The following is a 56,684-nucleotide window of genomic DNA, read 5'->3' as shown; positions in this document are numbered from 1 at the left end:
CGGCGGGAACCCCGGAACCGGCCACGGAGCCGGCCCCCGAGCCGGCCGAGGAACCGGCCCCCGAGCCGTCGGCGGAGCCGGCCCCGGAGCCGGCCCCCGAGCCGTCGGCGGAACCGGCCCCCGAGCCGCCCGCGGAACCGGCTTCGGAGACCACCTCGGCGCCCCCTGCGGAGCAGACCCCGGAGCCCGCTTCCGAAGCGAGCCCGGAGCCGACCTCGGCGCCCACCTCGGAACCGGCCCTGGAGCCGACCTCGGCGCCCGCTGCGGAACCGGCCCCGGAGCCCGCCCCGGAGCCCGCTCCAGAAGCGGCCCCGGAGGCGGACGCCCCGCTCCCTGACGAGGCCGCCGCACCCGCGACCCCGGCCGATCCCGATCTCGATCCCGACAACGGCACCGGCACCCCCGACCACCGTCCCGGCACGCCCGGTACCCCCGACCACCCCACAGGAGGCCCGCAGTGAACGACGCGCTGGACGTCGCCCTGCGACTCCTGGTCGTCTTCGTCGTCTTCCTCACCTTCCCGCTGATCATCGGTCAGACCGAGCACAAGGTGATGGCCCACATGCAGGGCCGCCTCGGCCCGATGTACGCGGGTGGCTTCCACGGCTGGGCCCAGCTCGTCGCCGACGGTGTGAAGTTCGCGCAGAAGGAGGACGTGGTCCCGGCGAACGCCGACCGCCGCGTCTTCCAGCTGGCCCCCGCCGTGGCCCTGCTGCCCTACCTGCTCGTCCTGCTCGCCATCCCGATCGGCCCGAGCGCGGGAGCGGTCGGACAGGTCCTGGACGCGGGCGTCTTCTTCGTCCTCGCGGTGATGGGCGTCGGAGTCCTGGGCTCGCTGATGGCCGGCTGGGCCAGCGCGAACAAGTTCTCCCTGCTCGGCGGCCTGCGCACGGCCGCCCAACTGCTCGCCTACGAGCTTCCGATGCTGCTCGCCGCGGCCTCCGTCGCCATGGCGGCCGGCACGGTCTCCCTCCCCGGCATCCTGCACGCCTTCCACTGGTGGTGGGTGCCCTGGCAGATCACCGGCGCACTGGTGTTCTTCGTCGCCGGTCTCGCGGAGCTCCAACGGCCGCCGTTCGACATGCCCGTCGCCGACTCGGAGATCATCTTCGGCGCGTACACCGAGTACACCGGTCTCAGGTTCGCCCTGTTCCTGCTCGCCGAGTACGCCGGCATCGTCGTCCTGTGCGGTCTCACCACCGTCCTGTTCCTGGGCGGCTGGCACGGCCCCTGGGGCGCCGACGGCCTCGGCTGGGTGTGGACCCTGCTGAAGACCGCGATCCTCGCGTTCGTCGTCATCTGGCTCCGCGTCACCTACCCGCGCCTGCGTGAGGACCAGCTCCAGAAGCTCTCCTGGACCCTCCTCGTCCCCCTCTCCCTCGCCCAGATCGCCCTCACCGGCATCGTCAAGGTGGTGATCTCCTAACCATGGCCGAGTCCCTCCCGCCCACCAGGTCCCGCATCCCCGGCGCCGGCCTCGCCAAGGGCCTGGCCGTCACCCTGCGCACGATGACGAAGAAGACGGTCACCGAGCAGTACCCCGACGTCCAGCCCGAACTTCCGCCCCGCACCCGCGGTGTCATCGGCCTGTTCGAGGAGAACTGCACGGTCTGCATGCTGTGCGCCCGCGAGTGCCCGGACTGGTGCATCTACATCGACTCCCACAAGGAGACGGTCCCGCCGGCCGCCCCCGGCGGCCGCGAGCGCAGCCGCAACGTGCTCGACCGGTTCGCCATCGACTTCTCCCTCTGCATGTACTGCGGCATCTGCATCGAGGTCTGCCCCTTCGACGCCCTGTTCTGGTCCCCGGAGTTCGAGTACGCCGAGACCGACATCCACGAACTCACCCACGAGCGCGACAAGCTCCGCGAGTGGATGTGGACCGTCCCGGCCCCGCCCGCCCTGGACCCGAACGCGGAGGAGCCGAAGGAGATCGCCGCCGCCCGCAAGACCGCGGAGAAACTGGCCGCGGCCCAGCAACAGCAGCAAGAGGAACCGCAGCGACACGAACAGGGACAGGAGGGGGAGTCGTGAGTCTCGCCGCAGCACAGCACGCCGCCGCAGCACCGCACGGCTTCCTGTCCCCGACCGGCGTCGAGATCGCCTTCCTGCTCGTCGGCCTGGTCACCCTCGGCGCCGCGCTCGTCACCGTCACCACCCGGCAACTGGTGCACGCCGCCCTGTGGCTCGTGGTCACGCTCGGCGGCCTGGCCGTCGAGTACCTCCTGCTCACCGCCGAGTTCATCGCCTGGGTGCAGGTCCTCATCTACGTCGGTTCCGTCGTCGTCCTCCTCCTCTTCGGCCTGATGCTCACCAGGGCCCCGATCGGTCGCTCCCCGGACGCCGACTCGGGCAACCGCTGGGCCGCCCTCACGGTCGCGGTCGCCGCGGCCGTCGCCCTGGTCTGGGTGGTCGTCGACGCCTTCCGCGCGACCTGGATGGATCTGAGCGGCCCGGCCGCCGGCTCCACCCGCGTCACGGGCCAGAGCCTCTTCCAGAACTGGGTCCTGCCCTTCGAGGCCCTCTCCGTCCTCCTCCTCGCCGCCCTGGTCGGCGCGATCGTGCTGTCCCGCAAGGCGAAGGCCGACGCGGCGGACGCGCCCCCCGCCGCCCCCACCGCCGCGACCGGCACCGCGGGTCCCGCGACCCTCACCGGCAGGCCCACCCCCGGCGAGCAGGAAGGCGCCCGCTGATGCACCTCGCCTACCCCGCCGTCCTCTCCGCCCTCCTCTTCTGCACCGGCCTGTACGGCGTCCTCGCCCGGCGCAACGCGATCCTGGTCCTGATGTCGGTCGAGCTGATGCTCAACGCCGTCAACCTCGACCTGGTCGCCTTCGACGTCTGGCTCAGCCACGCCGCCCGGGACACCCTGCACTCCGGCCAGGCGCTGACCCTGTTCACCATCGCCATCGCCGCCGCCGAGATCGGCATCGGCCTCGCGATCGTCCTGGCCGTGTACCGCAACCGCGGCACCTCCGACATCGACAAGCTCCGCGACACCGCCGAGGGCCCCGCCGGCGACGGCGACGGCACCCACGGGGCCGAGAAGGCTGAGGCCACCGCGTGACCACGACCACCCTCGCCGTCCTCGTCCCCGTCCTGCCCTTCCTGGGCGCCGCGGCCGGCCTGCTCCTCGGCCGCACCGCCCCCGGATTCGTCCGCCCGCTCGCCGTGCTCCCGGCCCTGGCCTCGCTGGTGCTGGCCGCGCTGGTCGCCGCGCGGCAGGGCGGCGGCCGCACCCTCGACGCCCACACGCTGCTGACGCCCACCGGTTCGGTCCCGGTCGACCTGGCCCTGCACATCGACGGCTTCGCGGCCCTCGTCGCGGTCCTGGTCGCCTTCGTCGCGACCTGCGTGCAGCTCTACTCGACGGGCTACCTGCGCGAGGACCCGCGCTACCCCTCCTACGCGGCGCTCGTCTCCCTGTTCACCTCCGCGATGCTCCTCGTCGTCTACTCGGGCGACCTGATGGTGCTCCTGGTCGGCTGGGAGGTCATGGGCATCTGCTCCTACTTCCTCGTCGGCCACTACTGGGAGACCCCGGAGGCGCGCGCCGCCTCCATCAAGGCCTTCCTCGTCACCAAGCTCGGTGACGTGCCGTTCCTCATCGGCCTGTTCGCCCTCGGCACCGACGCCGGCTCCTTCCGCATCACCCGGATCCTCGACACCGTGGCGAGCGGCGGACTGCACCATCCGACCCTGATCGCCCTGCTGCTCCTCGCGGGCGTGGCCGGCAAGTCGGCGCAGTTCCCGCTGCACACCTGGCTCCCGGACGCGATGGCGGGCCCGACCCCCGTGTCGGCGCTGATCCACGCCGCGACCATGGTCGCCGCCGGTGTCTACTTCGTCGCGCGTCTCCTCCCCGTCTTCGAGGCCTCCCGGGCCGCGATGCTGGTGCTCGCCGTGATGGCCGCCGTCACCATGACCGGCTCCGGCCTCGCCGCCCTCGCCCAGGACGACATCAAGCGCGTCCTCGCCTACTCGACGATCGGCCAGCTCGGCTACATGACCGGCGCCCTCGCCGTCGGCGACCGCGGCGCCGCCGTCTTCCACCTCCTGTCCCACGGCGCCTTCAAGGCCCTGCTGTTCCTCGCCGCCGGTGTGGTCATCCACGCCTCCGGCACCAACTCGCTGGCCGCCATGTCCCGCATGGGCCACCTGCGCGAGCGTGTCCCGGACGCCTTCTGGACGATGACCGTGGCCCTGCTCGCGCTCGCCGCGATCCCGCCCTTCAGCGGCTTCTTCTCCAAGGAGTCCGTCCTCGGCGCCGCCGAACACGTCGCCGACGGCAGCACCGCGCACGCGCCCGCCGCCGCGGGCTGGGTCGTCCTCGTCGCCGGCCTGGTCACCGCGCTGCTCACCGCCGCCTACGCCACCCGGCTGTGGCTGCTGGCCTTCCACGGCCGGGGCGCCGAGGCCCCCCGGCACGGCCGTCAGCCGCTGTCCATGACCGTGGTCCTGTGGGTGCTCGCCGTGCCGTCCCTCGCCTTCGGCGGGCTCGCCTACCGCTCACTGCCCGGCTGGTTCGACGGCGTGGCCCTGGCCCCGACCCTGCTCACCTCCATCCTCGGCACCGGCCTCGCCCTGGCCGGCGGTCTGCTCACCTACGGCACCTGGCAGCGCACCCGCCCGCTCGCCGCCCGTACCCCGCTGGGCGCGGTCGCCGCCCACCCCGAGGGCGACGCCGGCCAGGTCGAGGCCGAGGCCATCGCCACCCACACCCCGGCCTACGGCGACATCGCCGCCGCGTCCGATCCGGCGGACCCCGCGCGGCTGCTCCTCGGCCCGCTGCGGCGCCCCGCCGCCGCCGGCTTCCACCTGGACGCCGTGTACTCCGCGCTGTTCGTCCGCCCGGTCCTCGCCGGCGCGAGCCTCGTGAGGTTCCTCGACCGCGAGGTCGTCGACACCTACGTGCGCGGCGCCGCCGCGCTGCCCCGGCTGCTCGGAGCCGCCGTACGCCGGGCCCAGACCGGCAACGTCCAGACCTATGTGAGCGCGCTGCTCGCCGGTACCGTCGTCCTGACGGTCGCCGTCCTTCTCGTCGCCTCGGGAGCGTGAGCGGCCGTGATCGATATCAACGAGTCCGTCATGCGGGCCCTTCTGGCGTTCGTCGTCGTCGGCCCGCTCCTCGGCGCCGCCGCCGCTCTCCTGCCGGCGCCGCCCGGACTGAAGGGGAAGTCGCCCGAACAGGCCGTGCTGCGGCACGGCGTGACCGTGACCGGCGTGGTCCTCATCGCCGCGATCGTCCTCGCGCTCGGCTTCGACCACAGCCACCCGTCGAGGATGCAGGCCCAGACCGACATCAGCTGGATCCCCGCGCTCGACGTCCGGATCCACCTCGGCGTCGACGGCATCTCCCTCCCCCTTCTGGTCCTGACCGCGCTGCTGACCTTCCTCTGCGCGCTCTACTCGTACTTCAAGCCGCCCACGGGCCCGTCCCCGAAGGCCTTCGTCGCGCTGGTGCTCCTGCTCGAGTCCGGCACCCTCGCGACCTTCGCCGTCCTCGACCTGCTGCTGTTCTTCCTCGCGTTCGAGACCGTGCTCATCCCGATGTACTTCCTCATCGCCCGCTGGGGCGGCGCGGGACGGACCCGGGCCGCCTGGAAGTTCATCCTCTTCACGCTGCTCGGCTCCGTCGTCATGCTGCTCGGCCTGCTCCTGATCGGGATCAAGGCGGGCACGTTCGACATGGTGGCACTCGCCACTGACAACGGCCGCTCACTGACCATGTCCGTGCAGGTCATCGCCGTTCTGGCGATCGGGATCGGCCTCGCGGTCAAGACCCCGATGTGGCCGCTGCACAGCTGGCTGCCCGACGCCCACACCGCCGCCCCGACCGTCGGCTCCGTGATGCTGGCCGGCGTACTGCTGAAGATGGGCACGTACGGGTTCGTGCGGATCCTGCTGCCGATCGCGCCGCACGGCTTCCACACCTTCGCCCCCTACCTCGCCGCGTTCGCCGTCGTCGGCATCGTCTACGGGTCCCTGGCCTGCCTTGCCCTCGTCAGACAGGGCGCGAACGGCGACCTGAAGCGGCTCATCGCCTACTCCTCCGTCGGCCACATGGGCTTCGTCCTGCTGGGCATCGCCACCATGACCCCGACCGGCGTGAACGGCGCCCTGTTCGCCAACATCGCCCACGGCCTCATCACCGGCCTGCTGTTCTTCCTGGTCGGAGCCCTCAAGGACCGCACCGGCAGCACCGACCTCGACACCCTGGCGAAGGAGACCGGCGCCGCCCTGTACGGGCGCGCGCCGCGCTTCGGCGGCCTCCTCGCCTTCGCCGCCGTCGCCTCCCTCGGACTGCCCGGCCTCGCCGGCTTCTGGGGCGAGATGCTGTCCCTGTTCGGCGCGTTCGAGCCCGCCGCCGGCCTCAGCCGCCCGGCGTTCCTCACCTTCATGGCCGTCGGCGCCTTCGGCACGCTGCTGACCGCCGCGTACCTGCTCGCCGTGGTCCGCCGCGTCTGCATGGGCACCGTGCCCCGGGACACGCCGGAACTCGCCGACGTGCGCGGCTACGAGTTCGCGGCCTGGACCCCGCTCGCCGTCCTCACCGTCGTCGCCGGACTGTGGCCGAGAGCCCTGCTCGGCCTGACCGACCCGGCCGTGCACCAGCTCCTCGCAGGAGGCTCCCGATGAGCGCCCCGGCTCTCTCCCTGGCCGGCCACCTGGTCGCGTACGCGGTCCAGCCCCTGTCCGAGTCCGGAGCCCGCCACGTGATCCACTCCGCCGCCCCGTCGACGGTCCCGTCGCTGGTCCAGTCCGTCGACTGGCTCGCCGTCGCCCCGCCCGTCATCGCCGCCGTCGTCGGACTCGCGGTCCTGGTCGCCGACCTGTTCCTGCCCGAGGCGCGCAAGCCCGTCCTCGGCTGGGTGTCGGTGGCGGGACTGGCCGCCGCGGCACTGATGCTGCTGCCTCTCCTGGACGGCGACCGCAGCACCTTCTGCCTGCCCGGGACCGGCCCCACGCGCGCGTGCAGCTACACCGCCGACCACTTCACCCTGGTCATCCAGTTCCTCGTCCTCGGCGGCGCCCTCCTCACGGCGCTCCTGTCGGTGACCGGCGTCGCGGACGAACGCCGCCGCGTCCCGGCGGGGGAGTTCTGGTTCCTGCTGCTCCAGTCCGCGGCCGGCGCCGCCCTGCTGCCGGCCTCCCGCGACCTGGCCACCCTCGTCGTCGCCCTGGAGGTCACCACCCTCCCGGCGTTCGCCCTCGTCGGCATCCGGCACGGCGACAAGCGGTCGTCCGAAGCGGCCCTGAAGTTCTTCCTGTCGTCCGTCACCGCCACGGCCGTGAGCCTGCTGGGCATCAGCTTCGTCTACGCCACCACGGGCACCCTCTACCTCACCCAGGTGGCCCAGCGGATCCAGCACGTCGACGGCCAGTTCCACACCCTCGCCCAGACCGGCGTCGTCCTCACCCTGGTCGGCTTCGCCTTCAAGACGGCCGCCGTTCCCTTCCACTTCTGGGTCCCCGACACCTATGTGGGCGCTCCGCTGCCCGTCGCCGCCTACCTGTCGGTCGTCGGCAAGGCGGCCGGGTTCTCCGGCCTGATCCTCGTCACCGTCCTCGCGTTCCCGTCGTACGCCGACGTGTGGGCGCCCGCCCTCGCCGTCCTGGCCGCGCTCACCATGACCGTGGGCAACGTCGGCGCCCTGCGCCAGCAGGCCACGCGCGCGTACAGCGCCGTACGGCTGCTCGCCTGGTCCTCCGTCGGCCAGGCCGGCTACCTGCTGGTGCCGATCGCCGCCGCCGGGTACACCAAGGACGCCCAGAAGGCGATCGGCTCCACCGTGGCGTACGCCCTCATGTACGCCGTCGTGAACCTCGGCGCCTTCGCCGTGGCCGCCCTGGTGGGCCGCGCGAAATCCCTCAACCGGGTGAGCGACTACCGCGGCCTGTACGCCACCAACCCGGTGACCGCCGTCCTGATGGCCTTCTTCCTGCTGTGCCTGGCCGGACTGCCGCCGGGCGTCATCGGGCTGTTCGCCAAGGTCACCGTGTTCTCGGCGGCCGTCGACGCGGGCCTCGGCTGGCTCGCCGTCGTCATGGCCGTCAACGTCGTCGTCGCCCTGTACTACTACCTCCAGTGGACGGCTCTGCTCTTCCGCGCACCCGAGGGCGAACCCGTACGGCACCGGGTCCCGGCCCCCCTCACCGCCGCGCTCACCCTCACCGGCGCCCTCTCCGTCGCTCTCTCCGTCGCGCCCCAGCTGGTCCTGGGCTTCGCGGCCGCCGGCCTGTTCTGAGGCCCGCGCGGCCGCGGCCGCGCGGGCGTAAGCGCACGTCACCCGTACGGCGGCCCCGCGCGGCGGCGGACGGCAGGGAACTCGCGACCGCCGCCTGGCGTTGACCAGAGCGGAAGGGTCCACTGGACCGAAGGGTCCCCTGCCGCACGACTTGGAGGGCGTAACCGTGCACCGCCGGCACAACGGGCTCAGGACCGCCGTACTCCTCGGGGGACTGTCCGCACTCATCATCGTCATCGGCAGCTTCTTCGGCCGCACCGGGCTGATCGTCGCCGTCGTGATCGCGCTCGGCACGAACGCGTACGCGTACTGGAACAGCGACAAGCTGGCGCTCCGCGCGATGCGCGCCCGCCCGGTCAGCGAGTTCGAGGCCCCCGCGCTCTACCGCATGGTCCGCGAGCTCTCCACGCAGGCCCGGCAGCCCATGCCGCGTCTGTACATCTCCCCGACGGAGGCCCCCAACGCCTTCGCCACCGGCCGCAACCCGCGCAACGCGGCGGTGTGCTGCACCGAGGGCATCATGCGCCTGCTCGACGAGCGGGAGCTGCGCGGAGTCATCGGCCACGAGCTGAGCCACGTCTACAACCGCGACATCCTCATCTCGTCCGTCGCCGGCGCCCTCGCCTCGGTGATCATGTTCCTGGTCAACTTCGCGTGGCTCATCCCCGTCGGCCGCTCGGACGACGACGACGGCCCCGGCCTGCTGGGCATGCTGCTGATCATGATCCTCGGCCCGCTCGCCGCCACCCTGATCCAACTGGCCATCAGCCGCTCCCGCGAGTACGAGGCCGACGCCTCGGGCGCCCAGCTCACCGGCGATCCGCTGGCTCTCGCCGGGGCCCTGCGCAAGCTGGAGATCGGCACCCAGCAGCTGCCGCTGCCCCCCGAGCCGCGCATCGAGACCGCGAGCCACATGATGATCGCGAACCCGTTCCGCGCCGGCCAGGGCCTGACCAGGATGTTCTCCACCCACCCGCCCATGGCGGAGCGGATCGCCCGCCTGGAGAAGCTGGCGGGCCGGAACCGGTGAAGACCGGCCCTGCCCCGTCCTGAAGGCCGTCCGGCACGCTCCGGGCGGCCTCCGGCCGTTCCGCGCCCGTCATCCGGACACCCGCAGGTCCGATTCGGCCATCTTGGTCATAGGAAGCCCAAGGAAGACCTGGCTCCTGGCAAAGTCGGCAGCCTAAACGGCTTGTGGATTGATCTAGCCCTGTCAAGAATGCAGATCACCGCACAGAGGGTTGTGCGTCGAAGAACTGCATATGGGGGGATATCGCATGACCGTGCCACATCGCACACGGCGGCACAGAGCCATGGGCCTGGCCCTGGCGTCGTGCCTGGCGGCCCTGGGGGGAAGCCTGGTGCCCGCACCCGCGGCGTTCGCGGCCGACTCGCGGGGGAGGTCGTCCGTCGACGACCACGAGATCCGCTGGGAGGACGGGACCAGGTTCGACGACGCCCGGAAGTGGGCCGCCACCGCCTGGTACAACGACGACTACAACCTGAAGAAGGTCAAGATCGCCCCCGACGCGTGGGACACGATCGCCGACCTGGAGTGGAAGGACGACACCCGCAAGGACGTCTCCTGGGTGGCGCAGTGGCGCCCCCACACCGGCGCGGACGCGATCGTCATGAACCGGGCCTTCCTCGATGACGGGAAGAAGTACGGCAGCAAGGGGTGGCGGCGCAAGGCGGCCGCGCACGAGATGGGTCACGCCCTGGGCCTCGACCACAAGGCCAACGGCACGCTGATGTCGAAGACCATCGGTTACATCCCGTCCAACGCGCGCCCGACGACGACCGACCGCAACGGCTACCACAACCTCTGGGACTGATGACCTTGAAGCGGAAGACTGTTCTGATCGCAGCCGGTGCCGCTTTCGTGGTGACGGCCGGCGTCGCGGGCACCGCCGCGTACCAGCACGCGAGCGAGCGCGGCGAAGCCTCCTCGACGGGGCTGGAACTGACCTACGACGCGGACTTCTCCGACGACGCGAACCTCGCGGGCGAGGCCGAAGACCTCTTCTACGGCAAGGTCACCGCCCTGAAGGGCCAGAAGGACCTGGGGATCGGCGCCGAGACCCAGTACGCCGTGCAGGTGCAGCGCGTCTTCAAGGGCGATGTGACCGGCACCGTCGTCGTCAACCAGCAGGGCGGCAAGGACGCGGACGGCAACCTCGTCGATCTGCCCGACGGCGACGCCCTGATCCAGGTCGGCAACCGGTACCTGTTCGCGACGAAGTACAACGCGGACCAGCGGTTCAACACGCTGATCCCCGTGTACGGGGACGTGCCGATCCCGAACACGGAGGCCGGCGCCCCGGGGGTTCCGGACGCGGACGGCGACGGGCAGTCCACCATGTCCGACCGGTGGGTCGCCGCCGTGAAGGACCAGTCCGACCTGTCGACGGCGCCGCCGGCCGACGACCCGACGGAGGAGCCCGCCGACGACCCGACGCCGGAGGCTTCCCCCTCGTAGGACTCCTGACGCCGGTGGAACCGGGCCGGGCCGCCCGGTTCCGTCCGGTTCAGCGGCCGCCGAACCCCTCGTCGCTCGGTACGACCTCTCGCCCCAGGGGCATGAGGGAGATCGGGATCAGCTTGAGGTTCGCCCAGCCGAAGGGGATCCCGATGACCGACAGGAACAGCGGGATGCTGGTGACGAGGTGGCCGATGGCGAGCCACCAACCCGCGACGATGATCCAGATCACGTTGCCGATCAGCGAGCCCGCTCCGGCGCCGGGCTTCTCGACCGTCGTACGCCCGAAGGGCCAGAGCACGAAACCGGCGATCCGCAGCGACGCGACGCCGAACGGGATCGTGATGATCAGGACGAAGCAGATCAGCGCGGCCAGCGTGTAGGCGAGGGCCAGCCAGATCCCGCAGAAGACCAGCCAGAGGATGTTGAGGATCAGGCTGACGATTTTCATGGTCGCTTCCCCTTCGCGGGCGGCTGCCGTACCCGGCCTCACCGGCAAGTATCCGGCGCCCGGGGACGAAGCGGAACCGCAGGACCGGCGCGGGAGGGCCCTGAGCGCGGGAAATCCCCGCGCCGTACGCCGGGCGACCGTCCCCGCGCCGTACGCCGGGCGGCAGTCCCCGCGCCGCGTGCCGGGACAGCCGCCGCAACCGTGCGGTGCCCCCGGGGCGTCCTCATCACCGGTACGGCCTCAGCCGTACGGCACGGACGGGCGCGACGGGCACCGGTCTCATGGAATTCTCAGAAACCGGACCGTGCGGGCCCAGCACGGGAGGGCAGGTTCACGGCATGAGCATCATCGCTTGGATCATCCTCGGCCTGCTGGCCGGAGCAATCGCCAAGATCCTGCTGCCGGGCCGCGACCCCGGCGGCTTCATCGGAACGACCCTCATCGGCATCGCCGGTGCGTTCATCGGCGGCTGGATCTCGGCCCGCTGGCTGGGCCATCCGGTCTCCAAGCAGTTCTTCGACGGAGCCACCTGGACCGCCGCCATCGGCGGTTCCCTCGTCCTGCTGATCGCCTACCGTCTGCTGTTCGGCAACTCGCGGGACTGACCGGCCGCGCGCGACGGCCGGACGGTACGGCACGCGCGACGCCTGGACCGTACGGCGAACGCGGCGGCCGGACCGTACGACGAGAGGGTGGGCGTCCCACGACGGGGCGCCCACCCTTCTCGCGTCTCGCCCGCGGGTGCGGGCACCCGGGTGCTACCGGTAGTTCACGAACTGCAGGGCGAAGTCGAAGTCCTTGCCCTTGAGCAGCGAGATCACGGTCTGCAGGTCGTCGCGGCTCTTGGAGGTGACACGCAGCTCCTCGCCCTGGACCTGGGCCTTGATGCCCTTGGGGCCCTCGTCGCGGATGATCTTCGCCACCTTCTTCGCGTTCTCCTGGGAGATGCCCTCCTCGATCGTCGCGAAGATCTTGTACTCCTTGCCGGACAGCTGGGGCTCGCCGGCGTCCAGGGCCTTCAGCGAGATGCCCCGCTTGACCAGCTTGGACTGGAAGACGTCGAGGACAGCGTTCACCCGGTCCTCGGAGTTCGCCTCCATGAGGATCTTGTCACCGGACCACGAGATCGAGGCGCCCACGCCCTTGAAGTCGTAGCGCTGCGAGATCTCCTTGGCGGCCTGGTTGAGGGCGTTGTCGACCTCCTGCCGCTCGACCTTCGAGACGATGTCGAAACTGGAGTCGGCCATGTCCTGTGGCTCCTTGTATCGGGGGTGCGTAACGGGTGCGTCCGGCGTGCGAGTCGGCGGCCGCCGAGCCCGGCGAAGCGCCGGGCCGCATCCGCACCAGCCTAGGGCCTGTCCTCCGGATCCCGCCGGGGTCGCCGGGTCCGGCACGCGCGTCCACGGCGTCGCCGGGCCCGATCCCGCGGCGCCGGCACCGGCCGCCGTCACGCCCCCAAGGGCGCAGATCAATCGGGTGGCGAAGCACCCCTCCGCATCGGGTATTGTTTACGTCGTTGCCAGGGAGCACCGCCGAAAAGCGGTTCGAACGGCAGCAACCCAGGCGGTGTGCCCGAGCGGCCAAAGGGAGCAGACTGTAAATCTGCCGGCTCAGCCTTCCCAGGTTCGAATCCTGGCGCCGCCACACTGGGGAAGACCCCCTTCGATCAGCCATCACGGCGGATCGGAGGGGGTCTCTTCGTTCTTCCGACCGGGGTGCGCCCCCCAGCTGTCCCCCAGGCGTCCTGATGGGGAGTGCACGCCCGTGCGCGGGCTTCCGTCCGGACCCCGCCGTAGCCGGTGTGCCGGGTCAGTCCTCCGTGCGGGGTCCGGAACCCGCGGCCGTTCTCGCGCCTCCAGGTGCAGCGGCGTAGACCGCTGGAATGCGGGATTCCCGGACCTGCCGGCCCCGGCGGCTCAGTGCCAGTTGGTGTCGTGGGTGAGTCGGTGGTGGTGGCTGTCGTACTGGTCGACCGCGGTGATGGTGTGTCCGTCGGGGACGGGCGCGGCCCAGGCGCGGTAGACGGTGCCGGGCACGGTGACGGTGGTGGCCTTGAGCCGGGTGCCGTCGGAGAGGGTGACCAGGCCGTAGGCGACGTCGGCTTCCGGGTCGGCGACCATCAGCCGGCTGCCGGTGAGGCCCTTGTCGTGGAGGCTCCACAGGCCCATTTCGCCCGACGTGCGGGGGTCGTGGGTGCCGCTGACGGTCTGGCAGTCGGACCAGGGGCCGCCCTGGTGGTCGATGCGGACGCCCCCGATGTACATGCGCTGACACAGCAGTGACGTGTCCGGTGCCGTGGTTCCGTCCAGGTCCGCGGGCGGGGTGTAGCCCTTGGGCAGGGTTCGGTGGAACTCCAGCGCCACCGACCAACGGTGCCCGTCCGTCGTCCCCCCGGCCACCCGCACACCGACCGTGTCGGGAGCCGGGGCGGAGGGGGAACTCGCGACGGGTGAGGGCCGGAGCGCGGGGGCGACGGCAGCAGGTGGTGGCTTCAGGAACGCGACCGCCAGGCCGAGGCCGAGGACGCAGGCGGCACTTGCCGCGGCAGCCACCGCGGCACGGCGGCGTCTCCTGCGGGCGCGCCCGGCGGTCAGGATCCGGTCGACGGGAGCCGGGGACGAGGGGTAGGCCTCGCGTGACCGGGCGAAAGCGGCGCGCACCCAGTCCTCTTGGCCGTGGTGTGGAGTCATCGTGCCTCTGCGGGGCGACTGGGCAGGTAGGTACGGGCGAGGGCCGACCGGGAGCGCAGTTTGGCCAGGGCCCGGGACGCCTGGCTCTTCACGGTGCCGGCCGAACAGCCGAGGATGTCCGCCACTTCCTCGACGGACAGATCCTCGCAGTAGCGCAGCACCACGACCGCTCGCTGCCGTTCGGGCAGATCGGCGAGCTCGCGGGCCAGGGCGTCGAACGCGTCCACGTCTTCGACACCGGCCCCGTCGTCGCGGACGGGGCCGGTGTCGGGCAGTGACGGGAGAAGGAGGTGGGTGATCCTGCGGCGGCGATGCCGGCTGCGGTTGGTGTTGACCAGCGCGCGGCGGACATAGTGCTCGGCGCGCTCCGGATCCAGCCGCCGCCAGTGCGGGTACACCTTCACCAGCGTCGTCTGCACCAGGTCCTCCGCTTCGTGGAAGTCGCCGGTGAGCAGGTACGCGGTGTGGGTCAGGGCCCGCCAACGGGCGGCGACGAACCGGGTGAACTCCGCGTCCGGTCCGCCGGCCGAGGCCTCGCGGTCACATGGCTGCACAGCAGGAGATGCCCGTCCTTCGTGCTGGTCAGCGCCAGTAGGTGTCGTGGGTGAGCCGGTGGTGGTGGCTGTCGTACTGGTCCACCGCGGTGATGGTGTGTCCGCCGGGGACGGGCGCGGCCCAGGCGCGGTAGACGGTGCCGGGGACGGTGACGGTGGTGGCCCTGACCCGGGTGCCGTCGGAGAGCGAGACCACCCCGTAGGCGACGTCGGCTTCCGGGTTGGAGACCATCAGCCGGCTGCCGCTCAGACCCTTGTCGTGCAGGCCCCACAGGCCCATTTCGCCCGCGGCCCGGCGGTCCTGGGTGCCGGTGACACCCTGGCAGTCGGACCAGGGTCCGCCCTGGTGGTCGATGCGGACGCCCCCGATGTACATGCGCTGACACAGCAGCGCCGTGCTCGGTGTCGAGTCTCCGGCCGGGTCCTTGGGCGGGGTGTAGCCCTTGGGCAGCGTCCGGTGGAACTCCAGCGCCACCGACCAACGGTGCCCGTCCACCCGGCCCTTGCCGATCACCTGCGTGACCACCTGCGGTGTCTGCGGCACCTGCCGGTGGGCCCGGTGGACGGAAGCAGGCCGGGCGGCGGCTACGGAGGCGGGTGCGGAGGCGGCGGGTGCGGAGGCGGCGGGTGCGGACGACGCCGGGTGGGCGGCCGGACCCGAAGCCGCCTCGCTCGCGGAAGCACCGAACGAGACCCCTCCGAGCGCGGCGATCGCGACGGTCGCCAGGGCTGCCTTTCTGGCAAGACTGAGAGCCATCGAGCGTTTTCTCCTTCAAAGCTGCCGCCCGGCACCACGCCGGGCGGTCCTCGACGGCCGGCGCGCTGGGCCCGCGTGCCGGCCTGCGGCGACCACCAGGAGCGGTGGCCGCGGCTTGGACGTCCGCCCGTAGGTACTCCCGGACACCCGCGGCGGGTTGCACGCCCGCGCGACATCGCTTCACCAGATTTTTTTGGCCGCCCCGGGCACGGGGTCGCTTCCTGTGCGAGGTCCGTTCGATTCCGCTCCCGGGGACAACTAGGGTCGCCCGCATGGGTGGGGAGACCGGGACGCCGAGCGTCCCAGAAACAGATGTCCGCACGTGTCTGAGATGCGGGGAGGCGCTGCCCGAACGGCGGATCCCGCGATTCTTCTGCTCGGCCTGGCACGCGTCCCAGGCGGCCTTCACGGCCCTGATCGGGCTTTTCGTGGCCGAGAGGTTCGGCCTGCGCATCGTGCGCACGGTCCTGCGCGCCGTCCACCTCTACGGATGGGTCCGCTCCCAGAGCGGCTGAACCGCACCGCGTACCGCCGGTCCGGGCCGTGCGGCCGAGGGCCCCGCGCGAGCGCTCGTGGGGGCGCACCCCGGGTGACATGACCGGACACACGCGGGCAAGGGCCCCGTGGCCTGCGGGAGGCAGGTCACGGGGCCCTTGGCGGTGTCCGTGGACGCCGTGGTCAGCGGCTGTCCGCGTGGGGTGGCCGCGTCAGTGACGGGCCGTCGGCTCAGTGGCGGCCGCCGCCGCGGTGGTGGTCGCCACCGTCACGACGGTGGTCGCCTCCGTCGCGGTGGCCGTTGCCCCAGGAGGCGACGTCGACCACGTGGCGGTGGTCGTCGCGCAGGGTGGCGGTGTCCCGCTGGTCCCAGACGGAGTTGCGGCGGTCCTGGAACAGGTCGTGGCGGGTGTCGCGGCCGATGCCCGTGTGGACGCGGACGGTGGAGCGCCCGTCCAGGCGGTAATGGTGGAACGTGTAGGTGTGGCCGGCGCGGTCGGAGAGGGTCCAGCCGTCGAGGTTCACCGAGCGGCGCTGGCTGTTGGTGATCTCGACCCACTCGCTGTTCAGGGCCCGGTTGGAGTGGGGGCCGCGGAAGCCCGAGTCGTGCTGCACCTCACTGATCCGCACGGTGTCCCGGTGCGAGCGGCCGTGGTCGGCGGCCGAGGCCGGCACGGCGACCGCCGCGGTGATGGCCGCGGCGGTCAGCGCGGCGGCAGTCAGACGGCGAGCGGTCGTGGATACGGTCACTGTTTCTCCCTGCGTGGAGCGAGCGAGGGCGACCGGTCGGCCGCCGTGGTCACACCGTGCCCACGATTCGCGGGGAATGGGGATGCGACGTGTCGATCGTTACCGGTCATCCATATTTCGGTGACTCTTTCCTGTATGGTCCATTTATGTGCTGAATGCAGAGAGTTGACGCATGCTCAGCGGCGCGGGCCAAGTGGCGCTTGACCTGCGGATCCGATGCGCCAGGCCGCGCCACCCCGGTGGCGGACAGGCCGTCACCCGAAAGTGAGTAACGGCCGAAAAGGGCAGGGCACACTGACGGCATGTCCTCACGTCGTAGAACCTGTCCTGTGTGCCGCCGCGACATCGCCGTCGTCGCGGGGCGCTTCGCCCGGCACGATCCACCGGGGGAGGCGCGGGGGCACGACGAGCTCGTCTCGTGTTCGGGTTCGCGGCAGCACGCACAACTGGGAGCGCTCCAGCCGTCGTTGGACGGCTACACCCTGCCGGACTTCCCCGGGCAACTGCCCCTGTTCTGACCCGGGCCCGCAGTCTCCCGCACCCTGACCCGGGCCCGCAGCCTCCCTGGCGCCCGCACCCTGACCCGGGCCCGCAGCCTCCCTGGCGCCCGCGCCCTGCCCGGGCGCGCGCCCTCCCGCGCCCTGCCCGGTCGCTCAGTTGCCCGCGACCGACTTCACCGCCACCGACACCGGGGTCGACCCGCCGATCAGCTCCAGCGTCAGGCCGGCCGTCGCCGAGGTCTCCACCAGCTCGGCCAGGACGGCCGCCACGTCGTCCCGGGGGACCGGGCCGCGTCCGGTGTGCGCCTCCAGGCGGACCAGCCCGGTGCCGGCGTCGTCCGTCAACGCACCGGGACGCAGAATCGTCCAGTCGAGCGCGTCCTGTCGGGTGACGAACGCGTCGGCCTCGCCCTTGGCGCGCAGGTACACGTCGAAGACGTCGTCCCCCGGGTGCCCGGGGTCCGCGCCCATCGAGGAGACCACCAGGAAGCGCCGTACGCCCGCGCGCACGGCCGCCTCCGCGAACAGCACCGCCGCGTTCCTGTCCACCGTCTCCTTGCGGGCCGTCCCGCTGCCCGGGCCCGCGCCGGCCGCGAACACCGCCGCGTCCGCGCCCCGGAGACGGTCGGCGACCTCCTCCACCGACGCCGACTCCAGGTCGAGCAACACCGGTTCGGCGCCGACCGCCCGCAGGTCGTCGCCCTGCTCGGCCTTGCGGATGATTCCCGCGACCTCGTCCCCGCGCCGGGCGAGCAGCCGTTCCAGCCGCAGCGCGATCTGACCATGACCACCAGCGATGACAATGCGCATGCGTCCGACCGTACGCCCGAAGCGCCGCCTCCGCCGCACCCGTCAAGGCCGTTCAGGGATCGTTCAGGGGCCCCGCGGGGCCCGACCCCGGGCGCCCTGGGGGTCGATCCCCTACGGCCCCTCCCCGCGCCCCTGACGCGGCAGCCCCGGCTCCGCCTCCACCGCCGAGTTGCAGTACTCGCGGACCGCGCTCGTGCGGGCGACCACCCGGCCGCGGTGGACGACGATCCGGCTGTAGGCGAGCGAGAGGGCACCGGACAGGTGGTCGCCGCGTACGGCGAGGAGTTCGGCGGGGAAACCCGCCTCGACCCGCACCTCGGGGAGGCCCAGGACGGCACGGGCGGACGCGCTCACGGCGTCGTAGGCGGCCTGCGGGCGCAGGCCGTGTCCCGAGGCGAGGAGATAGGCCGCCTCCAGGGGGTCGGCGCGGCCGACCGGGTTGGCGACGTCCCGGAGCGCGCCGCCGCCCGCCGCCACCCGCACCCCGGCCGCCCGCAGGATCCGTACCGGGGCCGTGCCCCGGCGCTCGGAACCGGCGCAGCCGCCCTGGGGCAGGCACACGACCGTGACACCGGCCGCCGCGAGCTGGTCGGCGGCCCGGGTGACGGCCTCGGCGGGCAGGCGGGCGAGCCCGGCGCACGGCCCGATCGTCACCCCGGGACGCATGCCGCCCGCCATGGCCGCGAGCCGCGACAGCCGCGCGGTGTCGGTGGCGTCGGTGTGCAGGTCCACCGGGCAGCCGTGTTCGGAGGCCACCTCCAGGACGGCCTCCACGTAGCCCGTCGGGTCCGGGTCCAGGTCAGGGCAGCCGCCCACCGCGGTGGCGCCCATCTTCACCGCGTCCCGCAGCATCGCGAGCCCGTCGGCGCCGGCCGCCCCGGTGAGCAGCCGGGGCATCGCGACCGTGGTCAGCTCCGCGAGCCCGCGCAGCGAACGCCGGGCCTGGAGCACCGCCTCCAGCGCGCTCAGGCCCTGCACGTCGCCGACCCGCACGTGCGCGCGCACCGCCGTCGCGCCGTGCCCGAGCTGCAGCAGGGCCGCCTCCGTGGCCCGCCGCTGCACGTCCTCGGGGGTGTACGACACCGGGCCGGGCCGCTCGGCGGAGAGCGCGGTGTCTCCGTGGGCGTGCGGCTCGGCCGGAGCCGGCAGGAGCAGGTAGCCGCTGAGGTCCACACGCGTGACACCGGCCCGGCACGACCCCGGGGACAGGCTGCCGGCCGTGCCGACCGCCTCGATCCGCCCGCCGCCCAGCCGTACGTCCACCCTGCGGCCGTCGGTCAGCCGCGCCCCGCACAGCAGGAGGGCGGCCGGGTCGCCCTGCCCCGGGGACCCCGGCGAGTTCGACGACCACGGATGCGGCTGCGGCTGACTGTCGGTCATCGGACTCCATGGGTCGGGGCCGGGGCCGGGGGTGCTCGGACGGGCCGCGCGGGGGCTTCGGGAGCGCGGTGGATTCAAGATCACGCAAAGGCCGAGCCTAGGGTCGGCAACCCCTGGGGGCGCGGAGGAGCGCAATAGTCGTACCGGCGTGGTCCACCCATGGCGGTACGCGTGTCGCCCGCACGCGTGGCGTGCGCCGCGTTCCCCGGCGGAGGCCGGACGGCAGACTCCGGCCGTACGCCGCGTTTGCCGGCGGGGGCCGGACGGCAGACTCCGGCCGCACGCCGCGTTCCCCGGCGCGGCCGGGCAGCCCCGGCCGCGCACCGACCTGGCGACGATCCCGCCGCGCCCGCGCACGAACCCGGCGGCCGGTTCCGTCCGCGCACGACCCCGGCGGCTCGCCGCGCCCGCGCCCGCGCGCCGCCCCGGCGGCCGGTTCCGCCGAATCCGGCGGCCCGTCCCGGTGACTCTTCGTGCACGGCACGCCCCGGTCGCAGCTCGGCCGCCCAGACGTCCGGTCCGGCCCTGCGCTCGCCTGTCCGCCCGCTATGGGCGCCCCGGCCGTTCTGGCCCGTCCGGGCATGGACCGGGCCTGCTGCCCTCGCGCACAGGGGCCGGCGGGGTCCTGCCCGCCGCACCCGCCGCACCCGCCGCACCTGCCCCACCCGCCGACCCGGCCGTCCGGGTCGGCCCCTGCGGCCGCCGCTCCCGCGAGCAGGGCCGTCCCGGTGTGGACCGCACCCGCCCTCCCGGCACCGGCCCCGATGCTGCGCCCGGCCCCGCCGGACCGCCCGTGCGGCTGTCGTCCCATGGGGTTCGCGGGGCTGCGGGGAGGCCTGGGATCAGGGGCTCGGGGGGTGTCCGGATACGGATTTGGGCGATCGGCTGCGGACCGTGTAATGTCTTCCTCGCTCGCCCCAATAGCTCAGTCGGCAGAGCGTCTCCATGGTAAGGAGAAGGTCAACGGTTCGATTCCGTTTTGGGGCTCTGGTGTGAGAGGTTCCCGTCGCAAGGCGGGAACTGATCTCATCAAAGCGGTGTAGCTCAGTCGGTAGAGCAAGCGGCTCATAATCGCTGTGTCACCGGTTCAAGTCCGGTCACCGCTACACACGGTAGCCGATTGCGGGGTCGGTCCTTCGATCGGCTACTCTGTTATGCGTTAAACCTATCCGTTCGTCCTAGGAGCACTCACGTGGCTGCCACCGACGTCCGCCCGAAGATCACGCTGGCCTGCGTGGAGTGCAAGGAGCGGAACTACATCACCAAGAAGAACCGGCGTAACAACCCGGACCGAATGGAGATGAAGAAGCACTGCCCGCGTTGCAATGCGCACACCGCGCATCGCGAAACGCGATAATTCAGGCTCGTACGTGAGGCCGTCCCCGCATGTCGGGGGCGGCCTCCCGTCGTTTCACACGCTGGTGACGCCGGCCCGCTGGTGACACCTGTCGCACTGCCGAGACCAGGAGGTACCGGGCCATGGCGCTCGACCAGTCCTTCGTGGGGCGGACCTACCCGCCCACCGCGCCCTACGAGGTGGGCCGGGAGAAGATCCGCGAGTTCGCCGAGGCGGTCGGGGAGACCAACCCCGCGTACACGGACCCGGAGGCCGCCAAGGCGTTCGGTCACTCCGATGTGATCGCCCCGCCGACCTTCGTGTTCTCCATCACCTTCCGGGCCGCCGGGCAGGTCGTCGAGGACCCGCAGCTCGGCCTGGACTACAGCCGCGTGGTGCACGGGGACCAGAAGTTCGCCTACAGCCGCCCGGTGCGCGCCGGTGACCGGCTCACGGTCACCTCCACCATCGAGGCCGTCAAGTCCATGGCGGGCAACGACATCCTGGACATCCGCGGTGAGGTGCACGACGAGGCCGGCGAGCATGTGGTGACCGCCTGGACCAAGCTCGTGGCCCGTGCGGCCGAGGAGGCCTGAGAAGCGATGACGGCGAAGATCGCCTACGACGACGTCGAGGTCGGCACCGAACTGCCGGCCCGTACCTTCCCCGTGACCCGCGCCACACTGGTGCGCTACGCGGGCGCCTCCGGGGACTTCAACCCCATCCACTGGAACGAGAAGTTCGCCAAGGAGGTGGGCCTGCCGGACGTCATCGCGCACGGCATGTTCACCATGGCCGAGGCCGTCCGCGTGGTCACCGACTGGCTCGGCGACCCGGGCGCGGTCGTGGAGTACGGCGTCCGCTTCACCAAGCCGGTCGTCGTCCCCAATGACGAGCAGGGCGCCGAGATCGAGGTCAGCGGCAAGGTCGCGGCCAAGCTCGACGACAACACCGTGCGCGTGGACCTGGTCGCCATGAGCGGCGGCCAGAAGGTGCTCGGCATGTCCCGGGCGGTCGTCCGCCTGGCCTGAACGGCCCGAAGCGCCGATCGGCAGGAGAAGCACCCGAAGCGCCGATCGACAGACGAAGTAAGGGGCGACCGCCACTGCGGGGCGCCCCTTACTCGTACGCGAGGCCTTTCGCGCTGCACTCGTACGCGAAGCCCCCTTGCACGGTTGGTTATTGAGTACTAACTTACTTCGCATGGTCAGGATGAGTGCGGAGGAACGGCGCGAGAGCGTCGTCCGCGCGGCGATCGACGAGTTCGCGCAGCGCGGTTACTACGGCACCTCCACCGAGGCGGTCGCCCGCCGGGTGGGTGTCTCGCAGCCGTATCTCTTCCGGCTCTTCCCGGGCAAGAAGGCGATCTTCGCCGCCGCCGCTCTGCGCTGCATGGAGGAGACGCGCCGCGTCTTCGAGGACGCGGCCGAGGGGCTGCGGGGCGAGGAGGCGCTGCCCGTCATGGCGCAGGCCTACGTCCAGCTGATCCAGGAGCGCCCCGAGCTGCTCCGGATGCAGATGCAGGCGTACGTCGCGGTCGCGGCCGCCGAGGCGGAGGGCGACCACGAGTTCGGCGAGGCCGTGCGGGCCGGCTGGATGCGGCTCTGGGAGACCGTGCACGCGCCTCTCGGGTCGGACCTCGGCGAGACCAGCACCTTCATGGCCTACGGGATGCTCATCAACACGCTCATGGCCATGGGGTTCCCGCCGGAGCACCAGGTGTGGGAGGGGATGTACCCCTCCGCCCGGGTGACGGGGCGGCTGGAGAAGGGGCAGTGCACGTAGGGGGCGAACAGGGGCGAACAGGGGCGAGGGGGAAGGCGGTCCGCCGCCTTTTTCATGAGCGCGAAAGTTAGTAAGCAATAACTAATCATCGATCATGAAGACGCTCAGGGGGAGCGATGTCACCACAGCACACCGGACAGGACGAAGCGCAGCGGGACGGGACCGGCGCCGCGCGTCGCGGGCAGGTCGTCTGGGCCCTCGTCATCACCAGCGTCGCCGGATTCATGGCGGCCCTCGACAACCTCGTCGTCACCACCGCGCTGCCCTCCATCCGCGAGGACCTCGGCGGGGGGCTCAGCGACCTGGAATGGACCGTGAGCGCCTACACGCTCACCTTCGCCGTCCTGCTGATGACCGGAGCCGCCCTCGGCGACCGCTTCGGCCGCCGCCGGCTCTTCCTCGCCGGCCTCGTCGTCTTCACCGGCGCCTCCGCCGCCGCGGCCATGGCACCCGGCATCGACTCCCTCATCGCCGCCCGCGCGGTCCAGGGCGTCGGCGCGGCCGTCATGATGCCGCTGACGCTCACCCTGCTGACCGCCGCCGTGCCCGCCGCCCGGCGCGGCATGGCGTACGGCATCTGGGGCGCCGTCAACGGCCTCGCGGTCGCCTCGGGGCCGCTCATCGGCGGCAGCCTCACCGAGCACGTCTCCTGGCACTGGATCTTCTGGCTGAACGTCCCGCTCGGCGTCGCCCTGCTGCCCCTGGCCCGCCTCCGGCTCGCCGAGTCGTACGGCACCGGCGCCCCGCTCGACGTCCCCGGCACGCTGCTCGCCAGCGGCGGCCTCTTCGGGATCGTGTACGGCCTGGTGCGCGGACCCTCCGACGGCTGGACCGGCTCCCTCGTGCTGACCGGGCTCGTCGCGGGCGGCGCGCTGCTGACCGGGTTCGTCGTCTACAGCACCCGTGCCGCGAACCCCATGCTCCCGATGCGGCTGTTCCGCTCCCGCGCCTTCTCCGGGATCAACGCCGCGAGCCTGCTGATGTTCCTCGGGATGTTCGGCTCGATCTTCCTGCTCAGCCAGTACATGCAGGGTGTGCTCGGCTACTCGCCCACCGAGGCGGGCCTCAGGATGCTGCCGTGGACGGGGATGCCGATGCTCGTCGCCCCGGTCGCCGGGATCCTCTCCGACCGCGTCGGAGGCCGCCCGGTCGTCGCCGTCGGCCTGCTCCTCCAGGCCGCCGGCCTCGGCTACCTGGCCTATGTGGTGACGGCAGACCTCTCCTACGGCACCCAGCTGCCCGGTCTCATCGTCAGCGGGATCGGGATGGCGCTGTACTTCGCCCCCGCCGCCAACCTGGTGATGTCCAGCGTCCGCCCGCAGGAGCAGGGCATCGCCTCCGGCGCCAACAACGCGCTGCGCGAGGTGGGCGGCGCGCTCGGCGTCGCGGTCATGGCGTCGATCTTCTCGGCGCAGGGCGGGTACGAGAGCGCCCGGTCCTTCGTGGACGGTCTGCGGCCCGCCCTGGTCACCGGCGCCGCGGTGATAGCCCTGGCCGCCGTGGCCACCCTGGTGATCCCGGCCCGGCGCCGCACCGGCCCGGTCGCGCCGGCGACGGAGGAACCGGCTGGGCCGGCCGGCGAGGACGCCCCCGCCCTCCAGGACGCCCGCTCCTGACCGGCGGCCGCCACCGGCACCACCCGCGCGTACGGCCCCGTCCTCGACCGGCGGGGCCGTACGCGCGCGTGCACCGCGGTCACCGGCACCGGCTGCCCCGTACGCACCAAGGTCCCCCGTACCCGGCACCCCGGCGGCCCGGCGGCCTGTCGGCATCCGGCCCCCGGCCCGCCGCCATCCGGCACCTGCCGCCCGGCGCCCCGGGTTCCCGGGCCCGGCCCGGACCCGGACCCGCCCCGGTGCCGGGGGGCCGCCGGGGCCGTCTCGTAGTCTTGGGCGCGTGCAGGTACTCCACGACGCCCCCCTCGCCCCGCTGACCACCTTCCGGCTGGGCGGTCCCGCGACCCGGCTGGTCACCGCCGTCACCGACGCCGAGGTGATCGACGCCGTCCGCGAGGCCGACGACACCGGGACCCCGCTGCTGATCATCGGCGGCGGCTCCAACCTCGTGATCGGCGACGAGGGCTTCGAAGGCACCGCCCTGCGCATCGCCACCCGCGGGGTCGAGTTGCGCGGCACCACTCTGGAACTGGCCGCGGGCGAGGTCTGGACGGACGCCGTCGCCCGTACCGTCGAGGCCGGACTCGCCGGCATCGAGTGCCTGGCCGGTATCCCGGGCTCCGCCGGTGCCACCCCGATCCAGAACGTCGGCGCCTACGGCCAGGAGGTGTCCACCACGATCAGCGAGGTGATCGCCTACGACCGCCGCGCCGGCCGCACGGTCACGCTGACGAACGAGGAGTGCGCGTTCTCCTACCGGCACAGCCGCTTCAAGGCCGACCCCGAGCGGTACGTCGTCCTGCGCGTCCGGTTCGAGCTGGAGGACGCGGACGGGCTGTCCGCGCCGCTCAGGTACGCCGAGACGGCCCGCGCGCTCGGCGTGGAGCCCGGCGACCGGGTGCCGCTGGCCGACGCCCGCGCGACCGTGCTGAAGCTGCGGGCCGGGAAGGGCATGGTGCTCGACCCCGAGGACCACGACTCCTGGTCCGCCGGGTCCTTCTTCACCAACCCGATCCTCACCGACGCCCAGTTCGCGCAGTTCCACGCGCGCGTGCGCGCACACCTCGGCGCCGGGACCGAGCCGCCCGCGTACCCCGCGGGGGAGGGGCACACCAAGACCTCCGCGGCCTGGCTGATCGACAAGGCGGGCTTCACCAAGGGCTACGGCACCGGACCCGCCCGCATCTCCACCAAGCACACCCTCGCCCTCACCAACCGCGGCGAGGCCACCACCGAGGACCTGCTGGCCCTGGCCCGCGAGGTCGTCGCCGGAGTCCGCGAGACCTTCGGCATCACCCTGGTCAACGAACCGGTCACCGTCGGCGTGACCCTGTAACCCGCCCCCCGGCGAGGCGCGTCCGCCGCGCGCCCGGTTCAGGCGGGCGGGCGGGCCAGCCAGTCGTCGACGCCCGCCAGCAGCCGGGTCCGTTCCCGCTCCGGGGCCGCCGAGGCGCGGATGGACTGACGGGCCAGCTCGGCCAGCTCCGTGTCGGTGAACGCGTGGTGCCGGCGGGCGATGTCGTACTGGGCCGCCAGCCGGGAGCCGAACAGGAGCGGGTCGTCCGCGCCGAGCGCCATGGGCACACCCGCGTCGAACAGAGTGCGCAGGGGGACGTCCTCGGGCTTCTCGTAGACGCCGAGGGCCACGTTCGAGGCCGGGCAGACCTCGCAGGTCACGCCCCGCTCGGCCAGCTCCTTCAGCATCCGCGGGTCCTCGGCGGCGCGCACGCCGTGGCCGATCCGGGTGGCGTGCAGGTCGTCCAGGCAGTCACGGACCGACGAGGGGCCGGTCAGCTCACCGCCGTGCGGCGCCGACAGCAGGCCGCCCTCGCGGGCGATGTGGAAGGCCCGGTCGAAGTCACGGGCCATGCCGCGCCGCTCGTCGTTGGACAGCCCGAAGCCGACCACGCCGCGGTCCGCGTACCGCACGGCCAGGCGGGCCAGCGTGCGCGCGTCCAGAGGGTGCTTCATCCGGTTCGCGGCCACCAGCACCCGCATTCCGAGCCCGGTGTCCCGGGACGTCGTCTCCACGGCGTCCAGGATGATCTCCAGCGCCGGGATCAGCCCGCCCAGCCGGGGGGCGTACGACGTCGGGTCCACCTGGATCTCCAGCCAGCCCGAGCCGTCCCGCAGGTCCTCCTCGGCGGCCTCCCGGACCAGGCGCTGGATGTCCTCGGGATCGCGCAGGCAGGAGCGCGCCGCGTCGTACAGCCGCTGGAAACGGAACCAGCCCCGCTCGTCCGTGGCCCGCAGCCGGGGCGGCTCGCCGCTGGTCAGTGCCTCCGTCAGCGTCTCGGGCAGGCGCACACCGTGTTTGTCGGCCAGCTCCAGGACGGTTCCCGGCCGCATCGAGCCGGTGAAGTGCAGGTGCAGATGGGCTTTCGGCAGGTCAGAGAGATCACGTACACGCTCCATTGGCGAATCCTGCCGCACATCCGCGCCGTTCTGGTAGCCGTTTCCCCTTTAGTGGTCTTGCTCGCACAAACGCCGGAGGGGCAGGAGGCGTCTCCACCTCCTGCCCCTCCGGCGGACGGAAATACGTCAGTCCCGCGCCTCGGCCAGCAGCTTCTGCATCCGGCTGACGCCCTCGGCGAGGTCCTCGTCCCCGAGCGCGTACGACAGGCGCAGGTAGCCCGGTGTGCCGAAGGCCTCACCCGGGACGACCGCGACCTCGGCCTCCTCCAGGATCAGCGCGGCCAGCTCCACGGTGTTCTTCGGGCGCTTGCCGCGGATCTCCTTGCCGAGCAGTCCCCTGACCGACGGGTAGACGTAGAAGGCGCCCTCGGGCTCCGGGCAGACCACGCCGTCGATGTCGTTGAGCATCCGCACGATCGTCTTGCGGCGCCGGTCGAAGGCCTCCCGCATCCGCGCGACGGCGTCGAGGTCGCCGGAGACGGCGGCCAGGGCGGCCACCTGGGCCACGTTGGAGACGTTGGAGGTGGCGTGCGACTGGAGGTTGGTCGCGGCCTTGATCACGTCCTTGGGGCCGATGACCCAGCCCACGCGCCAGCCGGTCATGGCGTACGTCTTCGCCACGCCGTTGACCACGACGCACTTGTCGCGCAGCTCGGGCAGGATCGCCGGCAGCGAGGTGAACGAGGCGTCGCCGTAGACCAGGTGCTCGTAGATCTCGTCGGTCAGCACCCACAGGCCGTGCTCGACGGCCCAGCGGCCGATCGCCTCGGCCTCGGCCTCGCTGTACACGGCGCCGGTGGGGTTGGACGGGGAGACGAAGAGGACGACCTTCGTCCGCTCCGTGCGCGCCGCCTCCAGCTGCTCGACCGAGACGCGGTAACCGGTGGTCTCGTCGGCCACGACCTCCACCGGGACACCGCCGGCCAGGCGGATCGACTCCGGGTAGGTGGTCCAGTACGGGGCGGGGACGATGACCTCGTCGCCCGGGTCGAGGATCGCGGCGAACGCCTCGTAGATGGCCTGCTTGCCGCCGTTGGTCACCAGGATCTGGGAGGCGTCGACCTCGTAGCCGGAGTCGCGCAGCGTCTTCGCGGCGATCGCGGCCTTCAGCTCGGGCAGGCCGCCGGCCGGCGTGTAGCGGTGGAACTTCGGGTTCCTGCACGCCTCTACGGCGGCCTCGACGATGTAGTCCGGGGTGGGGAAGTCGGGTTCACCGGCACCGAAGCCGATCACCGGACGTCCGGCGGCCTTGAGGGCTTTGGCCTTGGCGTCCACGGCGAGGGTGGCGGACTCGGAGATCGCGCCGACTCGGGCGGAGACCCGGCGCTCGGTGGGAGGGGTTGCAGCGCTCATGGGGCTCATCGTTCCAGACCCGAAATACCCCCGGCACACGGGTTTCACGGACTGAACAGCAACGGGTCGATGCCTGAACGGGAGTCCGAATCCGGCCCGCGGCCAGGACGATCTTCGGTCCGACCCCCTCGGGCAGCCATTTTCTGTTCGACGCCGGGCCCCGGACCACGTACACTCTCACCTCGTTGGCCTTCAGCAGCCGCGCACAACCGGTGCACACCGAGCACTCGGTCGGATGCGGTACGTTGGGGGACAGACAAAGGGTCGTAGCTCAATTGGTAGAGCACCGGTCTCCAAAACCGGCGGTTGGGGGTTCAAGTCCCTCCGGCCCTGCTACACACACCGCCAGGATGTGTGCGCAGGTACACAGCAATGCACCGCCGTGCGGCTCAGTAACCGGGCGCGGCACGGCCACGACCCGGGATCAGGTGAGGACGCATGACGGACGCCGTGGGCTCCATCGACACGCCTGATGCCCAGGATGAGCTGCACGAGTCCCAGAAGAAGGCCCGCAAGGGCGGTAAGCGCGCCAAGAAGGGCCCGCTGAAGCGCCTCGCCACCTTCTACCGCCAGATCATCGCGGAACTCCGCAAGGTCGTCTGGCCTACGCGTAATCAGCTGACGTCGTACACCACCGTGGTGATTGTCTTCGTCGCCGTCATGATCGCGCTGGTGACCGTGATTGACTATGGGCTCAACCACGCGGCCAAGTACGTTTTCGGCTGAGCCAAGAGCGAAGGGCGCCGTGGTACCGGCGCCCGTTTTCGCATGTTCCACCCCCTTGTATCCAGGAAGAAGCAGCCATCGTGTCTGACCCGAACCTGAACGACGCCTCCGAGCCTCGCGAGAATGCCGCCGAGACGGTGGACGACGAGCTCGACATCGTCGAGGGCGCGGACGAGCAGGACGAGTTCGAGGCTGCCGAGGCCGAGGCGGGCGAGCCCGCCGAGGAAGCCGCGCTGCACGTCGAGGACGAGGACGAAGAAGAGTCCGCCGAAGACTCCGACGCCGACGACGAGACCGTCGTCGAGGACGTCGTGGAGGAGCCGGCCGAGCCCGTCGACCCCATCGCGGCCCTGCGCGAGGAACTGCGCACCCTGCCCGGCGAGTGGTACGTCATCCACACCTACGCCGGCTACGAGAACCGCGTGAAGACCAACCTGGAGCAGCGCGCCGTCTCGCTGAACGTCGAGGACTACATCTTCCAGGCCGAGGTGCCGCAGGAAGAGGTCGTCCAGATCAAGAGCGGCGAGCGCAAGACGATCAAGCAGAACAAGCTGCCGGGTTACGTCCTCGTCCGCATGGACCTCACCAACGAGTCCTGGGGTGTCGTCCGCAACACCCCCGGCGTCACCGGCTTCGTCGGCAACGCCTACGACCCGTACCCGCTGACCCTGGACGAGATCGTCAAGATGCTCGCCCCGGAGGCCGAGGAGAAGGCCGCCCGCGAGGCCGCCGAGGCCGAGGGCCGCCCCGCCCCGCAGCGCAAGGTCGAGATCCAGGTGCTGGACTTCGAGGTCGGCGACTCGGTCACCGTCACCGACGGCCCGTTCGCCACGCTCCAGGCGACCATCAACGAGATCAACCCCGACTCGAAGAAGGTCAAGGGCCTGGTCGAGATCTTCGGCCGCGAGACGCCGGTCGAGCTCTCCTTCGACCAGATCCAGAAGAACTAGTTCTTCAGGAGGCCGGTCCACCGGGCCGGCTCCTTCTGGACACACCGCTTCCGAAGCAGGTCAGGCAGGCTCCCGCAGCCCGCCTGACCTGCTCGGTTTTAAGCCGCGCATCTATACCCGTTATCGTTGTGCGGTATGCCTGCATCCGGGTGCTTCCCGGAGTCGGGCATGGACCCGAATCGAAAGGACCCGGAGAGCTATGCCTCCCAAGAAGAAGAAGGTCACGGGGCTTATCAAGCTCCAGATCAACGCCGGTGCGGCGAACCCGGCCCCGCCGGTCGGCCCCGCGCTCGGTCAGCACGGCGTCAACATCATGGAGTTCTGCAAGGCCTACAACGCCGCGACCGAGTCGCAGCGTGGCTGGGTCATCCCGGTGGAGATCACGGTCTACGAGGACCGTTCCTTCACCTTCGTGACGAAGACGCCGCCGGCCGCCAAGATGATCCTCAAGGCCGCGGGTGTCGAGAAGGGCTCCGGCGAGCCCCACAAGACCAAGGTCGCCAAGATCACCGAGGCGCAGGTCCGCGAGATCGCCACGACCAAGATGCCCGACCTCAACGCCAACGACCTGGACGCCGCCGCGAAGATCATCGCCGGCACCGCCCGTTCCATGGGCATCACGGTCGAGGGCTGAACACCCCCCTTGTAGTCATGCGGCCGTAGCCGGTCGCACGTGGCAGGGCCCGCTCGGCCCGCACCACGACTCCTTTCAGAACACACAGGAGCAGTTGTGAGCAAGCGCAGCAAGGCTCTCCGCGCTGCGGACGCCAAGATCGACCGGGAGAAGCTGTACGCCCCGCTCGAGGCCGTCCGTCTCGCCAAGGAGACCTCCACGACCAAGTTCGACGGCACCGTCGAGGTCGCCTTCCGTCTGGGTGTCGACCCGCGCAAGGCCGACCAGATGGTCCGTGGCACCGTGAACCTTCCGCACGGCACCGGTAAGACCGCCCGGGTCCTGGTCTTCGCGACCGGCGACCGTGCCGAGGCCGCGCGTGCCGCGGGCGCCGACATCGTCGGCTCCGACGAGCTGATCGACGAGGTGGCGAAGGGCCGTCTGGACTTCGACGCCGTCGTCGCCACCCCGGACCTCATGGGCAAGGTCGGCCGCCTCGGCCGCGTCCTCGGCCCGCGTGGTCTGATGCCGAACCCGAAGACCGGCACCGTGACCCCGGACACCGCCAAGGCTGTGACCGAGATCAAGGGCGGCAAGATCGAGTTCCGCGTCGACAAGCACTCGAACCTGCACTTCATCATCGGCAAGACGTCCTTCGACGACGCCCAGCTGGTGGAGAACTACGGTGCGGCCCTGGACGAGATCCTGCGTCTGAAGCCCTCCGCCGCCAAGGGTCGCTACATCAAGAAGGCCGCCATCAGCACCACGATGGGCCCCGGCATTCAGGTCGACTCCAACCGCACCCGCAACCTCCTCGTCGAGGAGGACCCGGCCGCCGTCTGAGCCCTCCAGCTCGACCGGTAGCCGCGTCCGGGACGCGTGAAACCACGACGGGCCCCGCAACCTTCGGGTTGCGGGGCCCGTCTTGTCCGTTCGGGGCCCCCGATGTCGTCGCAGGGGCCCCGAACCGGGCTTTCGTACGGCCTCCGGCGGCGCGGGCCGCGGCACGGCCGGCCGGAGGCGGGCACCAGGGTGGGAGCACACATGAAGAGCACGACCGTTCGCCGGACGGCCCTCACGGCGGCCGTGGTGACCGCGCTGGCCGGCGTGGCCGCGTGCGGCAGCCAGGACTCCGGCAAGGCCGGGGGAGGGGCCGGCGGGAGCGCGGCGCACGCGAGCCCCGTCGACGCGCTGCGCTCCGTCGAGAAGTCCACGGACAGGGCGCGGTCGGCCAGGATCAGCTCCACCATGACCATGGGCTCCCTCATGACCGTCACGACCGACGGCGTGATGTCCTGGGGCGACGGCCTCAGGGGCGACGTGACCATGAAGTACACCGGTGGCAGCCTGGCCGCGCAGATGCGCAGGGCCGGCACCTCGTCCGTGGAGGCCCGGTACCTGCCGGACGCCTGCTACATGAAGGTGAGCGACGCCTTCGCCCGGGCGAACGGCGGCAGGCACTGGGTCCGGTACGCCTACGCCGACGCCACCGGCGCCTCCGGAGCCGCCCGCCTCCTCTCGCAGGACCAGGCCCGGAACAACACCCCGAACGAGTCCGTACGGCTGCTGCTGGCCTCCCATGACGTGAAGAAGGCCGGCGAGGAGAAGGTGGGCGGAGTCCTCGCCACGCACTACTCCGGCACGGTCGATGTCGCCGGCCTCGCCCGCGGGAACGGTTCCCTCGGCGCGGGCCAGGTAGCCGAGCTGAAGAAGCGGCTCGACGCGGCGGGCATCACCAAGGAGACCGTCGACGTCTGGATCGACGGCCGGGGCCGGCTCGTCAGGAAGACCGAGTCGGCGGACTCGGCGAACGGCCGCATGGTCACCACCGCCACCTATCGCGACTACGGGGTCCGGGCCGACACCGCGGCGCCCGCCGCCGGCGACACCAAGGACCTCAAGGACGTGCTGCGCTCCGGCGGCATCCCGAGCGGCGGCGCGTCCGCCGGCCAGGCGTCCGGCGGGGTGGCGGCCACGTCCTGAACGGCCTTGCGGGGCCGTGGCGTTGAGCGTTCCACGGGGCTTCCCGAGGGCCTTCGGCAAGCCCTCGGGGCCGGCCGCTTACGACCCGATTTGCTCGAAGGCGCACCGGTCCCGTACTCTCCTCGAGAAGCCAAAGACCGCTGGTCGTTGCCGCGCCCTCACCTGAAGGTGCGGCGGCCGAAGGATCCGCTGAAGAGCGGACGACCCGCGCAGGTGACATTGGAAGAGCTCCTGGGGCATACGCGCTCACGCGTGTGCGGCCCGGTCGAGTGAGCCCCGTGCGCCTGCGCCGGGGCGTTTTTCTTTTCGCATCCTCCTTCGGGGTCCGCGCGGTCAGAATCACCCGGAAGGAGGCCGAGGCTCTATGGCGAGGCCCGACAAGGCTGCCGCAGTGGCCGAGTTGACGGAAGCATTCCGCAACTCCAACGCTGCCGTGCTGACCGAGTACCGCGGTCTCACCGTGGCGCAGGTCAAGAACCTGCGCCGGTCGCTCGGTGAGAACGCCAAGTACGCCGTGGTGAAGAACACGCTGACCAAGATTGCGGCCAACGAGGCCGGGATCACGACGCTGGACGACCTGTTCAACGGTCCGACGGCTGTCGCCTTCGTCACCGGTGACCCGGTCACGTCGGCGAAGGGTCTCCGTGACTTCGCCAAGGACAACCCGAATCTCGTCATCAAGGGCGGTGTCCTTGATGGCAAGGCGATGACCGCCGACGAGATCAAGAAGCTTGCGGACCTCGAGTCCCGCGAGGTTCTGCTCAGCAAGCTGGCCGGTGCCTTCAAGGGGAAGCAGTCCCAGGCTGCCTCTCTCTTCCAGGCGCTGCCGTCGAAGCTCGTCCGCACCGTGGACGCTCTTCGCGCCAAGCAGGCCGAGCAGGGCGGTGCCGAGTAACTCGGCTCGCTTTCTGATCCTCGCCGCATGACGCGGTGAGGGTCGCAGCGGGCCGAAGTACGCCCGCCACACCCAGTACATCCGGCACCTGCCGATCGAGTGGAAGGACCGCCATCATGGCGAAGCTCACCCAGGACGAGCTGCTTGCCCAGTTCGAGGAGATGACCCTCATCGAGCTCTCCGAGTTCGTGAAGGCCTTCGAGGAGAAGTTCGACGTCACCGCCGCCGCCGCGGTTGCCGTTGCCGCCCCGGGCGCCCCCGGTGCCGCCGCTGAGGCCGTCGAGGAGCAGGACGAGTTCGACGTCGTCCTCACCGGCGCCGGCGACAAGAAGATCCAGGTCATCAAGGTCGTGCGCGAGCTGACCTCCCTGGGTCTGAAGGAGGCCAAGGACCTCGTCGACGGCACCCCGAAGCCGGTCCTCGAGAAGGTCACCAAGGAGGCCGCCGAGAAGGCTGCCGAGTCCCTCAAGGCCGCCGGTGCGGCTGTCGAGGTCAAGTAAGGCCTCTCGGGTTCTCCGAACCCGAACGCGTCCTGATTACGGTCCCGTAGGGCTGTAACGCGAACGCACCGTAGAGCGATCATCCATCCGGGTGGTCGCTCTTCGGCGTATCCGGGGGGCGGACCACGGTTGCCTTGCACTCGCCCCGGCGAGGGGTATGGTGATCTTCGTCGTGTCTCAGGAAGGGCCCCGTTCGGACTGGGGGGCCTTGACGAACCGCACGCAGCGCGCAATTCTCAGGACGCGTCGTCACAAGGATCCGTATCCGAGGCATGGATCGGCGGCGAAGAGGGCAGTATCACCGTGCGTTGAGGGCAGGAATGCCGAGGGCGTTGACGAGGGCGGCGAGAAAAACGAGGGTCTCGCGAAACCCGCACTGGACATCAGTGTGCCAAGTGGCTACACTGACCCTTTGCGCTGCCTGTTAGCTGTCCCCTGCCCGTCACCAGGGGTCTGCCCTCACTCCAGCATCGATGACCGAATCCCCTCTGACCTGGGGTTTGCGTCTCTGTGCAGGGCGAGGGGCCGGTACGCGCGTAGTGAGTCCGAGCCCTCGGAAGGACCCCCTCTTGGCCGCCTCGCGCACTGCCTCGACCGCGAATACGAACAACGGCGCCAGCACCGCCCCGCTGCGCATCTCCTTTGCAAAGATCAAGGAGCCTCTCGAGGTTCCGAACCTGCTCGCGCTGCAGACCGAGAGCTTTGACTGGCTGCTCGGCAACACCGCTTGGCAGACTCGGGTCGAGGAGGCTCTGGAGAGCGGTCAGGACGTCCCCACCAAGTCCGGTCTGGAGGAGATCTTCGAAGAGATCTCCCCGATCGAGGACTTCTCCGGGTCGATGTCCCTGACTTTCCGGGACCACCGCTTCGAGCCGCCGAAGAACTCCATCGACGAGTGCAAGGACCGTGACTTCACGTACGCGGCCCCGCTCTTCGTCACCGCCGAGTTCACCAACAACGAGACCGGCGAGATCAAGTCCCAGACCGTCTTCATGGGCGACTTCCCGCTCATGACGAACAAGGGCACCTTCGTCATCAACGGCACCGAGCGTGTCGTGGTGTCTCAGCTGGTCCGTTCCCCCGGTGTCTACTTCGACTCCTCCATCGACAAGACGTCCGACAAGGACATCTTCTCCGCCAAGATCATCCCGTCCCGGGGTGCCTGGCTGGAGATGGAGATCGACAAGCGCGACATGGTCGGTGTCCGTATCGACCGCAAGCGCAAGCAGTCGGTCACCGTCCTGCTCAAGGCGCTCGGCTGGACCACCGAGCAGATCCTCGAGGAGTTCGGCGAGTACGAGTCCATGCGCGCCACCCTGGAGAAGGACCACACCCAGGGCCAGGACGACGCGCTGCTCGACATCTACCGCAAGCTGCGTCCGGGCGAGCCGCCGACCCGTGAGGCCGCGCAGACGCTGCTCGAGAACCTCTACTTCAACCCCAAGCGCTACGACCTGGCCAAGGTCGGCCGCTACAAGGTCAACAAGAAGCTGGGCGCGGACGCTCCGCTCGACGCCGGCGTCCTGACCGTCGAGGACGTCATCTCGACGATCAAGTACCTGGTCAAGCTGCACGCCGGTGAGACCGAGACGGTCGGCGACAGCGGCCAGGAGATCGTCGTCGAGACCGACGACATCGACCACTTCGGCAACCGTCGTCTGCGCAGCGTCGGCGAGCTCATCCAGAACCAGGTCCGCACGGGTCTGGCTCGTATGGAGCGCGTCGTCCGCGAGCGCATGACCACGCAGGACGTCGAGGCGATCACGCCCCAGACCCTGATCAACATCCGGCCGGTCGTCGCCTCCATCAAGGAGTTCTTCGGCACCAGCCAGCTGTCGCAGTTCATGGACCAGAACAACCCGCTGTCGGGTCTCACCCACAAGCGCCGTCTGTCGGCTCTTGGCCCGGGTGGTCTCTCCCGTGAGCGGGCCGGCTTCGAGGTCCGTGACGTGCACCCCTCGCACTACGGCCGCATGTGCCCGATCGAGACGCCCGAAGGCCCGAACATCGGTCTGATCGGCTCGCTCGCCTCCTACGGCCGGGTCAACGCGTTCGGTTTCGTCGAGACCCCGTACCGCAAGGTCGTCGACGGCCAGGTCACCGACGAGGTGGACTACCTGACCGCCGACGAGGAGGACCGCTTCGTCATCGCGCAGGCCAACGCCACGCTCAACGACGACATGCGGTTCGAGGAGTCCCGCGTCCTGGTCCGCCGTCGTGGCGGCGAGGTCGACTACGTCCCCGGTGACGAGGTCGACTACATGGACGTCTCGCCGCGCCAGATGGTGTCGGTCGCGACCGCCATGATCCCGTTCCTCGAGCACGACGACGCCAACCGTGCCCTCATGGGCGCGAACATGATGCGCCAGGCCGTGCCGCTGATCAAGTCCGAGGCGCCGCTCGTCGGCACCGGCATGGAGTACCGCTCCGCGGTCGACGCCGGCGACGTGGTCAAGGCCGAGAAGGCGGGTGTGGTCCAGGAGGTCTCCGCGGACTACATCACCACCGCGAACGACGACGGCACGTACATCACGTACCGCCTGCACAAGTTCTCGCGCTCCAACCAGGGCACCTCGGTCAACCAGAAGGTCATCGTCAACGAGGGCGACCGGATCATCGAAGGCCAGGTCCTGGCCGACGGTCCGGCCACCGAGAACGGCGAGATGGCCCTGGGCAAGAACCTGCTCGTGGCGTTCATGCCGTGGGAGGGTCACAACTACGAGGACGCGATCATCCTGTCGCAGCGCCTCGTGCAGGACGACGTCCTCTCCTCGATCCACATCGAGGAGCACGAGGTCGACGCCCGTGACACCAAGCTCGGCCCCGAGGAGATCACCCGGGACATCCCGAACGTCTCCGAGGAGGTCCTCGCCGACCTCGACGAGCGCGGCATCATCCGCATCGGCGCCGAGGTCACCGCGGGCGACATCCTCGTCGGCAAGGTCACGCCGAAGGGTGAGACCGAGCTGACGCCGGAGGAGCGCCTGCTGCGCGCCATCTTCGGTGAGAAGGCCCGTGAGGTCCGCGACACCTCGCTGAAGGTGCCGCACGGCGAGACCGGCAAGATCATCGGTGTGCGCGTCTTCGACCGCGAAGAGGGCGACGAGCTGCCGCCGGGCGTGAACCAGCTGGTCCGCGTCTACGTCGCGCAGAAGCGCAAGATCACCGATGGTGACAAGCTCGCCGGCCGTCACGGCAACAAGGGTGTCATCTCCAAGATCCTGCCGATCGAGGACATGCCGTTCCTGGAGGACGGCACCCCGGTCGACATCATCCTCAACCCGCTGGGTGTCCCGTCCCGAATGAACCCGGGACAGGTCCTGGAGATCCACCTCGGCTGGCTCGCCAGCCGCGGCTGGGACGTCTCCGGCCTCGGCGAGGAGTGGGCCCAGCGTCTGCAGGCCATCGGCGCCGACCAGGTCGCTCCCGGCACCAACGTCGCCACCCCGGTCTTCGACGGTGCCCGTGAGGACGAGCTGGCAGGTCTGCTGCAGCACACCGTCCCGAACCGTGACGGCGAGCGCATGGTGCTCCCGACCGGCAAGGCGCGGCTGTTCGACGGCCGCAGCGGTGAGCCGTTCCCGGACCCGATCTCGATCGGGTACATGTACATCCTGAAGCTGCACCACCTGGTCGACGACAAGCTGCACGCCCGTTCGACCGGTCCGTACTCGATGATCACCCAGCAGCCGCTGGGTGGTAAGGCGCAGTTCGGTGGCCAGCGCTTCGGTGAGATGGAGGTGTGGGCCCTCGAGGCCTACGGCGCCGCGTACGCCCTCCAGGAACTGCTGACCATCAAGTCCGACGACGTCACCGGCCGCGTGAAGGTCTACGAGGCCATCGTCAAGGGCGAGAACATCCCCGAGCCCGGCATCCCCGAGTCCTTCAAGGTGCTCATCAAGGAGATGCAGTCGCTCTGCCTGAACGTGGAGGTGCTGTCCAGCGACGGTATGTCCATCGAGATGCGCGACACCGACGAGGACGTCTTCCGCGCTGCGGAGGAGCTCGGCATCGACCTGTCCCGGCGCGAGCCGAGCAGCGTCGAAGAGGTCTGACGGGAGTCCGGTCGGGGGCTCAGCCCGAAAGGGAACTGAGCCCCCGGCCGGCCCCAGGACCCCCGTTTCAGACCCCAAGACTTACAACCCTGAGAGGGATTGACGCATAGTGCTCGACGTCAACTTCTTCGACGAGCTCCGGATCGGTCTGGCTACCGCTGACGACATCCGTCAGTGGAGCCACGGCGAGGTCAAGAAGCCGGAGACCATCAACTACCGCACGCTCAAGCCCGAAAAGGACGGACTCTTCTGCGAGAAGATCTTCGGTCCGACCCGGGACTGGGAGTGCTACTGCGGCAAGTACAAGCGTGTCCGCTTCAAGGGCATCATCTGTGAGCGCTGTGGCGTCGAGGTCACGCGCGCCAAGGTGCGCCGTGAGCGGATGGGCCACATCGAGCTTGCCGCTCCTGTCACCCACATCTGGTACTTCAAGGGCGTTCCGTCGCGCCTCGGCTACCTGCTCGACCTCGCCCCGAAGGACCTCGAGAAGGTCATCTACTTCGCGGCGTACATGATCACGTACGTCGACGAGGAGCGCCGTCAGCGCGACCTGCCGTCGCTGGAGGCTCACGTCTCCGTCGAGCGTCAGCAGATCGAGAACCGCCGCGACGCCGACCTCGAGGCCCGTGCCAAGAAGCTCGAGACCGACCTGGCCGAGCTCGAGGCCGAGGGTGCCAAGGCCGACGTGCGCCGCAAGGTGCGCGAGGGTGCCGAGCGTGAGATGAAGCAGCTGCGCGACCGCGCGCAGCGCGAGATCGACCGTCTCGACGAGGTGTGGGCCCGCTTCAAGAACCTCAAGGTCCAGGACCTCGAGGGCGACGAGCTGCTCTACCGCGAGCTGCGGGACCGCTTCGGCACATACTTCGACGGTTCGATGGGTGCCGCGGCGCTGCAGAAGCGCCTGGAGTCCTTCGACCTCGAGGAGGAGGCCGAGCGTCTCCGCGAGATCATCCGTACCGGCAAGGGCCAGAAGAAGACCCGTGCGCTCAAGCGCCTCAAGGTCGTCTCCGCGTTCCTGCAGACCAGCAACAGCCCCAAGGGCATGGTTCTGGACTGCGTCCCGGTCATCCCGCCGGACCTGCGTCCGATGGTGCAGCTGGACGGTGGCCGCTTCGCGACCTCCGACCTGAACGACCTGTACCGCCGCGTGATCAACCGCAACAACCGTCTGAAGCGGCTTCTCGACCTCGGCGCGCCCGAGATCATCGTGAACAACGAGAAGCGCATGCTCCAGGAGGCGGTCGACGCCCTCTTCGACAACGGCCGTCGTGGTCGCCCGGTCACGGGCCCCGGCAACCGTCCGCTGAAGTCCCTCAGCGACATGCTGAAGGGTAAGCAGGGTCGTTTCCGTCAGAACCTGCTCGGCAAGCGAGTCGACTACTCGGCGCGTTCCGTCATCGTCGTCGGCCCGCAGCTGAAGCTGCACCAGTGTGGTCTGCCCAAGGCCATGGCGCTGGAGCTCTTCAAGCCGTTCGTGATGAAGCGCCTGGTCGACCTGAACCACGCGCAGAACATCAAGAGCGCCAAGCGCATGGTGGAGCGCGGCCGTACGGTCGTGTACGACGTCCTCGAAGAGGTCATCGCCGAGCACCCGGTTCTGCTGAACCGTGCTCCCACCCTGCACCGCCTCGGCATCCAGGCCTTCGAGCCGCAGCTGGTCGAGGGCAAGGCCATCCAGATCCACCCGCTCGTCTGTACCGCGTTCAACGCGGACTTCGACGGTGACCAGATGGCCGTGCACCTGCCGCTGTCCGCGGAGGCGCAGGCCGAGGCCCGCATCCTGATGCTGTCCTCGAACAACATCCTCAAGCCGGCCGACGGCCGCCCGGTGACGATGCCGACCCAGGACATGGTCCTCGGTCTGTTCTTCCTCACCACCGACGGCGAGCTGCGTGACACCAAGGGCGAGGGCCGCGCGTTCGGCTCCACGGCCGAGGCGATCATGGCGTTCGACGCCGGCGAGCTCGCGCTGCAGTCGCCGATCGACATCCGCTTCCCGGTGGGCACCATCCCGCCGCGTGGCTGGACGCCGCCGGCGCGCGAGGAGGGCGAGCCGGAGTGGCAGCAGGGTGACTCGTTCCGCCTGCGCACCACCCTGGGCCGCGCGCTCTTCAACGAGCTGCTGCCCGAGGACTACCCGTTCGTCGACTACTCGGTGGGCAAGAAGCAGCTCTCCGAGATCGTCAACGACCTGGCGGAGCGCTACCCCAAGGTCATCGTGGCGGCGACGCTCGACAACCTGAAGGCGTCCGGCTTCTACTGGGCGACCCGTTCCGGTGTCACCGTCGCCATCTCCGACGTCGTCGTTCCCGAGGCGAAGAAGGAGATCGTCAAGGGCTACGAGGCCCAGGACGAGAAGGTCCAGAAGCAGTACGAGCGCGGTCTCATCACCAAGGAAGAGCGCACTCAGGAGCTCATCAACATCTGGACCAAGGCGACCAACGAGGTCGCCGAGGCGATGAACGCGAACTTCCCCAAGACGAACCCCATCTTCATGATGGTTGACTCGGGTGCCCGAGGAAACATGATGCAGATGCGGCAGATCGCCGGTATGCGTGGTCTGGTGTCGAACGCCAAGAACGAGACGATCCCGCGTCCGATCAAGGCGTCCTTCCGTGAGGGCCTGTCCGTGCTGGAGTACTTCATCTCCACCCACGGTGCCCGTAAGGGTCTGGCCGACACCGCCCTGCGTACCGCCGACTCGGGTTACCTCACCCGTCGTCTGGTGGACGTCTCGCAGGACGTCATCATCCGCGAGGAGGACTGCGGCACCGAGCGCGGCCTCAAGCTGGCGATCGCCGAGCGTGGCGCCGACGGTGTCCTGCGCAAGGCCGACAACGTCGAGACCAGCGTGTACGCCCGTGCGCTGGCCGAGGACATCACCGTCGACGGCAAGGTGCTGGCCCCGGCCAACACCGACCTCGGCGACGTCCTCATCGACGAGCTGGTCAAGCACGGCATCGAGGAGGTCAAGACCCGCTCGGTCCTGACCTGTGAGTCCGCCGTCGGTACCTGCGCCATGTGCTACGGCCGTTCGCTGGCCACCGGCAAGCTGGTCGACATCGGTGAGGCGGTCGGCATCATCGCCGCCCAGTCCATCGGTGAGCCCGGTACCCAGCTGACGATGCGTACCTTCCACACCGGTGGTGTGGCCGGTGACGACATCACCCAGGGTCTGCCCCGTGTCGTCGAGCTCTTCGAGGCCCGTACCCCGAAGGGTGTCGCCCCGATCTCCGAGGCCTCCGGCCGCGTGCGGATCGAGGAGACCGAGAAGACCAAGAAGCTCGTCGTCACCCCGGACGACGGCAGCGACGAGACGGCGTTCCCGATCTCGAAGCGTGCCAAGGTCCTGGTCCGCGAGGGCGACCACGTCGAGGTGGGCCAGCAGCTCACCGTGGGTGCCACCAACCCGCACGACGTGCTGCGCATCCTGGGTCAGCGTGCCGTCCAGGTCCACCTGGTCGGCGAGGTCCAGAAGGTCTACAACTCGCAGGGTGTGTCGATCCACGACAAGCACATCGAGATCATCATCCGGCAGATGCTCCGCCGCGTGACGATCATCGAGTCCGGCGACGCCGAGCTGCTGCCCGGCGAGCTGGTCGAGCGCTCGAAGTTCGAGACCGAGAACCGTCGTGTGGTCCAGGAGGGCGGTCACCCGGCCTCCGGTCGTCCGCAGCTCATGGGTATCACCAAGGCCTCGCTGGCCACGGAGTCCTGGCTGTCGGCGGCGTCCTTCCAGGAGACGACCAGGGTTCTGACGGACGCGGCGATCAACGCCAAGTCCGACTCCCTGATCGGCCTCAAGGAGAACGTCATCATCGGTAAGCTCATCCCGGCCGGTACGGGTCTGTCCCGCTACCGCAACATCCGGGTCGAGCCCACCGAAGAGGCCAAGGCCGCGATGTACTCGGCCGTCGGCTACGACGACATCGACTACTCGCCGTTCGGCACCGGCTCCGGCCAGGCCGTTCCGCTGGAGGACTACGACTACGGTCCGTACAACCAGTAAGCGAGCAGTCTGAAGGGCGGCACTCCCACGCGGGGTGCCGCCCTTCGGCGTGTCCGGGGCCCGTGCGGGCGTCCGGGCACCCGTCCGCACGACGAGGACCTCGTACGGCGGACTCCCGGCGCGTACGCCCGTGGTGACGCGGTGTCCGCCGGCGGGCGGGCGCCGTGCGGCAGGTGGTGCCGGTCCCGTGACGCGGCGTCAACACGCGGTTCCTGGCGCGAGGGTGAATCGGCGGGCGGCCGATCTCCCGTCGCGGCGACCGGTGTCGGCGGCCGCCATGGACGTCACGGGGGCCGGCCGGCCGCTCACGCGGTGACGCCCGGTGACCGGCGACGGTGATCGGGCGACGCGGCCGGCGCGGCCGGCGCGGCCGACGCATGCGGCCGGCGGGCGGTGGGGCCGCGGCGTGGACTTGGCCCGCCGTCGCCGTGGCGCCTCCGCCGGTCGTCGTGGGCTCCCGCCCGTCGGCGCGGCGCTCCCCGGCGAGGCGAGCGCGGCGGTCGCCCGTCCGAGGTCGCGGTAGCCGCCCGCCCTGAGGTCGCGGTGGCGGCCCGCCCTGAGGGCGCGGTGGCCGACGCGTGGGACCGAGCTGGGGCGAATCCGTCCGTTCGGGGCCGTTCAGGGCGCATCATGGAGGGACCTTGGGGGCTCAGGGAGGTGCTCCGACGTGTCGTATGCGTGGCAGCCCTGGCAGGGCGAGGACGAGAAACCGGACGGCGGCGTCGGCGGTCCGGAGAGCCGGCCGCCGCAGGCCGGCGAGGGCGCGCCCGAGACGTGGCCGTGGCCGGACGGCGAAGATCCCGGTTCCCGGCGGCCGACCCGGCCGCCGCGGGCGCAGGAGGGCCCGGCGCCGGTCCCCGGACCGCAGGAGCCCGGCGGCCGGCCGTACGAGGCGTACGAGGGCCCCGCCGGACCCCCTTCCCCGCAGTACCCCCCGCCGTACCTGTCCCCGGGCGGACACACCTCCCCGCCCTCGGCCGGGCACCCCGCCCCGCCGTACCCGCCTCAGGGCGGGTCCGCGTACGCGCCTCAGGCCGGGCACCCCGAGCCGCCGCACCTGTCCCCGGGCAGGTCCGTGTACGCGCCTCAGGCCGGGCATCCCGCTGTGCCGCAGATGCCCCCGGCGGGGTATCCCGCGCCGCCTTCCCACGTCCCCGGCGGGTATCCGCCGCCCTATCAGGCACCCTTCGGGCACCCCTCTCCGCCCGGATTCCCGCCCGGGCGGCCGTCCGTCCTCGGCCCCGTGCCTCCGCAGGCCCCTGGCGTGCCCTCCTGGGCCCCTGTGCCGACCTGGCAGGGCCCCCAGGCCCCTGCCTTCATGCTGGCCTCGGACGCCGAGCGTGAGCGCGCCGTGGACGTGCTCAGGGCCGGGTTCGGGGAGGGCCGGCTGGCGAAGGAGGAGTTCGAACGGCGGGTGGAGCGGACGTACGCGGCCCGTACGGTCGGTGAGCTGTCGCTGCTGGTCGCGGACCTGCCCCAGGGGCCCGCACCGGCTCCGGTGACCGGTCCCGCCGTACCGCCGGCGTTCCTGCCCCTGCCGCCGCCGCGGATGAACGGCAAGGCCGTCGGGTCCGCCGTCTGCGGGCTGCTGTGCCTGCTGACCGCGGGCGTCACCGGCATCCCGGCGGTCGTGCTCGGGCACTCCGCGCGCGCCGAGATCCGGCGCACCGGTGAGGCGGGCGCCGGCCTGGCGGTGACCGGACTCGTGCTGGGCTGGCTGTCCACCGTCGGCTGGGCGCTGGTCCTGGTCCTGTCGCTCGCGCTGGGCGTCGCCGGCGCGTAGACCGCCGGGCGTCCCGGAGGCGCCGGCCGCCGTCGCGCGACCGTCACCTCACGGGCACGGAATGTGAAGGTGAAGATCATTCGGCGCCCGTGGACTTGACATGCCCCACCCGATGATGCGGGCGCGGTGCATTTGTTTTGACCGAAGTCCGTGAGGTAGGTACGCTCAGACCTTGTGCCTGGGGTGTGCCCTGGCTCTCGTGCGTGCCTTCAACCGCATGTCGAGCCTCACCGGCCACCGTGATCTGCGCCCATCTCGCCTTGCGCGAGGTTCTGCGCGATACGACACACCCGACCGCGTGGGTCGGAGAGTTTCAGGTTAGCTGTACCTATTCGGCACACAGAAACCGGAGAAGTAGTGCCTACGATCCAGCAGCTGGTCCGGAAGGGCCGGCAGGACAAGGTCGAGAAGAACAAGACGCCCGCACTTGAGGGTTCCCCTCAGCGCCGCGGCGTCTGCACGCGCGTGTTCACGACCACCCCGAAGAAGCCGAACTCGGCCCTGCGTAAGGTCGCGCGTGTGCGTCTGACCAGCGGCATCGAGGTCACGGCCTACATTCCGGGTGAGGGACACAACCTGCAGGAGCACTCCATCGTGCTCGTGCGTGGTGGCCGTGTGAAGGACCTGCCGGGTGTTCGTTACAAGATCATCCGCGGTTCCCTCGACACCCAGGGTGTCAAGAACCGCAAGCAGGCCCGCAGCCGCTACGGCGCCAAGAAGGAGAAGTAAGAATGCCTCGTAAGGGCCCCGCCCCGAAGCGCCCGGTCATCATCGACCCGGTCTACGGTTCTCCTCTGGTGACCTCCCTCATCAACAAGGTGCTGCTGAACGGCAAGCGCTCCACCGCCGAGCGCATCGTCTACGGCGCCATGGAGGGTCTGCGTGAGAAGACGGGCAACGACCCGGTCATCACGCTGAAGCGCGCGCTGGAGAACATCAAGCCGACCCTCGAGGTCAAGTCCCGCCGTGTCGGTGGTGCGACGTACCAGGTTCCGATCGAGGTCAAGCCCGGTCGTGCCAACACGCTCGCGCTGCGCTGGCTCGTCGGTTACTCCCGCGCCCGTCGCGAGAAGACGATGACCGAGCGTCTGCTCAACGAGCTCCTCGACGCCTCCAACGGCCTGGGTGCCGCTGTGAAGAAGCGTGAGGACACGCACAAGATGGCCGAGTCCAACAAGGCCTTCGCGCACTACCGCTGGTAGTCGCAGTCCACATCGAGACCGAGAGAAGACTGAAGCCTTATGGCTACCACTTCGCTTGACCTGGCCACGGTGCGCAACATCGGCATCATGGCCCACATCGACGCGGGCAAGACGACCACCACTGAGCGGATCCTGTTCTACACCGGCGTTTCGTACAAGATCGGTGAGGTCCACGACGGCGCCGCCACCATGGACTGGATGGAGCAGGAGCAGGAGCGTGGCATCACGATCACCTCTGCTGCCACCACCTGTCACTGGCCGCTGAACGACGTCGACTACACGATCAACATCATCGACACGCCGGGCCACGTCGACTTCACCGTCGAGGTGGAGCGTTCGCTCCGCGTGCTCGACGGTGCCGTGACGGTGTTCGACGGCGTCGCCGGTGTCGAGCCGCAGTCCGAGACGGTGTGGCGTCAGGCCGACCGTTACGGCGTGCCGCGCATCTGCTTCGTGAACAAGCTGGACCGTACCGGCGCCGAGTTCCACCGCTGCGTGGACATGATCAAGGACCGGCTCGGTGCCGTTCCGATCGTCATGCAGCTGCCGATCGGTGCCGAGATGGACTTCCAGGGCGTTGTGGACCTCGTCCGCATGAAGGCGCTCGTGTGGTCCGCCGAGGCGGCCAAGGGCGAGATGTACGACGTCGTCGACATCCCGGCCACGCACATCGAGGCTGCCGAGGAGTACCGCGGCAAGCTGGTCGAGACCGTCGCGGAGAACGACGACGAGATCATGGAGATGTTCCTGGAGGGCACCGAGCCCACCGAGGAGCAGCTCTACGCCGCGATCCGTCGTATCACCATCGCGTCCGGCAAGTCCGACGGCGTCACGGTCACCCCGGTGTTCTGTGGCACCGCGTTCAAGAACAAGGGCGTCCAGCCCCTGCTCGACGCGGTCGTGCGCTACCTGCCGACCCCCCTCGACGTCGAGGCCATCGAGGGCCACGACGTCAAGGACGCCGAGGTCGTCGTCAAGCGCAAGCCGTCCGACGACGAGCCGCTGTCGGCGCTCGCGTTCAAGATCATGAGCGACCCGCACCTGGGCAAGCTCACCTTCGTCCGGGTTTACTCGGGCCGCCTGGAGTCCGGCTCTTCGGTGCTGAACTCCGTCAAGGGCAAGAAGGAGCGCATCGGCAAGATCTACCGCATGCACGCCAACAAGCGTGAGGAGATCGAGTCGGTGGGCGCCGGCGACATCGTCGCCGTCATGGGCCTGAAGCAGACCACCACCGGTGAGACGCTGTGTGACGACAAGAACCCGGTCATCCTGGAGTCCATGGACTTCCCGGCGCCGGTGATCCAGGTCGCCATCGAGCCCAAGTCCAAGGGTGACCAGGAGAAGCTGGGTGTTGCCATCCAGCGTCTCGCGGAGGAGGACCCCTCCTTCCAGGTCCACTCGGACGAGGAGACCGGCCAGACCATCATCGGTGGCATGGGCGAGCTGCACCTCGAGGTGCTGGTCGACCGTATGCGCCGTGAGTTCAAGGTCGAGGCCAACGTCGGCAAGCCGCAGGTCGCGTACCGCGAGACGATCCGCAAGGCCGTCGAGCGTCTCGACTACACGCACAAGAAGCAGACCGGTGGTACCGGTCAGTTCGCCAAGGTGCAGATCGCGATCGAGCCGATCGAGAGTGGCGACACCTCGTACGAGTTCGTGAACAAGGTCACCGGTGGCCGCATCCCGAAGGAGTACATCCCTTCGGTCGACGCGGGTGCGCAGGAGGCCATGCAGTTCGGCATCCTGGCCGGCTACGAGATGACTGGCGTCCGCGTCATCCTTCTCGACGGTGGCTACCACGAGGTCGACTCCTCCGAGCTCGCCTTCAAGATCGCCGGTTCGCAGGCCTTCAAGGAGGCCGCGCGCAAGGCCAGCCCCGTGCTGCTCGAGCCGATGATGGCCGTCGAGGTCACCACGCCCGAGGACTACATGGGTGAGGTCATCGGCGACATCAACTCCCGCCGTGGCCAGATCCAGGCCATGGAGGAGCGGGCCGGTGCCCGCGTCGTGAAGGGCCTCGTGCCCCTCTCGGAGATGTTCGGCTACGTCGGAGACCTCCGCAGCAAGACGTCGGGTCGCGCAAGCTACTCGATGCAGTTCGACTCCTACGCCGAGGTTCCGCGGAACGTCGCCGAGGAGATCATCGCGAAGGCCAAGGGCGAGTAACGCACCGCGTTTAACGCACCGCGTAACCACGCTTTAGGCTTGACTCCGGAGCCTCAAGGGGCATTCGGCCGCATCACGGACGAATGCCCCGGGTTCCGGGCTATCCAGCAAAGATCACCTGGCGCCGATGAAGCAAGGCGTACAGAACCACTCCACAGGAGGACCCAGTGGCGAAGGCGAAGTTCGAGCGGACTAAGCCGCACGTCAACATCGGCACCATCGGTCACATCGACCACGGTAAGACGACCCTCACGGCCGCCATTACCAAGGTGCTGCACGACGCGTACCCGGACCTGAACGAGGCCACCGCGTTCGACAACATCGACAAGGCGCCCGAAGAGCGTCAGCGCGGTATCACCATCTCCATCGCGCACGTCGAGTACCAGACCGATGCGCGTCACTACGCCCACGTCGACTGCCCGGGTCACGCGGACTACATCAAGAACATGATCACCGGTGCCGCGCAGATGGACGGCGCGATCCTCGTGGTCGCCGCCACCGACGGCCCGATGCCGCAGACCAAGGAGCACGTGCTCCTGGCCCGCCAGGTCGGCGTTCCGTACATCGTCGTCGCCCTGAACAAGGCCGACATGGTGGACGACGAGGAGATCCTGGAGCTCGTCGAGCTCGAGGTCCGTGAGCTCCTCTCCGAGTACGAGTTCCCGGGCGACGACGTTCCGGTCGTCAAGGTCTCCGCTCTGAAGGCGCTCGAGGGCGACCCGGAGTGGACCCAGACCGTCCTCGAGCTGATGAAGGCCGTCGACGAGGCCATCCCGCAGCCCGAGCGTGAGGTCGACAAGCCGTTCCTCATGCCGATCGAGGACGTCTTCACGATCACCGGTCGCGGTACGGTCGTCACCGGCCGTATCGAGCGTGGTGTCCTGAAGGTCAACGAGACCGTCGACATCATCGGCATCAAGAACGAGAAGACCACCACCACGGTCACCGGCATCGAGATGTTCCGCAAGCTGCTCGACGAGGGCCAGGCCGGTGAGAACGTCGGTCTGCTGCTCCGCGGCATCAAGCGCGAGGACGTCGAGCGCGGCCAGGTCATCATCAAGCCCGGTTCGGTCACCCCGCACACCGAGTTCGAGGCCCAGGCCTACATCCTGTCCAAGGACGAGGGTGGCCGCCACACGCCGTTCTTCAACAACTACCGTCCGCAGTTCTACTTCCGTACGACTGACGTGACCGGTGTTGTGACCCTCCCCGAGGGCACCGAGATGGTCATGCCGGGTGACAACACCGAGATGTCGGTGCAGCTCATCCAGCCCATCGCCATGGAAGAGGGCCTGAAGTTCGCCATCCGTGAGGGTGGTCGCACGGTGGGCGCCGGCCAGGTCACCAAGATCACCAAGTAAGTTCCGCTTGCTTGAAGGTCACTGACTGACCACGAGAGGCCCGTACGACTTCGGTCGTACGGGCCTCTTCGCGTTCCCCGGAGGCCCTCCCGGAGGCTTCACCCCTCGCGTCAACCCACGGCTCGCGAATCCCGCCGTGACACACCGTGACGAAGATCGACGCCCGCCGGTTGAGAGGGCGAGGGCGTACGGCTGCTGCGACACGGCGAGGGGTGCACGGTGGGCGATCTGGGTGGCGGTTCGGGTCCTGCGGGGCTCGCGGGACCGGCCGGGCAGGGGATCCTGGCGTCCACCCCGGCGCGGAAGCGGGCGGCCGCGGCGGCCGTGCAGGAGCACATCGCGCCGCACACCCGCAGGGCGGGTGACTGGGCCGACGACGAGACCGGCGCCGCCGTGCGGGCCTTCGGCGCCCGGGACGGCGACGGCTGGCTGACCGCCGCGGCCTTACGCGGGGCCCACGAGGCGTGGGGCGCCCAGGTGAAGAACCTGATGGACCGGCTGGCCGCCGAGCGGGACGCGCTGCGCGACACGAACGTGGTGCTGACCGGCACGGACGCGGGAGTCGGTTCGGCGCTGCGGCAGCTGTCCGCGCTGGACCGGTACTGACGGGGGGCCGCGGACATGCCCACCTATCACGAGGTCGTGAGCTGCGACCTCTCCGCGCTCACTGCCGCGGCCGACCGCTGGGACGGCATGGCGGGGGAGTTCGAGAAGCAGGAGAGCGCCTACCGCCGGCACGTGTACGGCGTCTCCGCGGGCGCCGGCTGGTCGGGCATGAGCGCCGAGGCCGCGCACGGGCGCTTCGGCGTCACCCTCGGACAGTTCCAGGACGCGCAGACCGAGGCCCGTGCGATCGCCTCCCTGCTGCGGGACGCGCACGCGCAGTTCACGGAGCTGCGGGGGCGGCTGCGGACCGCGCGGGAGGAGGCGGAGGCGGCCGGGATGCGGGTCTCCGACCGGGGGATCGTCGCTGTGGACCCCGGACGGGCGGCCGCGGCGAGCGGCGGGCACGGGGTCTACGGCGGCGGGCGTGCGGAGGGCGGTGGGCACGGGGCTCACGGCGGCGGGCATGCGGAGGGCGGCGGGCACGGGGTCTACGGCGGCGGGCGTGCGGAGGGCGCTGGCCACGGGGCCTTCGGCGGCGGGCGCACGGAGACGGGTGCGGGGGCGTTCCTGGCGCACGCGGAGTCGGCCGTACGGGGCTGGCAGGACCGTATCGACGCGGCGGTGCGTGCCGTCACGGACGCGGACACGGGGGTCCGGGTGGCGCTGACCGCGGCCGTGGTCGACTCCGGCCCGTCGGCCGGGGGCCGGGGCTTCAACGGCCGGGCGCTGGGGGACGTCGAGAAGTACGAGGCGCTCTCGGCCGAGGGCCCGCTGGAGCGGCTGAGCCGCGGGGACCGGCTGTCACCGCGCGAACTCGCCGAACTGGACCGCCTCTTCCGCGACAACTCCGGTGACACGGCGTTCGCCCGGACCGTGCTGGACGATCTCGGGGCGCGGGGCACGATCCTGCTGACGAACGAGCTGAACGACCGGATCCACGGGGGATCGGGGCGCCCCGGGGCGTACGCGGCGGTCGAGTCGGGCCTCGCGGACTCGCTGGCCGCGGCGACCCGGAACACGGACTCCTCCTGGTACCGGCACTGGCGTACCGCGATGCGGCACGCGGGCGTCCGGCGCTGGGCCACGGACGTCCAGGGGCAGCGCCTGGACAAGGCGGTCGGCTACCAGTCCCTGGTCACGCTCATGCGGCAGGGCCACGGGTACGCACCGCGGATGCTGGCGGACCTCACGGACGACATGGTCGCGGCGGAGAAGCGGGAGCCGGGGATCTGGCGGCTGAAGGAGCGGTACAGCGGCTCGCACGGCGGCTGGTTCGCCAACGATCCGGTGGACGGCGCCCTCGGCCTCATGAGCCGGGACCCCGCCGCGGCGGCGCACTATCTGTCCTCGGACGCGCACATGAGGTACCTGACGGCGGAGCGGGACTGGAAGGTCACGCTGTACGGGCACGAAGGGGCCAAGGCGGGGACGTACGAGGCGGGCCTCGACGCGGACGACCGCGCGGGCTTCGGGGCCGCGCTCAAGGCGGCGACGACGGGCATCGACCCCTCGTCGGGCCACGCGCACCACGTGGCGCACACCAAGGAGAACGAGGCGGTCCTCCGGTCCGCGCTCTCCCACCTCGCCGGGCGCGGTGACGGCTTCCCCGCGTCGCTGCGGCGCCCGATGGCGGACATCCTCGTCAACCACGGCAGCACGGTGCACGCCTCGGCCGGCGAGATCGACATCTCCCGCTCGCCGCTGGACCAGCACCAGCTCTTCGAGGTCACCAAACAGGTCTCCAAGGACCCCGGCGCGTACGGCACCCTCAACGGCGGCCTGAACCAGGCGCTGGTCTCCGGCATCCACGCGGACCGCTCGGCGTCGACGGAATCCCTGGTCCGCGCGGGCCGCACGGTCGGCTTCCTGGAAGAGGCCCGCATCCAGGCCCAGGGCGACCCCAAGACAGCCGAATTCAAAGAGAAACCACTCTTCGACAAGGCCATCAGCTATCTGCCGGTCGCCGGCGACGAGGTGCAGCAAGGGTTTGATTACGTCACGGACAAGTGGCTGGAGGACGAGCAGAAGAGGCTGGACGGCAAGCGAGTGGATGAAAACTTCCACTACTACTCCCGGAGGAACGGCCAATTGATGGCGCTCGCTTCGCAGTGGAGGGTGGTGCATCCGCATGGCGTTTCGCCATACTTTGATCCGCGAGACGAGATCAGTGAATCCGCGATGGGCGGAATTGAGCACGCGAGAGGTGTTTCCGGAGTGCAGCCCAAATGACCAGAAGCCTTCGCATCGTCCTTCTCTGCGTTGCCGTACTGCAGTGCGTTCTCGTGTCGGCGTGTGCCGCACAGCGCGAGGTCCCGAAGGCGATCTGCGGCACTCCCGTTGACCCTCGGTTGACCGAGTCTCTTATCGCGGACGCTAGCGATCTTTACGAGCTCAACAGAGTTGAGCGCGCCGAAGCTGTGACCGCACCATGCCTTCTATTGGCCGGCGATAATGCGATCCTCGGACTTCGATTCTCTTGGAACGATGTGCCGCCGGACCTTATGCATCTTGCGACCGGCACTGGTTCCGTATCGAGCGTGAGCAGCCCCCGTGCCTTGGACTGGGTCTATCGGAGCATTTCCGGCACCGACGGAGCGATCTCGCAGGCACCCTGTAAGACCAAGGGTGGAAACTACTTCACCCTCACCCTTCAGTTGCCCCGGATCGAGTTGGGGGATCGGAGTCATCGGAAGGACATCGAGGCGTTCATGCGGGCGTATTTTCCGGCGACTCTCAGGACCCTCGGGTGTGAGAGGCCGGGAGCCGCGGGGGAGGACGGGCTCTCCCGCGGCCCCGAGCGGGGTCAGCGGTAGCTGATCACCCGCAGGCGGCTGACACCTGTCGCGTCCAGGGAGGCCGGCTCGCCCGTAGCCCCGTCGACGAGTACGACACCCGCTTCCAGCCGTACCACGTTCACCAGCCAGCCCACGGCCTCCCGGCCACGGCCGTCCGTGCGGTGGACCCAGACCACGGCACGAGCGCCCACCGGCAGCGCCGACAGCGCGCCCAGGGTCGTCTGCCAGTCCGTGTGCTCGGAGACGGACAGCACCTGGCCGAGCTGGGCGAGCGTCGGTCCGTACCACGAGGCCTCGCCCGGGGGAGGCGGGGCGGGAAGGTCCGCCGTGCCGGGGTTCTCTCCCGCGTCCCAGCGGGCCAGCCAGGCCCAGGGATCGGAGTTCGGCAGGCCGAAGGGAGCGGCGGAGTCCTTCGGGACGACGACCGTCGCGTCCAGCATCGCGTCCTGCCAATGCCCCCCGTCGAGGAAGCGCCGGGTGTTGCAGGAGAACACCCAGCCACGCCGTGTCTCGTCCTGGCCGGTCGGCCGGTCCAGGACGACCTGGCCGCCGTAGGAGTCGTCGAGCCAGCGCTGGGCCTTCTCGGCTGCCGAGGCGAAATCGGGAGCGGCGCGCCGCCACGACGGGAGCGTGCCGGCGGACGCTCCGGGCAGGGCGCGCAGGAGGACGAGCCCCTTCAGCTGCGGCCCGGTGTCGAGCCGGGCGAGCGACGACGTCAGGCCGTCCAGGAGGACCACCTGGCCGTTGTGGTTGTTCGCGTACAGCAGGTTGCCGCTCGCCTCGTGGCCGCCGATCTCGCGCCGTACCCAGATCACACCGCGGGTGCCGGGACCGGGCTCCTCGACCGCCTTGATCACGTCGTCCCAGTCGCTCACCTCGACACGCTCGAACGCCGGGAAGTAGCGGCGGCCGAGCCGCGTCCACCAGCCGGGGGCCTCGTCGGAGGGGCGCCAGGGCAGTGCCACGGACGGGGCGCCCTCGACGGCCGAGTGCACGGCGACGAGGCAGCCCCGCGCGTTGATCCGGCGGCCCTGGCCCTCGGCGCGGGCGGCGGTGTCCTGGGGTGTGGCCGGCTCCAGGTCCGCGAGGGGAGCGCTGGGCGCGGGGTGGTAGGGCGAGCCGCCGTCCTTCGGCACCACGACCGACGCCGCGAGCATGGGCGTGCGGGGGTACCCGGGCTGGGGCAGGGTCTGGCACGCCAGCAGCCATGCCGCTGCTGTCTCGTGCACGGGGTCAGGTGAGGCGAGCTCCACCAGCCCGCCGTAGGTCAGCCGCAGCCAGTCGGAGGCCCGCAGACCGGGATCGGACATCTCAGTGCCCTTTCTTCGGCGGCCAGTTGCCGGACGCGCGCAGGTCCATGTACTCCGCGACCGGCAGATGGGTCGGCGGGAAGTGGACGGCCGTTCCGTCCTGGGGTGCGACGACGACCGAGCTGAAGGGTGCCATCGCGAAGTCACCGGTCTCGATGTGTTCCTTGAAATCGAAACGTACGGTCCAGCCGTAGGGGAACTCGATCGCCGTGTCCGCGAGCATGACCACGGAGTCGGCGCGGTCGGGGTAGGCGACGTTCTTCAGGTACGCGGCGGCCGAGGCCACCGCTTCGTCCTTGGTCAGCACTGTCAACTCCACTAGCGGTAAGGGATGTAGCCGATGCCCGAGACGCCGTGTTCCAGTCTTCCGAGCGTCCCGGACTGGCCGTCGAGGAACACCACGCCGTGTTCCGTGTTCACGGCGTTGAAGACATGGGCGCTGCCGTCGGGCCGGGAGATGTACACCACGCTCTCCGACCCCTGACCTCGCATTTCCAGGTCACGGATGACGTCATCGTAGGTGTGCGCCTTGATGTAGTTGCCCTTCGGCACGTTCTTCAGGCCCAGGGCCTCCGGGGAGGGGTGGTCGGGGAACTCCCTGGGTGCGGCGCTGACCTCCTCGCCCCTGAGCCGGCGTGCCACGGCGACGACGTTGTGGCTGCAGTTCTGCGTGTAACCGGGCATCCCGGTGTTGTTCACGTCCTTGATCCACGGGACCTGGTCGTCGATGAAGGCGGCGGCCTCGTCGGGGGTGACCGACTCGTAGTGGATGGCCCGTCGGGAGGCCGCCGTCGACGGCCGCGCCAGGTTGCTCCACTTGCTCGCCCCCGGCACCTCGGCCGCGTGCTCCAGGCCTCCCTTGGCCATGTTCGCGGCCGTGAGCTCGACGCCCTCCTCGGCCGCCGTGCGCAGGCCGCCGGCGGCGAGACCCGCACCGTCGGTGCCGATCAGCTGCGGGATCAGCCGGCCCACGAACTCCGAGGGGTCCTTCTCGAAGCCGTCCACCACGGCCTTGACCATGCGCTCGGGGTGCGCCGCCGTCGAGACCAGACCGGACAGCGTCGTCGAGACGCCCTGCACGTACTCCGCGGGGTGCGTGATGTTGTACGGGTCCATCGGGTCGAGGCCGCGCACGAAGTTGACGAGCCCGGCCGCTCCCTTGACGACACCGCCGACCACGTGGGTGAGCTCGGTGGAGGCGGCCACGTTGTAGTCGACGAAGTCGTTGCCGAGGCGGTCCAGGGGCGGCGGCTCGGCAGGCGCGTGTGCCAGGGCCTCCTTGACCTTGGCGTTCGCGGTGGCGGCCGCGGTGTTGCGCTGCTTGCGCGCCTCGCCGAGCTTCTCCCGTGCCGCGGCGATGTCGCTCTTGCCGGGGTCGTGGAACGCTTCGGGTTCCGGTCCCGGGTCCTCGTCGGCCTTGATCTTGGCGTTGTAGGCGTCGATGCGCTTGTTGTAGGCGGTGACGGCCGCCTCGGACGTGTGCTTGCCCTTCTCGTACAGCGCGATGGCGTCCTTGGCCTGCCCCTGCGCCCACTTGACGGTCTCCGCATAGGACTGCAGGGCGCCCGAGGCGGTCTGGCAGGCGTCGGCCGCGTGCAGCCACCGCGCCGGGTGCATGCCGAGCTTGTCGCGGAAGGCGTCGCCGCCCTCGCCCTTCCAGCCGGAGGAGTCGACCCGCTTCAGGCCTGAGCTGACCTTCTCGAACGCGGTGGAGAAGTCCGTCAGGTGCTTGGCGGTCTCCACGATCTGGCCGTGGTCGCCGTGGACCAGGTCCTTCGGGTCGTCGCTCTCGCCCAGCTGCTGTTCCCCGGGGGTGGCACCGAGGTCGGAGGCGATCTCGTCGCCCCAGTCGTCCACCTTGTCGGCCGCGTCGTGCAGGCCGACCTTGTCCAGGCCGTCGCCGATCTGGTGGGCTCCCCAGTCGATGCCCTCACCGGCGGCCTTCTTGCCGTCGTCGAGGAGCTTCTCGCCCTTGCCGAGAGCCCAGTTCGTGCCGTCCTCGAGACCGTGCCCGATGCTGCCGAGGATGCCCATCAGCCCTCACCCCCGCCCTGCTGCGTACGGGCCCGTTCCTCGGGGGACGGACCGAAGGTGTCGTCGAGGAACTTGTCGTACTGGCCGTCCGAGACGCCGACGGCCTCGTGCAGGTTCTCCGGGTTGAGCCCCATGGGGCCGAGGGTGTGGGAGGTCATGACGTCCCGGCCGGCGTCCTTCCAGCCCTGCGCGCTGGCGTCGAAGGCCTGGTCGAAGGACTGCTTGCTGTAGTCCGCGTGCAGGGACTGGCCGGCGATCTCCCCCCAACCCTGCTGGGTGACCTGGTCCTCCGTGGCGTGCGGATTGCCGATCAGGGAGTTCAGCCCGATCTTGAGGGAGTCCCCGACGTAGTGGTCCGTCTCGTAGTACGTGCCCGCCGACATGTGGGTCTTGACGGCCAGCGCGTTGCCCTCGTTGACGAGGGAACGAACCCCCCACTCCCAGCGCTCGCAGAAGGTGTGGAAGGTGCCGGTCAGGGTCTCGTCGCCCAGTTCGAGGCCCGACAGCTCCAGGTCGCCGAATCCCCGGCCCGCGCTCGCCATGCCGACCATGCCGAGTTCCTTCAGCTCCGCCAGCGCCAGCGTCAGCCCCTGGGCTATCTCGCCGAGCCCCTCGGTCCTGAGGTCCACGCCGCTCGCAGGTACCCCCGCGCTGCCCTCGATCACCGTTGCCCCTCCGTCCGGGCCGCCATGGCCACGTCACCCATGTATCCCTGATTCACCGCGAACGCGTCGGGAACGATCCCGGCGACCGGGGGGAGCAGCAGGGCGTGCTCCGCGCCGTCGGCCGCGTCCAGCGCGACTCCGCAGGGGACCTTGGCCTCCGGGACCGCCACGTCGAGGAGTCGCGCGCCGAGCACCGTCTGGTACGTCCACTCCTCCTCGCCCGCGTCCCGGGCCAGCGCGTAGCGCGCGAGCGCCCGCTCGTCGGAGAAGGCCAGGATCCAGCGGACCCCGCCGAAGTCGCTGGTCAGCCAGCCGTCGTCCACCACGGGGACCAGTACGGCCGTGTCCCGGAAGTCCGCCAGCGCCTCGGTGAACCACCGCCGCCGGGCCTCGGCCGCCGCCCTGCTGTCCGTCCCGGCCTCCGGCTCCGCTCCGGCATCCGCGTGCGCCGGTGCGGCGGCGGGCTGTGCGGCCGGACTCATGAGCGGTGCCGACGGTGCCGGTGCCGGCGGAGCGTCGTCGTCGCGTGCGGGTCCGGCCATGTCCGCGTATTCGGCGAGCCGCGAGCGCCGTACCGGCGCCGTCCCGCCACCCCCTGGGTCAGTCATGGGCCAAACGGTGCCACAACGCCGACGGCGCTTTCCGGCGCGCGGACCCCAAGCGGATGATGATCACACGACCTTCACCGCTTACGGTCGCGCTCACGCGCAGCGCAGGAGCAGCCAGGTCGGCAGGTGGCGGTCCGTGTCGTCGGACAGGATCCAGCCGAACGCGTCGTGGGCGATGGTGAAGGCCTGGCGCGCGCCCAGCAGCCGGTAGTGGCAGTCCTCGACGTCGAGGTGGTCGAGGTGGTGGACGCCGCCCGAGCAGGGGAGTGGCGGGGCGGCGCCAGGGCGCGGGGGGACGCAGTTCAGGCGGTGGCCGGTCAGCAACTGCCGGAGTTCACGCTCCTGTTGCCGCGGGTCGGAGACGCCCTCCAGCCGCAGCCGATCCCGGTCGATCCAGATCCGGCTCCGCCGGCGCGGCTTCCGGGGTCCGCGGCCCGACCGCTGGACCTCCACGTCGAGCAGGGCGAGGAGGGTCAGGGGGAGAGGGGCCAGGACCCACAGCAACGGGCCCCACACCCACTGCAGGCAGTAGCGCGTCCAGATCCGCAGCGGCGACTTCGGCGGCCGGGCGGCCCAGCCGGGCGCGGGGTCGGGGGCGGGCCGGGTGCCTGGTGGGTCTGTGTGGTCACGGGGACGGTCTCCGTCGGTCTTGTGGACTCGCCGGCGGGCGGTGAGCCGGACCGTCACCACGGATAACCGCGAGCCGGTCACCCTCGGTCACGGGGGGCTTGCGCAAACGCGCTTTTCCGGGGCTTCACCGGGTCCGCCTGTCCGGCCGCGGGCCCGCCGTGTTTGACCTGCGT

The 56,684-nt window shown here is 70.4% G+C and carries 52 protein-coding genes and 4 tRNA genes (1 of these 56 running past the window's edge); 40 read left to right on the top strand and 16 right to left on the bottom strand.

Features of this window, described 5'->3' with window-relative positions:
- From ACIPRD_RS04805 to ACIPRD_RS04755, 11 genes are all read left to right on the top strand, one after another.
- A protein-coding gene (locus tag ACIPRD_RS04805; protein WP_401559831.1) for an NADH-quinone oxidoreductase subunit C crosses the window boundary here: on the top strand, nt 1-461 show its 3' end. The gene continues 1,099 nt to the left of window position 1, outside the view; 461 of the gene's 1,560 nt are visible here — the last part of the coding sequence; its start codon lies beyond the left edge, outside the window; it ends in the stop codon at nt 459-461.
- On the top strand, nt 458-1,426 hold the full coding sequence (locus ACIPRD_RS04800; RefSeq protein WP_401559828.1) for an NADH-quinone oxidoreductase subunit H: 969 nt from the start codon (nt 458-460) through the stop codon (nt 1,424-1,426). The genes ACIPRD_RS04805 and ACIPRD_RS04800 overlap by 4 nt, the downstream gene beginning before the upstream one ends.
- Nucleotides 1,427-1,428: 2 nt before the next feature.
- Nucleotides 1,429-2,034, top strand: coding sequence for an NADH-quinone oxidoreductase subunit I (locus ACIPRD_RS04795; protein WP_356400992.1), 606 nt, complete (start codon nt 1,429-1,431; stop codon nt 2,032-2,034).
- Nucleotides 2,031-2,693 (top strand): NADH-quinone oxidoreductase subunit J, encoded by a 663-nt coding sequence (locus tag ACIPRD_RS04790; protein WP_356400990.1) that lies wholly within the window; start codon nt 2,031-2,033, stop codon nt 2,691-2,693. The genes ACIPRD_RS04795 and ACIPRD_RS04790 overlap by 4 nt, the downstream gene beginning before the upstream one ends.
- The gene (gene nuoK / locus ACIPRD_RS04785) at nt 2,693-3,067 is read left to right on the top strand and encodes an NADH-quinone oxidoreductase subunit NuoK (RefSeq protein WP_356400988.1); all 375 of its coding nucleotides are present in this window, start codon (nt 2,693-2,695) and stop codon (nt 3,065-3,067) included. The genes ACIPRD_RS04790 and nuoK overlap by 1 nt, the downstream gene beginning before the upstream one ends.
- The gene (locus tag ACIPRD_RS04780) at nt 3,064-5,058 is read left to right on the top strand and encodes an NADH-quinone oxidoreductase subunit L (protein WP_401559823.1); all 1,995 of its coding nucleotides are present in this window, start codon (nt 3,064-3,066) and stop codon (nt 5,056-5,058) included. The genes nuoK and ACIPRD_RS04780 overlap by 4 nt, the downstream gene beginning before the upstream one ends.
- 6 nt (nt 5,059-5,064) lie before the next feature.
- The gene (locus ACIPRD_RS04775; protein ID WP_401559820.1) at nt 5,065-6,639 is read left to right on the top strand and encodes a NuoM family protein; all 1,575 of its coding nucleotides are present in this window, start codon (nt 5,065-5,067) and stop codon (nt 6,637-6,639) included.
- On the top strand, nt 6,636-8,249 hold the full coding sequence (locus tag ACIPRD_RS04770; RefSeq protein WP_401559817.1) for an NADH-quinone oxidoreductase subunit N: 1,614 nt from the start codon (nt 6,636-6,638) through the stop codon (nt 8,247-8,249). Before ACIPRD_RS04775 ends, ACIPRD_RS04770 begins: the two co-directional genes overlap by 4 nt.
- A 166-nt stretch (nt 8,250-8,415) precedes the next feature.
- Nucleotides 8,416-9,279, top strand: coding sequence for a zinc metalloprotease HtpX (htpX, locus tag ACIPRD_RS04765; protein WP_356400980.1), 864 nt, complete (start codon nt 8,416-8,418; stop codon nt 9,277-9,279).
- Between the two features lie 247 nt (nt 9,280-9,526).
- Nucleotides 9,527-10,084 (top strand): matrixin family metalloprotease, encoded by a 558-nt coding sequence (locus tag ACIPRD_RS04760; RefSeq protein ID WP_356400979.1) that lies wholly within the window; start codon nt 9,527-9,529, stop codon nt 10,082-10,084.
- Nucleotides 10,084-10,728, top strand: coding sequence for a hypothetical protein (locus ACIPRD_RS04755; protein ID WP_401559813.1), 645 nt, complete (start codon nt 10,084-10,086; stop codon nt 10,726-10,728). The genes ACIPRD_RS04760 and ACIPRD_RS04755 overlap by 1 nt, the downstream gene beginning before the upstream one ends.
- 49 nt (nt 10,729-10,777) lie before the next feature.
- Here ACIPRD_RS04755 and ACIPRD_RS04750 read toward each other — a convergent pair whose 3' ends face one another.
- Nucleotides 10,778-11,179, bottom strand: a complete 402-nt coding sequence (locus tag ACIPRD_RS04750) for a YccF domain-containing protein (protein ID WP_356400975.1) — start codon at nt 11,177-11,179, stop codon at nt 10,778-10,780.
- Between the two features lie 338 nt (nt 11,180-11,517).
- Between ACIPRD_RS04750 and ACIPRD_RS04745 the strand changes: the two genes are divergently transcribed.
- Nucleotides 11,518-11,784 (top strand): GlsB/YeaQ/YmgE family stress response membrane protein, encoded by a 267-nt coding sequence (locus ACIPRD_RS04745; protein WP_356400974.1) that lies wholly within the window; start codon nt 11,518-11,520, stop codon nt 11,782-11,784.
- A 153-nt stretch (nt 11,785-11,937) separates the two neighbouring features.
- On the opposite strand, the gene ACIPRD_RS04740 is transcribed toward ACIPRD_RS04745, so the two are convergent.
- A complete protein-coding gene (locus tag ACIPRD_RS04740; protein WP_356400972.1) occupies nt 11,938-12,426 on the bottom strand; it encodes a YajQ family cyclic di-GMP-binding protein in 489 nt (162 codons plus the stop codon).
- Between the two features lie 315 nt (nt 12,427-12,741).
- Between ACIPRD_RS04740 and ACIPRD_RS04735 the strand changes: the two genes are divergently transcribed.
- A tRNA-Tyr gene (locus ACIPRD_RS04735) sits at nt 12,742-12,823 on the top strand.
- Nucleotides 12,824-13,095: 272 nt separating this feature from the next.
- On the opposite strand, the gene ACIPRD_RS04730 is transcribed toward ACIPRD_RS04735, so the two are convergent.
- From ACIPRD_RS04730 to ACIPRD_RS04720, 3 genes are read right to left on the bottom strand one after another with little or no spacing between them, the layout of a single operon-like run.
- Nucleotides 13,096-13,869 carry a hypothetical protein gene (locus ACIPRD_RS04730; RefSeq protein ID WP_401559809.1) on the bottom strand — a complete coding sequence of 258 codons (774 nt, stop codon included), beginning with the start codon at nt 13,867-13,869 and terminating at the stop codon, nt 13,096-13,098.
- The gene (locus ACIPRD_RS04725; RefSeq protein ID WP_401559806.1) at nt 13,866-14,423 is read right to left on the bottom strand and encodes a SigE family RNA polymerase sigma factor; all 558 of its coding nucleotides are present in this window, start codon (nt 14,421-14,423) and stop codon (nt 13,866-13,868) included. The genes ACIPRD_RS04730 and ACIPRD_RS04725 overlap by 4 nt, the downstream gene beginning before the upstream one ends.
- A gap of 28 nt (nt 14,424-14,451) precedes the next feature.
- Nucleotides 14,452-15,180, bottom strand: a complete 729-nt coding sequence (locus tag ACIPRD_RS04720) for a hypothetical protein (RefSeq protein WP_401559803.1) — start codon at nt 15,178-15,180, stop codon at nt 14,452-14,454.
- A 272-nt stretch (nt 15,181-15,452) separates the two neighbouring features.
- Here ACIPRD_RS04720 and ACIPRD_RS04715 point away from each other — a divergent pair, with 272 nt between their 5' ends.
- Entirely contained in the window at nt 15,453-15,695 is a 243-nt protein-coding gene (locus tag ACIPRD_RS04715) for a hypothetical protein (protein ID WP_401559801.1), read from the top strand.
- A gap of 211 nt (nt 15,696-15,906) precedes the next feature.
- Here ACIPRD_RS04715 and ACIPRD_RS04710 read toward each other — a convergent pair whose 3' ends face one another.
- Entirely contained in the window at nt 15,907-16,425 is a 519-nt protein-coding gene (locus ACIPRD_RS04710; protein ID WP_356400963.1) for a lamin tail domain-containing protein, read from the bottom strand.
- Between the two features lie 302 nt (nt 16,426-16,727).
- On the opposite strand from ACIPRD_RS04710, the gene ACIPRD_RS04705 reads away from it, so the two are divergent.
- A complete protein-coding gene (locus ACIPRD_RS04705; protein ID WP_356400962.1) occupies nt 16,728-16,943 on the top strand; it encodes a hypothetical protein in 216 nt (71 codons plus the stop codon).
- Between the two features lie 135 nt (nt 16,944-17,078).
- On the opposite strand, the gene ACIPRD_RS04700 is transcribed toward ACIPRD_RS04705, so the two are convergent.
- Nucleotides 17,079-17,735 (bottom strand): NAD(P)H-binding protein, encoded by a 657-nt coding sequence (locus tag ACIPRD_RS04700; protein ID WP_356400960.1) that lies wholly within the window; start codon nt 17,733-17,735, stop codon nt 17,079-17,081.
- Nucleotides 17,736-17,846: 111 nt separating this feature from the next.
- Entirely contained in the window at nt 17,847-19,115 is a 1,269-nt protein-coding gene (locus ACIPRD_RS04695; protein ID WP_356400958.1) for an amidohydrolase family protein, read from the bottom strand.
- Nucleotides 19,116-20,029: 914 nt separating this feature from the next.
- Between ACIPRD_RS04695 and ACIPRD_RS04690 the strand changes: the two genes are divergently transcribed.
- From ACIPRD_RS04690 to ACIPRD_RS04655, 8 genes are all read left to right on the top strand, one after another.
- Nucleotides 20,030-20,102 (top strand) — tRNA-Thr (locus ACIPRD_RS04690).
- 46 nt (nt 20,103-20,148) lie between these two features.
- A tRNA-Met gene (locus ACIPRD_RS04685) sits at nt 20,149-20,221 on the top strand.
- A gap of 86 nt (nt 20,222-20,307) precedes the next feature.
- Nucleotides 20,308-20,472 carry a 50S ribosomal protein L33 gene (gene rpmG / locus ACIPRD_RS04680; protein ID WP_018834916.1) on the top strand — a complete coding sequence of 55 codons (165 nt, stop codon included), beginning with the start codon at nt 20,308-20,310 and terminating at the stop codon, nt 20,470-20,472.
- Nucleotides 20,473-20,594: 122 nt separating this feature from the next.
- Nucleotides 20,595-21,047 carry a MaoC family dehydratase N-terminal domain-containing protein gene (locus ACIPRD_RS04675; protein WP_356400956.1) on the top strand — a complete coding sequence of 151 codons (453 nt, stop codon included), beginning with the start codon at nt 20,595-20,597 and terminating at the stop codon, nt 21,045-21,047.
- 6 nt (nt 21,048-21,053) lie between these two features.
- Nucleotides 21,054-21,482 (top strand): MaoC family dehydratase, encoded by a 429-nt coding sequence (locus ACIPRD_RS04670; protein ID WP_356400954.1) that lies wholly within the window; start codon nt 21,054-21,056, stop codon nt 21,480-21,482.
- 172 nt (nt 21,483-21,654) lie between these two features.
- Nucleotides 21,655-22,236, top strand: coding sequence for a TetR/AcrR family transcriptional regulator (locus ACIPRD_RS04665; RefSeq protein ID WP_401559798.1), 582 nt, complete (start codon nt 21,655-21,657; stop codon nt 22,234-22,236).
- A gap of 116 nt (nt 22,237-22,352) precedes the next feature.
- On the top strand, nt 22,353-23,852 hold the full coding sequence (locus ACIPRD_RS04660; protein WP_401559795.1) for an MFS transporter: 1,500 nt from the start codon (nt 22,353-22,355) through the stop codon (nt 23,850-23,852).
- Nucleotides 23,853-24,132: 280 nt separating this feature from the next.
- A complete protein-coding gene (locus tag ACIPRD_RS04655) occupies nt 24,133-25,188 on the top strand; it encodes a UDP-N-acetylmuramate dehydrogenase (protein WP_401559793.1) in 1,056 nt (351 codons plus the stop codon).
- A 38-nt stretch (nt 25,189-25,226) separates the two neighbouring features.
- Here ACIPRD_RS04655 and ACIPRD_RS04650 read toward each other — a convergent pair whose 3' ends face one another.
- The gene (locus tag ACIPRD_RS04650) at nt 25,227-26,267 is read right to left on the bottom strand and encodes an adenosine deaminase (RefSeq protein WP_356400946.1); all 1,041 of its coding nucleotides are present in this window, start codon (nt 26,265-26,267) and stop codon (nt 25,227-25,229) included.
- Between the two features lie 126 nt (nt 26,268-26,393).
- Nucleotides 26,394-27,620, bottom strand: a complete 1,227-nt coding sequence (locus tag ACIPRD_RS04645) for a pyridoxal phosphate-dependent aminotransferase (protein ID WP_356400944.1) — start codon at nt 27,618-27,620, stop codon at nt 26,394-26,396.
- A 260-nt stretch (nt 27,621-27,880) separates the two neighbouring features.
- On the opposite strand from ACIPRD_RS04645, the gene ACIPRD_RS04640 reads away from it, so the two are divergent.
- The 17 genes from ACIPRD_RS04640 (at nt 27,881) to ACIPRD_RS04560 (ending at nt 50,698) form a co-directional block, all read left to right on the top strand.
- Nucleotides 27,881-27,953, top strand: a tRNA-Trp gene (locus tag ACIPRD_RS04640).
- A 105-nt stretch (nt 27,954-28,058) separates the two neighbouring features.
- A complete protein-coding gene (gene secE, locus ACIPRD_RS04635) occupies nt 28,059-28,346 on the top strand; it encodes a preprotein translocase subunit SecE (RefSeq protein WP_356400942.1) in 288 nt (95 codons plus the stop codon).
- An 80-nt stretch (nt 28,347-28,426) separates the two neighbouring features.
- Nucleotides 28,427-29,296: a transcription termination/antitermination protein NusG gene (gene nusG, locus ACIPRD_RS04630; protein ID WP_356400940.1), complete on the top strand. Its 870-nt coding sequence runs from the start codon at nt 28,427-28,429 to the stop codon at nt 29,294-29,296.
- 199 nt (nt 29,297-29,495) lie between these two features.
- Complete coding sequence (gene rplK, locus ACIPRD_RS04625) at nt 29,496-29,930, top strand: 50S ribosomal protein L11 (protein ID WP_037627044.1); 435 nt, start codon at nt 29,496-29,498, stop codon at nt 29,928-29,930.
- 96 nt (nt 29,931-30,026) lie between these two features.
- Nucleotides 30,027-30,752: a 50S ribosomal protein L1 gene (rplA, locus tag ACIPRD_RS04620; protein WP_356400938.1), complete on the top strand. Its 726-nt coding sequence runs from the start codon at nt 30,027-30,029 to the stop codon at nt 30,750-30,752.
- Nucleotides 30,753-30,953: 201 nt separating this feature from the next.
- On the top strand, nt 30,954-31,892 hold the full coding sequence (locus ACIPRD_RS04615) for a hypothetical protein (protein ID WP_401559788.1): 939 nt from the start codon (nt 30,954-30,956) through the stop codon (nt 31,890-31,892).
- A 364-nt stretch (nt 31,893-32,256) separates the two neighbouring features.
- Nucleotides 32,257-32,787 (top strand): 50S ribosomal protein L10, encoded by a 531-nt coding sequence (gene rplJ, locus ACIPRD_RS04610; protein WP_356400933.1) that lies wholly within the window; start codon nt 32,257-32,259, stop codon nt 32,785-32,787.
- Between the two features lie 116 nt (nt 32,788-32,903).
- Entirely contained in the window at nt 32,904-33,287 is a 384-nt protein-coding gene (gene rplL / locus ACIPRD_RS04605; protein ID WP_356400931.1) for a 50S ribosomal protein L7/L12, read from the top strand.
- Nucleotides 33,288-33,856: 569 nt separating this feature from the next.
- The gene (gene rpoB, locus ACIPRD_RS04600) at nt 33,857-37,342 is read left to right on the top strand and encodes a DNA-directed RNA polymerase subunit beta (RefSeq protein ID WP_356400929.1); all 3,486 of its coding nucleotides are present in this window, start codon (nt 33,857-33,859) and stop codon (nt 37,340-37,342) included.
- 109 nt (nt 37,343-37,451) lie between these two features.
- Nucleotides 37,452-41,351, top strand: a complete 3,900-nt coding sequence (locus tag ACIPRD_RS04595) for a DNA-directed RNA polymerase subunit beta' (RefSeq protein ID WP_356400927.1) — start codon at nt 37,452-37,454, stop codon at nt 41,349-41,351.
- Nucleotides 41,352-42,669: 1,318 nt separating this feature from the next.
- Nucleotides 42,670-43,134, top strand: coding sequence for a DUF1707 and DUF4190 domain-containing protein (locus ACIPRD_RS04590; protein WP_356401230.1), 465 nt, complete (start codon nt 42,670-42,672; stop codon nt 43,132-43,134).
- A gap of 357 nt (nt 43,135-43,491) precedes the next feature.
- A complete protein-coding gene (rpsL, locus tag ACIPRD_RS04585; RefSeq protein ID WP_003948652.1) occupies nt 43,492-43,863 on the top strand; it encodes a 30S ribosomal protein S12 in 372 nt (123 codons plus the stop codon).
- Between the two features lie 2 nt (nt 43,864-43,865).
- On the top strand, nt 43,866-44,336 hold the full coding sequence (gene rpsG / locus ACIPRD_RS04580) for a 30S ribosomal protein S7 (RefSeq protein ID WP_003974303.1): 471 nt from the start codon (nt 43,866-43,868) through the stop codon (nt 44,334-44,336).
- Nucleotides 44,337-44,375: 39 nt separating this feature from the next.
- A complete protein-coding gene (fusA, locus tag ACIPRD_RS04575) occupies nt 44,376-46,502 on the top strand; it encodes an elongation factor G (protein WP_401559783.1) in 2,127 nt (708 codons plus the stop codon).
- A gap of 167 nt (nt 46,503-46,669) precedes the next feature.
- Nucleotides 46,670-47,863: an elongation factor Tu gene (gene tuf, locus ACIPRD_RS04570; RefSeq protein ID WP_356400923.1), complete on the top strand. Its 1,194-nt coding sequence runs from the start codon at nt 46,670-46,672 to the stop codon at nt 47,861-47,863.
- A 219-nt stretch (nt 47,864-48,082) separates the two neighbouring features.
- Nucleotides 48,083-48,469 (top strand): hypothetical protein, encoded by a 387-nt coding sequence (locus tag ACIPRD_RS04565; RefSeq protein WP_401559780.1) that lies wholly within the window; start codon nt 48,083-48,085, stop codon nt 48,467-48,469.
- Between the two features lie 15 nt (nt 48,470-48,484).
- On the top strand, nt 48,485-50,698 hold the full coding sequence (locus tag ACIPRD_RS04560) for a WXG100 family type VII secretion target (protein ID WP_401559777.1): 2,214 nt from the start codon (nt 48,485-48,487) through the stop codon (nt 50,696-50,698).
- 574 nt (nt 50,699-51,272) lie between these two features.
- On the opposite strand, the gene ACIPRD_RS04555 is transcribed toward ACIPRD_RS04560, so the two are convergent.
- The 6 genes from ACIPRD_RS04555 to ACIPRD_RS04530 all read right to left on the bottom strand — a co-directional run bounded on the left by ACIPRD_RS04555 (nt 51,273) and on the right by ACIPRD_RS04530 (nt 56,568).
- Complete coding sequence (locus ACIPRD_RS04555) at nt 51,273-52,574, bottom strand: YrhB domain-containing protein (RefSeq protein ID WP_401559775.1); 1,302 nt, start codon at nt 52,572-52,574, stop codon at nt 51,273-51,275.
- 1 nt (nt 52,575) lies between these two features.
- Complete coding sequence (locus tag ACIPRD_RS04550; RefSeq protein ID WP_401559773.1) at nt 52,576-52,893, bottom strand: YrhB domain-containing protein; 318 nt, start codon at nt 52,891-52,893, stop codon at nt 52,576-52,578.
- Nucleotides 52,893-54,608: a putative T7SS-secreted protein gene (locus ACIPRD_RS04545; protein ID WP_401559771.1), complete on the bottom strand. Its 1,716-nt coding sequence runs from the start codon at nt 54,606-54,608 to the stop codon at nt 52,893-52,895. Before ACIPRD_RS04545 ends, ACIPRD_RS04550 begins: the two co-directional genes overlap by 1 nt.
- Complete coding sequence (locus tag ACIPRD_RS04540; RefSeq protein WP_356400909.1) at nt 54,608-55,273, bottom strand: hypothetical protein; 666 nt, start codon at nt 55,271-55,273, stop codon at nt 54,608-54,610. Before ACIPRD_RS04540 ends, ACIPRD_RS04545 begins: the two co-directional genes overlap by 1 nt.
- Nucleotides 55,270-55,881 (bottom strand): hypothetical protein, encoded by a 612-nt coding sequence (locus tag ACIPRD_RS04535; protein ID WP_401559768.1) that lies wholly within the window; start codon nt 55,879-55,881, stop codon nt 55,270-55,272. The genes ACIPRD_RS04540 and ACIPRD_RS04535 overlap by 4 nt, the downstream gene beginning before the upstream one ends.
- 93 nt (nt 55,882-55,974) lie before the next feature.
- Nucleotides 55,975-56,568 (bottom strand): hypothetical protein, encoded by a 594-nt coding sequence (locus ACIPRD_RS04530; RefSeq protein ID WP_401559765.1) that lies wholly within the window; start codon nt 56,566-56,568, stop codon nt 55,975-55,977.
- Between the last annotated feature and the right edge of the window lie 116 nt (nt 56,569-56,684).

This window comes from Streptomyces sp. NPDC090108 (assembly GCF_044747185.1).
Taxonomy (GTDB): domain Bacteria; phylum Actinomycetota; class Actinomycetes; order Streptomycetales; family Streptomycetaceae; genus Streptomyces.
This window is presented reverse-complemented; position numbering and strand designations above follow the sequence as displayed.

Coding starts and splice junctions, on each gene's coding strand:
- ACIPRD_RS04795 (WP_356400992.1), top strand. CDS start 1,429: ATGGCCGAGTCCCTCCCGCCCACCAGGTCCCGCATCCCCGGCGCCGGC.
- secE (WP_356400942.1), top strand. CDS start 28,059: ATGACGGACGCCGTGGGCTCCATCGACACGCCTGATGCCCAGGATGAG.
- ACIPRD_RS04770 (WP_401559817.1), top strand. CDS start 6,636: ATGAGCGCCCCGGCTCTCTCCCTGGCCGGCCACCTGGTCGCGTACGCG.
- ACIPRD_RS04545 (WP_401559771.1), bottom strand. CDS start 54,608: ATGGGCATCCTCGGCAGCATCGGGCACGGTCTCGAGGACGGCACGAAC.
- ACIPRD_RS04730 (WP_401559809.1), bottom strand. CDS start 13,869: ATGACTCCACACCACGGCCAAGAGGACTGGGTGCGCGCCGCTTTCGCC.
- ACIPRD_RS04715 (WP_401559801.1), top strand. CDS start 15,453: ATGGGTGGGGAGACCGGGACGCCGAGCGTCCCAGAAACAGATGTCCGC.
- ACIPRD_RS04615 (WP_401559788.1), top strand. CDS start 30,954: ATGAAGAGCACGACCGTTCGCCGGACGGCCCTCACGGCGGCCGTGGTG.
- ACIPRD_RS04760 (WP_356400979.1), top strand. CDS start 9,527: ATGACCGTGCCACATCGCACACGGCGGCACAGAGCCATGGGCCTGGCC.
- ACIPRD_RS04670 (WP_356400954.1), top strand. CDS start 21,054: ATGACGGCGAAGATCGCCTACGACGACGTCGAGGTCGGCACCGAACTG.
- ACIPRD_RS04745 (WP_356400974.1), top strand. CDS start 11,518: ATGAGCATCATCGCTTGGATCATCCTCGGCCTGCTGGCCGGAGCAATC.
- ACIPRD_RS04650 (WP_356400946.1), bottom strand. CDS start 26,267: ATGGAGCGTGTACGTGATCTCTCTGACCTGCCGAAAGCCCATCTGCAC.
- ACIPRD_RS04705 (WP_356400962.1), top strand. CDS start 16,728: ATGTCCTCACGTCGTAGAACCTGTCCTGTGTGCCGCCGCGACATCGCC.
- ACIPRD_RS04665 (WP_401559798.1), top strand. CDS start 21,655: ATGGTCAGGATGAGTGCGGAGGAACGGCGCGAGAGCGTCGTCCGCGCG.
- rpsG (WP_003974303.1), top strand. CDS start 43,866: ATGCCTCGTAAGGGCCCCGCCCCGAAGCGCCCGGTCATCATCGACCCG.
- ACIPRD_RS04755 (WP_401559813.1), top strand. CDS start 10,084: ATGACCTTGAAGCGGAAGACTGTTCTGATCGCAGCCGGTGCCGCTTTC.
- ACIPRD_RS04695 (WP_356400958.1), bottom strand. CDS start 19,115: ATGACCGACAGTCAGCCGCAGCCGCATCCGTGGTCGTCGAACTCGCCG.
- ACIPRD_RS04740 (WP_356400972.1), bottom strand. CDS start 12,426: ATGGCCGACTCCAGTTTCGACATCGTCTCGAAGGTCGAGCGGCAGGAG.
- rplL (WP_356400931.1), top strand. CDS start 32,904: ATGGCGAAGCTCACCCAGGACGAGCTGCTTGCCCAGTTCGAGGAGATG.
- rplJ (WP_356400933.1), top strand. CDS start 32,257: ATGGCGAGGCCCGACAAGGCTGCCGCAGTGGCCGAGTTGACGGAAGCA.
- ACIPRD_RS04700 (WP_356400960.1), bottom strand. CDS start 17,735: ATGCGCATTGTCATCGCTGGTGGTCATGGTCAGATCGCGCTGCGGCTG.
- ACIPRD_RS04560 (WP_401559777.1), top strand. CDS start 48,485: ATGCCCACCTATCACGAGGTCGTGAGCTGCGACCTCTCCGCGCTCACT.
- ACIPRD_RS04660 (WP_401559795.1), top strand. CDS start 22,353: ATGTCACCACAGCACACCGGACAGGACGAAGCGCAGCGGGACGGGACC.
- ACIPRD_RS04720 (WP_401559803.1), bottom strand. CDS start 15,180: ATGGCTCTCAGTCTTGCCAGAAAGGCAGCCCTGGCGACCGTCGCGATC.
- ACIPRD_RS04590 (WP_356401230.1), top strand. CDS start 42,670: ATGCTGGCCTCGGACGCCGAGCGTGAGCGCGCCGTGGACGTGCTCAGG.
- ACIPRD_RS04750 (WP_356400975.1), bottom strand. CDS start 11,179: ATGAAAATCGTCAGCCTGATCCTCAACATCCTCTGGCTGGTCTTCTGC.
- ACIPRD_RS04645 (WP_356400944.1), bottom strand. CDS start 27,620: ATGAGCGCTGCAACCCCTCCCACCGAGCGCCGGGTCTCCGCCCGAGTC.
- fusA (WP_401559783.1), top strand. CDS start 44,376: ATGGCTACCACTTCGCTTGACCTGGCCACGGTGCGCAACATCGGCATC.
- ACIPRD_RS04675 (WP_356400956.1), top strand. CDS start 20,595: ATGGCGCTCGACCAGTCCTTCGTGGGGCGGACCTACCCGCCCACCGCG.
- rplK (WP_037627044.1), top strand. CDS start 29,496: ATGCCTCCCAAGAAGAAGAAGGTCACGGGGCTTATCAAGCTCCAGATC.
- nuoK (WP_356400988.1), top strand. CDS start 2,693: ATGCACCTCGCCTACCCCGCCGTCCTCTCCGCCCTCCTCTTCTGCACC.
- ACIPRD_RS04535 (WP_401559768.1), bottom strand. CDS start 55,881: ATGACTGACCCAGGGGGTGGCGGGACGGCGCCGGTACGGCGCTCGCGG.
- ACIPRD_RS04555 (WP_401559775.1), bottom strand. CDS start 52,574: ATGTCCGATCCCGGTCTGCGGGCCTCCGACTGGCTGCGGCTGACCTAC.